The sequence below is a fragment of the Paraburkholderia sp. BR14312 genome (genome assembly GCF_040948675.1).
Classification (GTDB): domain Bacteria; phylum Pseudomonadota; class Gammaproteobacteria; order Burkholderiales; family Burkholderiaceae; genus Paraburkholderia; species Paraburkholderia nodosa_A.
Map to the genome: position 1 here is coordinate 1 of NZ_JBFPKI010000026.1, position 47,794 is coordinate 47,794.

Genomic DNA, 47,794 nt, shown 5'->3' on the forward strand with positions numbered 1-47,794 from the left:
TTCGCGCCCACCAGACCGATGACGATCGACGGCTTGCGCTTCTTGAGGTCTTCGCAGAAGAGCGCGTCGGTCGGGAACGACGGCGTGCTCGTGTGGATGATGACGAGGTCGTATGCGGCTGCAATCTTCAGCGTTTCTTCCACGCCCAGACCGTCGGCCGGTGCGTCGAGCACGCGGCTGTCCGGCACGAGGGCCGCGGGCTGCGCAAGCCAGGTGGGATACCAGAACGAGCGGATCTCGCGCTTTGCCTGGTAGCGCGAGCCCGCGCCACCGTCGAAGCCGTCATACGACGGGGCCTGCAGAAACAGCGTTTTCATATTCCTTGATTGTCCGCGCAGTATGGTGAAACCCGGTTAGCCATCTTCGATCCAGCGCCGCGCAATTCCCTAGAAATGCATTACGAAAAACCTTCGATTGCCATTCCGGTTCGCATGTTTGTTATCGAATTGAAGGACTAAGTGCCACGGGTCAACCCTAGGATATTAAGCCGAAAATCTGATGCTGACCTTAAGCGCTTTCCCTTCTTCCAACGTATTGAAACATGCCAAACCTCCAGTGTGACGCATTGATATGACAGTTTTCATCGCCCCGCATCAATTGATGTCGGTTGTGATGACAATCGATTACAAGCCATGCGCAAACCCGCCCTCTGGCAGCCGGAAATCGCTCCAATCGGCCCGACCTATGCAAGTCATGTGCCATTTCGTGCAAGCGCCTTGCGTATTCCTCGGAAGGATTGACCCGCAAGGTTTCATCTGCTTTGCATCGCCTCCGCCATATCGGACAAGTTTTCGCTGATCACCGACATCACGTAAAAACGCCTCACACAATCGGGTTACGATGCAGCAAACGGCGCGACTGCGGGTCCCCGCCGCGATTATGCGAGCGGTTCGGCGCAGCCAACGCTGCCCGGCAGGTCTGGACGACTGTCCGGGATTTCATGCAGACCAGGCACCCGTGGTGCGCTGCCTGCTCAACCAAGCGCCACCGCGAGCCGTCATTGTCCATGCGTATCCTCTTCGTCATCGGCAACCTGGGCGACTATCACGTCCCTCGCTACGAGGCACTCGTCAGCGCGGCCTCCAGTCGCGGCCACCAGGTGGCGCTGCTCGAGGTCTTTGCGCGCTCGGGCGTCTACGGCTTTCCTCAGGAACGCCGCGCGGCATTCTTCGCGAACCGCCCGCGCATGGCGGAAACGCTGGTCGAGAACGGCGCCGACAGCGACGGTCTCGGCGCGCGCGACACCGCGCGTCTGATTGCGAAGGTGCGCAACTTCGAGCCCGACGTGGTCATCACGCTCGGCTACAACACCGGCTATTCGGCGGTGCTCTGTTTCCTCAGACATCTCACGCGCCGCTTCAAGCTCATCTACATGTCGGATTCGAAGGCCGACGACGGACTGCGCCAGCGCACCAAGGAGCGGCTCAAGCGCTTTATCGTGAGCCGCTTCGACGGGGCGCTCGTCGCGGGCGAGAAGCATCGTCGTTACGCGCAATCGCTTGGCATACCGAAGGAGCGTTCCCGCATTGGTTTCGATGTGATCGACGTCGACTATTTTTCGGATCTCGCGCAGGCCGCGAGCGTCAACCCCGAGGCCGTGCGATCGCGCTTCGGCCTGCCGCAGCGCTATGTGTTGTGCGTAAGCCGCTTCGTCGCGCGCAAGAACGTCGACGTGCTGATCGACGCCTACCGCAAATCCGGGGTGTACAACGAAAATATCGGCCTCGTGCTGGTGGGTCAGGGTCCGCTCGAAGCGCAGCTGCGCGCGCGCATCGATTCGCTCGGCCTGACGTCTCATGTGACGATTCTCAACTCACTCGCCAACCAGGAAATGCCGAATCTCTACGCGCTCGCGGAATTCGTCGTCCTCGCGAGCGAATTCGATCAATGGGGCCTGTGCGTGAACGAAGCGTTCGCGGCCGGGTGCCCTGCCATCGTCACGCGCACATGCGGCGTAGCTGGCGAAGTGGTGATCGACGGCGTGAACGGTTTCGTGGTCGAACCGCGCGACGTCTCGACACTAGCGCAGCGTATCGGCGAGCTGGGCGGCGAGCCCGCGCTGCGCGAACGTTTCGCTGCCGGCGCGCAAAGCACGATCCGGCGCTGGACCCCGTTGCTCTTCGCCTCGAGCGCGCTGGAACTTGCCGAGGTCACGACCCGTCGCGCAAGCGATCCCGCGCGGCACGAACTCGTGTAGCGTGCGATATCGCTCGCCACACGACGCCCCCGCCGTCTATAGATTGGGGGCGAACACGCGCCCGGGCGCAATTTTCCGTTTAAGCGTACGCATCAGCAAATACACCGTGCCGTGGCGCTCGACGCCCAGCCGCTGCGTGAGCGTCGCGCCGAATCCGTTGAGGAAGTTGAATGTCGACGGGCTCGAAAAGCCGTCGAAGTCGAACGTGAGCCTGCGCTCCAGCGCGCGGCCAATGCCGCTCCACAGCAGCAGGCTGATCGAGCCGCTATGCGCGTCCTGCGCGCGCGATGACAACAGGTAATACATTGCCTGATGGTCCCAGACGAGGCCGACCGCCGCCACGAGCTTCCCGCCTTGCCCATAGGCGCCGAGCAGCATCCCGGCCTTGCGCTCGACGAACGCGTTGACGAGGTCGCGCATGACCGCATCCCCATAAGCGTTGGTACGCGAACGCGCCGCGAGATTCGCGTCGTAGAACGCGATGAACTCGGCGGGCTCGATGTCCGGCACGACGGTCAATTCACGCGAGGCGCTGCGGATCACGTTGCGTGTCTTGCTGTTCAGACGCTTCCATGCTTCGTCGGCCGAGGTGTTCCGGTCGATGCGAAACGTGTAGCGCGCCGTCACCGTAAAGCCATGCAGCGCGAACGCCAGGGCGTCGTCGATGCGCGGGTCGAGCACCTGAAAAAAGCTGTCGCAGTCGGGCAACTGCTCGATCAGCTGGCCGGTGACGTCGAGTTCATGATGCAGTTGGCGAGCCTCGCTGCCCGTCACGGACTTGATGACCGGCCCGAGCGTTCGCGTGAGCGGCGGCAGGTGCGAGACACGCCACAGTCGCGTGCGCTGCATCGCGTACGGCATCTCGCCAATGACCTCGTCGTCCTGCTTCACCACCGCAAGCTTCCAGTCGCCTTGCGTGGCGATGTCGAGCCACCAGCGCTCATGAAAGATCGAAGGCGCCGCGCGTACCGGCACCGGCGTAACAGTAGCAGCCGGTGCCTCGAAAACGGGCAACGTCCGGTCGTTTATGGTCGTCATCGATCACCGGTATATTCTGACTGCAAGCGCCGCGGGATCACACATGCGCTCCACCTCCCCCAGCACCCACGCTCCTCAATGACTTCTCGTCGACGTGGCAACGGCATGTACTCAATGTGACAGTTCACGTGGCGGGTGGTTTTGTCCCTTCCGGGTCCTGCAAGACATGCGAGACCACGCTTCGGGCGCTCCTGTTTTCGTTCCGGCGTCACCTGCTCGCGCCGCCATGGATTGCGACGCTCCATGGCGGCGAACTGCCATTTCTACGTCGCCTTCAGTCTACGAATAGCCACCTGCCTATTTACGCCAAAACCAAGACGCATGCGGATAGGTTATCCCCCTGGTCAATTTTCGTCCGATCATACTGTTCGATTTCGCAATGCAGCAATGCACGAACCTGGTAAACGTTTGCACACAGATTGCTCAACGAGAACGATTCGCGATCAGGTAATTTAGTTAGGAATGCGTTCGACTAGATCAATACCCGCCGTCATCGCTCAAGCCAATGGTTGCGTCGACATCGCTCGCGTGAGCCCGTGCATGGGGCGGCGCACCGCCACATCGAACGGGTTCGTTTGCGGCCCGATGATTTCGGCCTGCCGCTTGAGCAGTTCTACGATCGTCGGCAACCGGTCTTCCGTGAGACGAGCAGCCAGCGTGCCCACGCTCAATGCGCCCACGGCGCAGCCGTTCTGGTCCAGAATCGGCACAGCCACGCCCGCCATGCCCTCGAGCACGCCGGTGTTGCGCCCCGCGTAGCCGAGCTTGCGCACGCGCTCGATCTCCGTGCGCAAATACACCTCGTCCAGCACGCCGTAACTGCGCAAGCGCGGCACGTTGAACCGAATGATTTCTTCCCGCTCGGCCTCGGGCTGGAACGCGAGAATGGCGAGACTGCCCTGGCCCACGCCCAGCGCTACGCGTCCGCCGATATCGCCCGTGAACGAGCGGATCGGAAACGGACCTTCGCACATGTCGAGGCACACCGCGTCGAAGCTACTCTTCACGAGCAGGAAAATGGTGTCGCCAAGACTTGCGCACAGGCGCAGCAATGCAGGCCGGCATAGCGTGCGCATTCCGCTGGGATTACCCGCCTGCGCCGCGAGCGCAAAAAAATCCACGCTCAGCCGATAGCGCCTCGTGCCTTCGTCCTGCTCGACCACGCCTTCGGCGATCAGCCCCTGCAGCAGTCGATGCACAGTAGCCTGGGTCAGGCCCACGGCCTTGGCGAGCGCGGTCACGCGACTGCCTTCCGCCTGACTTGCCCCCAGCGCGCGGATCACCGCAAATGCGCGCTGCAACACGCCCGCGCCACGTGCGTCGTCGGCCGGCGTTCCACTTTTCTCTTCCCCTGACGTCATAACGATCTCGGTTGATTCCATAGAGCGGAATATCCGCCAAAAGCTGGCTGAATTGGCGCGCGGCCCAACAGATTGGACCACCAAACGTCATCGTGCTTGCATCCGGGCCTGTTCAGGGATTTCCCGAAGTTCACCGGACGAAACGATCGGCCAGCAAGCCGCATCCACATTCCATCAAACGGAATATAAGTCAGATTCCTATCGCTCGATGGAATTTTAAATTGACGACTAAAAATTTGGCTAGCTACAGTCGGTTCAACGCCCTGCACCTTGATTCGCCCAGCGGGTGCCGGCGCAACCCAAGCACTGGAAGGCCACACCATGTCGTTCCTCACCCTGACCGATGTATCGAAATCGTTCGGCGACCTGCAGGCGGTCGCGGGCGTCAATTTGTCGGTGGAAAGAGGCGAGTTCGTCTCACTGCTCGGCCCCTCGGGCTGCGGAAAGACCACGACGCTGCAGATGATCGCCGGCTTCGTGGAAACCACACGCGGGCGCATCACGCTCGACGGGCGTGATATCACGCAGATGCCGCCGAACAGGCGCGGCCTCGGCATCGTATTCCAGAGCTATGCGCTCTTTCCGCACATGAGCGTGGAGCAGAACGTGAGCTTCGGCCTCGAAATGCGCGGTGTGGATAAAGCCGAGCGTCGGGACCGCACTCGCGAGGCGCTCGCGCTCGTGCGCCTCGACGCCTACGCGCAGCGTTTTCCGCGCGAGCTTTCGGGCGGCCAGCGCCAGCGCGTGGCAATTGCGCGCGCCATTGTGATCGCGCCGCCCGTGCTGCTGCTCGACGAGCCGATGTCCAATCTCGACGCCAAACTGCGCGAAGACATGCAGTTCGAACTGCGCGCCATTCAGCGCAAGATCGGCACGACCACGCTGATGGTCACGCACGATCAGTCGGAAGCACTGTCGATCAGCGACCGCGTGGTCGTGATGGAAAGCGGCCGCATCACCCAGGTCGACACGCCTTATCGCGCGTACGAGCGGCCCGAAAACGACTTCGTCTCGCAGTTCATCGGCAAGGCCAACATGCTCGCGGGCCGCATCGTCGCGCGCGAAGGCGATACGATCCGCGTGGATCTCGGCCACGATCTCGCCGAAACGGGCTCGACGGCGCAACTCCCCGAACGCGGCCGCGCGGTGGGTGTCGGCGACGCGATCACGCTGTGCATCCGCCCCGAAAAGCTCAAGCTCTGCGCGAGCGGTTCGGGCCGGCTCGCCGGGCGCGTGACGAGCCGCTTCTTCCTCGGCAGCCAGTGGCTCTACCGGCTCGACAGCCGCGCGGGCGAAATGCTCGTGTGCTGCCAGAACGAGGGCAACGAGCCGCTTGCCGAAGGCGACCAGGTGGGCATCGACTGGCATAGCGACGCGATCCGCTTCATCCATCGGGAGGCCGCCCGTGTCTAGCACGCTCCGCGCTTCGCAGCCAGCCCCGCACGCCACGGTGCGCGCGGGCTGGCAGGCTTACGTGCCGCTCTGGCTCATGAGCGCGCCCGCGCTGCTGCTGTTCTCCGCGCTCGTGCTCGTGCCGCTCGCGATGACCTTCGCGCTCACGTTCTACCGCTTCGATCCGATGAGCGGCCCCATCGCCGCATTCGATCTGCAGAACTACGTAGAAGTGCTGGGCTCGTCGTACTTTCACACGATCTTCCTGCGCACCTTCGGCATTGCCGCGCTCACCACGCTGCTGTGCGTCGTGATCGGCACGCCGGAGGCGTACATCCTCTCGCGCATGCGCGACCCGTGGCGCTCGCTCTTCCTGCTCGTGATCCTCGCGCCGCTGCTGGTTTCCGTGGTGGTGCGCGCGTTCGGCTGGAGCATGCTGCTCAACATGAACGGTCTCGTGAACCAGTTCTTCGCTCTGTTCGGCGCGGGCCCCTTCAAGCTCGAATACACGACCTTCGCGATCGTCATTGCGCTCGTGCACGTGATGCTGCCGTTCATGGTGATTCCGGTGTGGACCGCGCTGCAAAGGCTCGATCCGCAAACCGGGAACGCGGCGCTGTCGCTGATGGCGTCGCCTTTCACCACCCTGCGCCGCATCGTGCTGCCGCAACTCATGCCGGGCATTCTCTCGGGCAGCCTCATGGTGTTCGGCCTGTCGGCGAGCGCCTTCGCGATTCCTGGTCTGCTGGGCGGCCGGCGCCTCAAGGTGGCGGCCACCGCCGTGTACGACCAGTTCCTCAGCTCGATGAACTGGCCGCTCGGCGCGACCATCGCCGTGCTGCTGCTCGTCGCCAATCTCGTGGTGATGCTCACCTACTACCGCGTGCTCGAACGGCGCTACGCGCGCAGCATGGGCTAAGGCCCCAGGACACAACATCATGCGCAAAAACGGACCGCTCGCCCTTACGTTCCATAGCTTCGTCATTCTGTTCGTGCTGGCGCCGCTCGTCATCGTCATTCTCGTGGCATTCACGCCCGACGAAACCTTGACGCTCCCCACGCACGGCCTGTCGCTGCGCTGGTTCCGCGCGATCCTCGACTACCCCGACTTCATCACCGCGTTCTTCAACAGCCTCAAGCTCGCGTTCGCCTCGGCCACGCTCTCGCTCGTCATCGCGATGCCCGCGGGACTCGCCATTGGCCGTGCGCGCTTTCCGGGCCGCGGCTTTCTCAACGCGCTGCTGCTTTCGCCGCTCGTGATTCCGGGGCTCGTGCTGGGCATCGCGCTGCTGCGCTTTTTCGCGCTGATCGGCGCGACCGGCTCGTTCGCGTGGCTGATCCTCGCGCATATGATCATCATCACGCCGTTCGTCATGCGGCTCGTGCTCGCCTCGGTGAGCGGCCTCGACCGCAGCATCGAGCATGCAGCCGCGTCGCTCGGTGCGAACGCGTGGACCACCTTCCGCCGCATCACGCTGCCGATGATCGTGCCCGGCATCACGGGCGGCTGGCTGCTCGCGTTCATCAACAGCTTCGATGAACTGACGATGTCGATCTTCGTGACCTCGCCGCAAACCGTCACGCTGCCCGTGCGCATGTATATGTACGCAACCGAGTCGATCGACCCGATGATGGCCTCCGTTTCCGCGCTCGTCATTTTCATCACGGCGGGTGCGATGTTCCTGCTCGACCGCGTATACGGGCTCAACCGCATTCTGATCGGGCAGCACTGAACGCCGCCCGCCTCTTTCGATTCCTGCTGCCGCGCCACCGACCTTCCATGAGCACCGCCACGCCGCTTCCCCTTGCCCAGTTCGTCCGCGTTGCCGAAACCGCGCGCGCGAGCGTTTCCTTCGTTTTAGACGGCGTCGAAGTCAAGGCGCTCGCGGGGGATACGCTGCTCACCGCGATCCTCACGCATCAGCGGCACGTGCGCCGCAGCGAGTTCAGCACGGAACCGCGCGCGGGCTTCTGCCTGATCGGCGCTTGCCAGGACTGCTGGGTGCGCTGCGAAGACGGCACGCGCCTGCGCGCCTGCTCCACGCCGTTGCGCGAAGGCATGCGTGTGGTGACGCGCACTGGTTCGGATACCAAAATTTATGGCGGAGGTGCGCGATGAGCGCGACCGGGCCCGAGCGCATCGTCATCGTCGGCGCAGGACCGGCCGGCATTCGCGCCGCGCAAACGCTCGTGGCCGCGGGACTGCGCCCCACCGTCATCGACGAAAACGCGCGCTGGGGCGGCCAGATTTATCGCCAGCCCGCTGACGGTGCAGGCTTTTCGCGCACGAAAACCGCGCTCTACGGCTTCGAGGCGAAGAAAGCCGATGCGGTACATCGCACCATGGCCGACCTGCTCCCGAAAATCGACTATCGGCCCGACACGCTGGCCTGGTCGTGCGAGCCGGGCCGGCTCGACACCCTGCGCGCGGGCCGCGAATCGAGCGTGCCGTGGTCGCATCTGATCATCGCGAGCGGCGCCACCGACCGCATCGTGCCGCTGCCCGGCTGGACGTTGCCAGGCGCCTATACACTCGGCGGCGCCCAGGTCGCGCTGAAGGCGCAGGGCTGCGCAATCGGCCAGCGCACCGTGTTCGCCGGCACCGGGCCGCTGCTCTACCTCGTCGCGTATCAGTATGCGAAAGCGGGCGCGCAAGTAGCCGCCGTGCTCGACACGAGCCCGTTTGGGCGCCAGGCCGCCGCCGCGCCGAAGCTGCTCAACCAGCCGGGCACCTTCGCCAGGGGCGTTTATTACGTCGCGTGGCTCAAGGCGCATGGCGTGCGCATGGAGCATGGCGTCGCGCTCGAAGCCATCGAAGGCGACGTGGCGGTGCAATACGTCCGCTGGCGCGCGGCCGACGGCAAGGAGCACGCCATCGCCTGCGATGCGATCGGCCTCGGCCATGGCTTGCGGCCCGAAACCCAGCTCGCCGATCTCGCGGGCTGCCGCTTCGCCTTCGACGACCTCAACCGCTGCTGGCTGCCCGAACGCGATGCGGCGGGCCGCAGCTCTGTGCCGGGCGTCTATCTGGCCGGCGACGGCGTCGGTATCGCAGGCGCCGATGCCGCCGAACTCGCGGGCAGCCGCGCCGCACTCGCGATGCTCGAAGATATCGGCATCGAAGCGCCACAGCACGATGCTGCTTTGCCTGATGTGGCAACGATCGAGAAGCGTCTCGAACGGATCGCGCGCTTTCGCGTTGGCATCGAGCAGGCATTTGCCCCGCCGGCCAACTGCGCCGCCAACTGGCCCGACGACCTGACCATCTGCCGCTGCGAGGAAGTCGATGCCGGCACGCTCCGTAGTTGTATCCGCGACGGTTTCGCCAGCGAAGTCAACCGCCTGAAGGCGCTCACGCGTATCGGCATGGGGCGCTGCCAGGGGCGCATGTGCGGTGAATCCGCCATGGCGCTACTGAGCGTGGAGACCGGCAAGCCGCTGCACGAGGTGGGCCGCTTACGCAGCCAGGCGCCGATCAAGCCGATTCCCATTTCACCGATGCTGTTCGACGACGGCGTGCAAGTCATCGAAGAGGAAGCCCACGATGAGTGACACGCGCCACTTCCAGGTTGTGATTGCGGGTGGCGGGCTCGTCGGCGCATCGGCGGCGCTCGCGCTCGCGCGCAAGGGGGTAAGCGTCGGCTTGTTCGAGCGGCGCTTTTGCGGCGCGCAGGCGAGCGGCGTGAACTACGGCGGCGTGCGCACCCACGGACGCAGCGCCGAGCAACTGCCGCTTGCGGTGCGCGCCCGGCGCGTATGGAGCCGCTTGCCCGAACTGATCGGCAGCGACGGCGAATTCGTCGTGTCGGGGCACTTGCGCCTCGCGCGCCGCGACAGCGATCTCGACGCGCTCCACGCATGGTCCGACATGGCGCGCGATTTCGGCGTGGAGTCGGTCGTCATGAGCGGCGAAGCGTTTCGGCGCCGCTACCCGTGGCTCGGCAAAACCGCCATTGGCGGGGCACTTTGCGCGAGCGACGGCCACGCGAATCCGCGTCTCGTCTCGCCCGGCTTCGCGGTGGCGGCGCGGCGCGCGGGCGCGCACGTGCAGGAGCAAACCGCGCTCGCCGACCTGAGCTTCGACGGCCGGCGTTTCCAGATGCGCGCGGGCCACGAGCGCATCAGCGCGGACTGGCTGATCAACTCGTCGGGCGCCTGGGCCAATACGGTGGCGGGCGCGTTCGGCGAAACCGTGCCGATGAAGCCGATCTACCCGAACATGTGGGTGACGGAGCCGCTGCCGCGCTTTATCCAGCACAACCTGGGCGTCTACGGCGGCGGCGTCTACGCGCGCCAGGTCGAGCGCGGCAACTGCGTGATCGGCGGCGGACGCGGGCACGGCGACGGCGAGTACGCACAGCCTTCCACCGCCACCACGCGCGCCGTCATGCGCGACGCCTGCGCGCTGCTGCCCGGCCTGCGCGACGCGCTGCTCATCCGCACGTGGAGCGGCGTGGAAGGTGAAACACCGGACAGCAACCCGATCATCGGTTTCAGCAACACCACGCCGCGCCTCGTGCACGCTTTCGGCTTTTCCGGCGGCGGCTTCCTGCTGGCGCCGGGCGTGGGCGAAGTCCTCGCCGAACTCGTCACAGAAGGCACGACGAGCACGCCCATCGAGGCGTTCGCGATCGGCCGCTTCACGCAGTCTTCCGTTCATGCCGCTCTCCCAATCAAATAAGGAGTCCCCACGATGAAACTCACACGCACCCTGGCTCCGCTGGCCGCACTCGTTGCCTTGGGCATCTCGCAAGGCGCCTGGTCGCAAACGAAGACGATCTACATCGGCATGAACGGCGGCCCGATGGAGAAGGCCTACACGAGCCAGGTCCTGCCCGACTTCGAAAAGGCCAACAACGTGAAGGTGGTGGTCGTGCCGGGCACCTCCTCCGACGTGCTCGCGAAGCTCCTCGCCAACCGCAACAGCCCGCAGATGCATGTCGCCTTTCTCGACGACGGCGTAATGGCGCGCGCGGTGAGCATGGGCGTATGCGAGAAACTCGACGATTCGCCGGTGCTCAAGGAGCTGTATCCGTTCGCACGCATGAAAGGCGACGTGGGCGCGGGCGTGCAACTCGGCATGACGGGCATTGGCTACAACACGAAGGTGTTCGCCGATAAAGGCTGGGCGCCGCCCACTTCGTGGCTCGATTTCGCCAATCCGAAATACAAGGGCAAGGTGGTATTCCAGTCGGCTTCGAGCAGCACCTTCGGGCTGCACGGCTTTCTCGCCATCAATCGCCTGATGGGCGGCAGCGAGAACAACGTCGAGCCGGGCTTCACGAAGTGGGCGAGCACGGTGGGTCCGAACGTCGTCGAATATATTCCGAATTCGGCCAAGCTCTCGGAGATGATCCAGACCGGCGAGGCCGGCATTTTCCCGCTCACGCCCACCGCAGTGGGCGACCTGAAGGACAAGGGCCTGCCCGTGGCCTACGCCAACCCGAAGGAAGGCGCCGTGCTGCTGCTCGTGGACCTGTGCGTGGTGAAGAACAATCCCGACCCGCAGCTCGCGCAAAAGCTCGCGCAGTTCCTGCTGTCTGCGCCCGCGCAGAGCAAGGCGGCGTCCGCCGGCAAGCAGATTCCGACCAACCAGAACGCGACCATGCCGCCCGACATGCAAAAGAGCCTGGGCAATCTCGACCAGCTCGTGAAGAAGGTGACGGTGGTGGACTGGGACGTGATCAACGAGCACCGCGCGCAATGGGATTCGCGCTGGAACCGGCAGATCGAGCAGTAATCGTTTGATTTTCGGGCATCAGCGAGGGCGGTGGGCGCGGCGCGTCCTGTATCATCCACGGGTTGTCGAACCGCCCGCTCGCCCATGCGCTCCGCCCTCGATTCTTCGTCTCGCCTTTCCGCTTTTGCCCTGGCTCCGCGCGCCCGCTTCCTCGCCCTGACGCTAGCCGCCGCGTGCGTGCTGCCGGGATGCGCGACCGGCCCGGCCTCGCAGAGTCCTGCCGGGCAGGCGCTCCCGCCCGATACGGTCACGCTGTTCCCGATCGAGCACTACGACCAGAACGTCGATCACTGGATCGATCCGGCCAGCGCCGGTTACGACAAGCCCTTCCTTTCGCCCGACGTCCAGCGCGCGCAATTCGATGCGCTCGTCGCGCGCTATTTCGGTGCAGGGCCGAACGATCCCTCGCCGTGGAATCGCGCGTTTGTCGAGCAGCGCGTGTATCGCGATGGCGGCAGCGACATCGCCGCGCTGCAGACGCGCCGCCTCGCATACTTCGACAACACCGGGAAGGAGGCGCGCCGCATTGGCTACGGCATGAATTTCCGGCCGCACACGAAGGCGTGGATCGACGCCATCGAGCGCAACGCCAACGTCAGCCAGTTCGAACGGTCCAGCGGCTTCGATGCCACGCGTCGCGCCATCGCCACGACGGCACTGTACGTGCGCGAGCTGCCCACCATCGACCCGTCGTTCTATTCACATCGCATAGCAGGCGAAGGCTATCCCTTCGACAACCTGCAGGTGAGCGCCGTGCGGCCGGGCACGCCGCTCTACGTGCTCGGCACGAGCGCAGACGGCGCCTGGCGCTACGTGCAGACGCCGGACGTGCAGGGCTGGGTGCGCAGCGACGGCGTGGCGAGCGTCGATGAAGCCTTCGTTTCGACGTGGCGCGCGGCGGCGCACCACTCGCTCGGCGTCGTGGTCGTGGCCTCCGCCGCGCTGCGCGACGATGGCGGCGTGTTCCGCTTCGACGCGCCTGCCGGCACGCTGCTGCCACTGCGGCCCGCTTCGGGCGCGAAGCCGGGCGAAGTGCTCGTGCCCGCCCGCGACGTGGACGGCCGCGCGGCGATCCGCACGGCAGTGCTCGATTCGAACGCCATCGTGCCCGCGCCGCTCGCGGCGACGCCGCGCCATCTCGCACAGTTGATGAAGGCGCTGATCGGCCGCCCCTACGGCTGGGGCAATACGAACTTCGACAACGACTGCTCGGCCGAATTGCAGAGCATTTTCGCTGCGTTCGGCGTGTGGCTGCCCCGCCATTCGTCCACGCAAATGAACGCGGGGGCGATGACCGATCTTTCGGCTTCCACGCCCGCGCAACGCCTCGACTGGCTCGTGCAGCACGGCGCGCCCATGCGCACGCTCATCTATATAGGCGGTCACGTGATGCTCTATCTGGGCATCACGGAGCGCGACGGCAAGACGGTGCCGCTCGTCTATCAGGACGTCTGGGGCCTGCGCCCCGCCGACAACAGCCGCCGCGCCGTGATTGGCGGCTCGGTCATCTTGCCCTTGCTGCTCGCCTACCCCGAAGACCCCAACCTCGAGTCGCTTGCAGGCACGCCGGTTTTCCAGGTCAGCATCCTGGGTGCGCCCGCGGGCAGCGCGCCGCCGCAGGATGAGGAGAATCCGGCGGGGTGAGGCAGGCGCCCGTGTGTCGATTCATGCGCCGGGTGCAACAAATTGATGCGCAAATGTGATCGTTTCTCCCAGGGTGACAGATTCCGCACGGTCGTACAAAAATAGCCCCCATCGAACGTAGCATTCCGTCAACGTTGCACACCTCTCGTCAGGGGAGAAGCGATCGGTGAACGCGCATTCAATCCGGCCCATGCCTAGCCGCAAGCCCACGATGACCACGCGCTCGCCCACGCTGTTCCTGCGCACGCGAGAGGACCCCGGCCGCCGCGCCAGACCGCAGGACTACGCGAAGTACTCCGCGTAGTACGCCGAGCAGCACTCCCAGCATTCCGATTCATGTGGTTCCGCGAGGAACCCCGGCCCCCTTTTGCCTGAAGCTTTATCCGCGGCTTTGCCTGGAGCATGGCCTGAAGCGTGCGCAGCACCTGTCACATCAATCTCAATCCATAAATAACACTAAGGATGACGAAATGTTACAACGCGACAACCTCGGCATGAAATGGCTGGTCCGCTGCCTCGCGGCGGCCGGTTTGATGGGCACAGCGGGTGTCGCGAGCGCGCAGAGCAGCGTCACACTGTATGGCATCGTCGACGGGTCGATCCTCTACACGAGCCATACGCTGAACACGCGGACGGGCCAGAACGCCGGTCATCAGTTCTCGTTGACGGACAGCGGCATGTCCGGCTCGAACTTCGGCATGCGCGGCGCCGAGGACCTGGGCGGCGGGATGCGTGCGGTATTCGCGCTCGAGAGCGGCATCAGCATCGCGAACGGCCAGTTCGGCAATTCCAACGGCAACTTCTTCGGGCGTCAGGCGTGGATCGGCATGGAAAGTCCCTATGGTACGGTCAAGGCTGGTCTGCAGTACTCACCGTTCTTCCTCTCGCTCTACCAGACGGACCCGCGCGGCATGTCGTATTTCGGCAGCGGTCTCGTGAGCTACGTGAACAACGTCTACGTGACCGGGCTCTTCAACAGCAACGCGATTACGTATACGTCCCCGGAAATCGCCGGCATTCAGGCGATGGGCATGTTCGCCATGGGCGGCGCGGCGGGCAACTTCCAGGCGGGACGCCAGTATTCGGCGAGCCTGCGCTATCACATCGCGGGCTTCACGATCACAGGCGCGCTGTATAGCGGCAATGCCGGAGGCAGCGCGGCCACCACGCCAGTGCCGAGCACCATCGAGTTCGTGGGCCGCACGATCGGCGCGAGCTATCGCTTCCCGAACTCGCTCACGATCTCCGCTTCGTACGCGCTTTACAAGGTTGCGCAGTCGTTCGACAACAGCGTCTACTCCGGTGGGCTCAGCTATATGATCACGCCCTACCTCGACGTCGACGCCGGCGTCTGGTACACGCGCGACGGCAACGACGGCACCAACCACTCGCTCCTCGCGTCGAGCGGCGTGCAGTTCTTCCTCTCCAAACGCACGACGCTCTATGGCCAGGTGGGCTACGTGAACAACCACGGTCGTATGGACACGGGCTTGTCGATCAACAACGCGCTCTTTGAAGTCTCCGGGTCGACCGTGGGCGGGAGCATCGGCATCCGGCATCTGTTCTGATGCGCGCGAGTGTTCCGCGGCGCGCGCGTGATGCGACGCGACGCGGAACACTCTCTCGGGTTAGCTGCGGCTCAGCGGGTTTCGCGCCACGCGCACACGTCGCCTCGCGCAAGCTCGCGCGCGCCCAGCACGAACTGGGCCCCGTCGGGGGCCGGCGCCTGAACACGTTGCTCGCCAAAGTTGAAGGCGAAGCACAATCCGCCGCGTCGGCTCACGCGCAAGCCTTCCGGCAAGCGCTGCGTGGCGAGGCCCGCGCCGTGCGCGGCTTCTTCGAGCATGGCGAGATGCAGCTCGCGCGAAAACCACGCAGCGGCGTAACGCACGCGGCCATGCGAGAGCAGCGCTGGCCAGCCGTCTTCGAATTGCGCCTGAACGCGCGTGGCGCCGTTGGCGCGCACGTGATCACGCCAATGCAATGCCTCGCCCTGCACGCCGGCTAGCGTGACCGCAGGCGCGAGCGTGGGCCGCAGCGATTCGGCCTCGAGCACCTGCAACGGCAGCACGCGCTGCAACACGCCGAGCGGCAGGTCGCCGGGTATGGCGAAGTGCGCGGTCTTCGAGCCGCTGCGCGGCCCGAACACCCACAGGCCGACGCTGCGCTCGATCTGATCGACGAAGGCGTCGTCGATCACGGCCAGCGACGGCACCACCACGAGCCGGTACGCCGAAAGATCCGCGTGCCGCGAGACGATTTCGACATCGAGGCCCAGTTCGCGCAGCGCGCTGTAGTAGTCGAACGCGAGCGTCTGATAGTCGAAGCTCGCGCCGTGGCGCTGGATCTCGAACATCCACTGCGTTTCGTAGTCGAATACGAGCGCCACCTGGGCACGCCCCGCCGGTGCGAGTGTGCGCAACACGTCGCTCGCCGCGATCTCCCGCGCGGCCTGCTCCACCTCGCGGCCGCCGGGAGACAGCTCGTTATTCGGCAGATTGAGGCCCGAATGCATCTGCTCCTGCGCATACGGGCATTGCCGCCAGCGGAAGTACGAAACGAGTTCGGCGCCGTGCGCGAACGCTTCATAGGCCCACAGGCGCACCATGCCCGGCGCGGGCACCGGATTCCACGGCGCCCAGTTCACCGGCCCTGCCTGCTGCTCCATCACCCAGAAGCGCCCGCCACCGATCGTGCGGTAGCGGTCGTGGTCGAACGACGAGACGTCTGGGTGCGCGGTGCGCGCGTAGCGAGCCTTCTGCGCTTCCGGCAACCCGATCACTTCGGTGCGCGCGATCGGATAGCTGTCCCACGTCGCCACGTCGATGGCCTTGTCCGCCGCGAATTGGTAGTGATCGAAGGTCGTGAAAAAACCCATGAAGTTGTGCAATACGTCGGCGTTCGGCGCGTGGCGGCGCAGCACGTCTGCCTGCTCGCGATGAAAGCTCGCGACTTCATCCGACATGTAGCGGCGAAAATCCAGATGATGCGCCGGGTTGGCGTCGGTCGGCGTGCGCACGGGCAACCCCACCGCTTCGAACGACGGGTACTCCATGCTCCAGAACACGTTGCCCCATGCCTCGTTGAGCGCCTCGATCGTGTCGTAGCGCTTCGCGAGCCACGTCTGGAAGCGGCGCTGCGCGGCACTCGACCAGCTCGGCACGGTGTCGTGGCAGCCCAGCTCGTTGTCGGTCTGCCATGCGACCACGGCCGGATGCGCGCCGTAGCGCTGTGCCATCGCCTCCGTAATGCGCACACAATGGGCGCGATAAGCCTCGCTCGCAATGTCGTAGTGGCGGCGCGAGCCGTAGTTCCAGGGCGTGCCGTCGGCGCGCACGGGAAGCATCTCGGGCGTCGCGTCGACGAGCCACTTCGGCGGCGAGGCCGTGGGCGTGCCGAGCACGATCTTCAGGCCACGGGCCGCGAGCGTTTCGATCGCATCGTCGAGCCAGGCCCACTCATACACACCGGCGCGCGGCTCCATGCGGCTCCAGGCGAATTCGCCAATGCGCACGTGGGTAATGCCGAATTTGGCCATGCGGCGCGCGTCGTCGGCCCACATCGTTTGCGGCCATTGTTCGGGGTAGTAGCAGACACCGATTTGCATGAGTGACAATCCGCCTCGGAATAACGTCGGGAATACGAATGAAATAAAAAAGGGCCTTCGGCTGCGGCCGGGCTCTCTCAGCCCTTGCTCGCGCCGAAGGTAAGCCCCGCGACAAAGTGTTTCTGCATGGCGAAGAACATCAGCACCGAAGGCAGCGCCGCAAGCACCGAGCCCGCCGCCACGAGGTTCCACGCCGTGGTCCACTGCCCCTTGAGCGCGGCTACGCCCACCGTGATCGGCGCGGCGTCGTCGCCCTGGGTGAGACACAGCGCCCAGAAGTAGTCGTTCCAGACGAACGTGAAGACGAGAATGCCGAGCGCGGCGAGCGCCGGCCGCACGAGCGGCATGACGATGCGCCAGTAAATGGCCCATTCGCTCGCGCCTTCCACGCGCGCGGCCTCGATCAGTTCGAACGGCAGTTGCTTGATGAAATTGCGCAGGAACAGCGTGCAGAATCCGGTCTGAAACGACACGTGAAAGATGATGAGCGCCCACACGGTGTTGTAGAGCCCTACGCGCAGCGCCATGTCGCGCACCGGGATCATGAGGATCTGGATCGGCACGAAGTTCCCGGCGACGAAGGCGAACAATACCGCCGTGTTGCCGCGAAAGCGATACGTGGATAGCGCGAAGCCCGCCATCGAAGCCAGCGTAATGGCACCGATCACCGAAGGCACCGTGATCAGCACGCTGTTCGCGAAGTAATGGAGCATCGGTGTTTGCGTGAGCGCCGCCCCGTAGTTTTCCAGCAGCGCGAAGTGCTTCGGCCAGCCCCAGTAGTCGCCCTGCTGCAGTTCCTCGGTAGACCGGATCGAGGTAATGAGCACGGCGAGCATGGGCAGCAGCCAGATGACGAGCGCAATGGGCAACGAGATCTTGTAGAGCACGCGATTCGCGGGTTTCCAGCGATCGAGGGGAAGCGGATACATGGGCAGCGACTCCGTGAACAGCGACGAAAAATCGAAGGGTAAGTCAGCGTTCTTCGCGCAGCATGCGGCGCAAATGGAACACGATATAAACGAGCATGATGGCGAACAGCACGACGGCAATCGCCGCCGAATAGCCTTCGCGGTAGTATTTGATCGCCTGGTCGTACATGAAGTACGCGAGCACCGTGGAGCTGTCGAACGGGCCGCCGCCGCTCATCACGGCGATCAGGTCGAAGCTGCGCAGCGCGCCAATCACCGTGAGCACGATGGCCATGAACGTGGCAGGGCGCAGCTGCGGGAGCACCACGTGCCAGAAGAGCCGCCAGCCCTTCGCGCCTTCCATGCGCGCGGCTTCCACGATCTCGGGGTTGATGCCCGTGAGGCCCGTGAGATACAGGATCATGCAGAACGGTGTTTGCGGCCAGAGTGCGGCGAAGATAATGCCGAACGTCACGAGCTTCGGGTCGCCCAGCACGGGTATGCCATGGCCGACGATCATCTTGAGCAGACCGAAGGTCGGATCGTAGAACCACGAGAACACGAGACCGACCACCACGCCCGAGAGCACGAACGGCGCGAAGAACAGCGACTTCACCGCGCGTATGCCGCGCACGTGCTGGTTCAGATAGAGCGCGAACACGAGACCGAGCGGCGGCGCGAGCAGGAAGAACACAAGCCACAGCAGATTGTTCTTGAGCGCGGTATAGAACGTGTCGGTCTGGAACAGTTCGACGTAGTTCGCGAGCCCGACAAACGTTTTCGCGGTCATCCCGTCCCAGTTATAGAAGCTGAGCGTGATGCTGCTGAAGATCGGGTAGACCACGCACAGCGCAAAGAGCGCGCAGCCCGGCAGCAGGAAAAACAGCGCGGCGCGATTCTGTTGCCGCCGCACAGTAGAGACGCGACGCGGCCGCGCCGCCCCAATGGGGCGCGCCAAGGTATCGGACATGGTGAAGTCTCGCCGGTGATCGAAGAAGGTACGGCCGGCGGCGCAATGCGCCGGCCGCACCGCGGCTTTACTTGTGGTAGATGCGCTGGCGCGTCGTTTCGAGGCGCGCGAGCAGCGTATCGAGCTGCGACGGGTCGCTGTAGAACTGCTGCATGGCCTTCATGCCTTCGTCGGCCATTTCCTTCTGCATGTCGCGGTCGTAGAACTGCGCAATGCCGCCGCGCGTGCTCGCGAGCGTCTGGAAGCCCACCTTGGAGATGGGATCGTCAGGCTCGGCTGCCTTGTTGTTCGAAGGCAGCTGGCCCCAGCCGTGCGCGAGTTCGGCGTTGATCGCGGGCGTTTCCATGAAGGCGAGCAGACGGCGCGCATCGGCCTTGTTCTTCGCCTTCGCCGGAATGAGCAGCACGTTCACGGGACCGTCTTCGGCCGTCGGCACATTGGCGTCGATGACCGGGAAGCGGAAGAAGCCCACGTTCTGCTTCATGTTCTCCGGGAAGCTCGCCGAGAAGAACGTGCCCATCAGCATCATCGCCGCCTTGCCGTTCACGAGCACCGGCGCGATCGAATCCACGTCGTAGGAAAGCGCGTTTTCCATGAAGCAATGGTTGTCCATCAGGGTCTTCCACGTCGTGTAGACCTTCTTCACGCGCGGGTCGGTATAGGGAATCTGACCGGCCATCAGCTTCTGGTGGAACTCGTTGCCGTTGATGCGCAGGTCCAGATAGTCGAACCACGCGGCGAGCGTCCAGCTGTCGCGCGCGGCCACGGCAATGGGCTGCACGCCGATGGCGTTGAGCTTCTTGCAGCTTTCCAGCAATTCGTCGAAGGTCTTCGGCTCGGATTTGATCCCGGCCTTGGCGAACAGGTCCTTGCGGTAGAAGAAGCCATAGGCGTCATATCCCAGCGGCGCGGCATACTGCTTGCCGTTCCATGTGGACGCACTCTTCACCGATGCGTACTGGTCGTTCCAGCCGTTTTTGGCCCAGTCCGGGGAGAGGTCTTCCAGCAGGCCGCGCTCGGCGTAATAGGCCATGCGCTCGCCGTCGTGCCACGACACCACATCGGGCGGATCGGTCGCGAGCCAGCCGCCCATCTGCACCTTGTAGGCTTCCTCGGTTATATAGGATACCTTGAGGTCGACGTCGGGATTGGCTTTCTTGAACTGATCGAAGGCATCTTGCCATGTCGAGCGCTGGTTGGCGCGCGCCGAGACGTTGACGGTCAGCGTCCCGGCGTCGGCGGCCATGCTCGCGAACGCCGTCGCCGCCACGATCGCAACGGCGGCCGAGCCGCGGGCCAGCGAACCGAACGCTTTCAAGCGATTGGAAAACATCTGTTGTCTCCTGTGTCGATCCATCCAACATGCTGTTGGACTGCCTTTGTCGACTGACGGCACCCGCGCCGCCAGACCTGGTGACCCGCTCTACCGGCGGGGTATAACGAAATCAGGCCAGCGCCGGCGCATGCGCTGCCGCGAGCCGGCGCAACGCTGCGCCTTCGGCGTCGAACAGATGGCACGCCTGCGGCGGCACATGCACGCGGATGCGTTCGCCCACACCGATAAGCGAATCGCCCGGCGCTTTGGCGACCAGTGTGCCGGCCGCATGATCCGCATGCAGATAGCTATGTTCGCCCAGGCGCTCGGCGAGCACCGTTGCGCACGCAATCGATTGATCGTCGCCAGTCAGCCGCAGATGTTCGGGCCGCACGCCCAGCGTGACCGGCTGACCGCGCTTCAATGCGCGTCCGTCCACGCAGGCGAGCAGCGTCTGCCCGCCTTCGAGCGTGACGCGCACGCCCTCTTCATCCACCGAGTCGACACTCGCGTCGATGAAGTTCATGCGCGGCGAGCCGATGAACCCGGCCACGAAGCGCGACTTCGGGTGGTGATAGAGATCGAGCGGCGCGCCGCTTTGCGCCACGCTGCCGTGGCGCTCCATGTCGGCGCCCGCGTGCAGCAGCACGATGCGGTCGGCGAGCGTCATCGCCTCGACCTGGTCGTGCGTGACATACACGACGCTCGCATCCGTGAAGCGCTGGTGCAGGCGCGCGATCTCGATGCGCGTATGGCTGCGCAACGCGGCGTCGAGATTGGAGAGCGGCTCGTCGAACAGGAACACGCCCGGCTCGCGCACGATGGCGCGGCCGATGGCGACGCGCTGGCGCTGTCCGCCCGATAGCGCCTTGGGATGCCGGTCGAGCAGCGCCTCCAGTTGCAGGCTGCGCGCGGCGTCGCGCACGCGCCGCTCGATCTCGGCTTTCGGCACCTTGGCGATCTTCAGCCCGAACGCGATGTTGTCGAACACCGTCATGTGCGGAAAGAGCGCGTAGCTCTGGAACACCATCGCCACGCCGCGCTCGGCGGCGGGCACGTCCGTCACCACGCGCGACCCGATGCGCAGTTCGCCTTCGCTCAATTCCTCGAGGCCCGCGATCATGCGCAGCAGCGTGGACTTGCCGCATCCGGAAGGCCCGAGGAACACGCAAAACTCGTGATGCCCGATGTCGAGATCGACATGCCGCACCACCGGCGGATGATCGCCGTAGCGCTTGCCGACGCCCGAGAGCTGTATCGTCGCCATGTTCTCGCCTCGAAATTTAAGCGCTTAAATTTTTATGCAGAAAACTTCCCACAGCCCTTGCGCAGCGGGCATTTAACCGCTTAAATTCGAATCCGGCATAATCGCGCATTCGTTGTCTCCGTTGATGTTGTGGGAGAAAAGTAGCAAACCCCGCCGCAGCATTGCAACATCTGAATCATCTTCCCTGAATGTGGGAAAGGTCCGACATGGTCACCTTGTCAGAAGTCGCGCGGCGCGCACGCGTCACGGCGGCTACCGTTTCGAATGTGCTGCGCAATCGCGAGAAGGTTCGTCCCGAGACGGCCGAGCGTGTGCTGCAGGCCATCGCCGAGCTGGGCTACCGGCCCAACCTCAATGCGCGCGCGCTCGCGCAGGGGCGCTCGTCCACGCTCGCGCTCATGCTCTCGAACATCTCCAACCCGTTCTACCCCGAGTTCGTGCTCGCGGCGGAACGCGCCGCGCGCAAGGCGGGCCACTTCCTGATGGTCTGCAACACCGACGACGACGCGCAAATCGGCCGCGCCTACCTGAACCAGATCGCAGGCACCTTCGCGGACGGCGTGCTCGTGATGAACACCGACATCGCCATGAACGAACTGTGCATCTCGGCCATGCACAACGGCCCCATTCTGCTGGCGATGTGGGAGCACCCCGAGAATCCGCCCGTACTGCCGTGCGTGGCCGTGGACTTCGCGCGCGCGGGCGCGCTCGCGGCGCACCATCTACTTGAGTTGGGACACCGAAATATCGCCATGCTGATCGGCGACGGCTGCGGCGGCCTGCAGGACGCCCGTTCGGAAGGATTCCGAACGGCCATGCGAGAAGGCGGCGTGAATCCGGCGAACGTGGCGCAGATGCAGGTGCGCGACTCGATCGACTCCGGCTACGCGGCCTGCCAGCAATTGCTCGCGCAGCACCCGCGCGTGAGCGCGATCTTCGCGACCAACGACCTGCTCGCGATCGGTGCGATTCAGGCGCTGGTCAGCATGGGCCGCGCCGTGCCCGACGATGTGTCCGTGATCGGCATCACGGACATTCAGCTCGCCCATCAGATGCGCCCCGCGCTCACCACCGTCGCGATCCAGACCGAGGCCGTGGCCGAGCTGTCGATCCGCAGCCTGATCCGGCTGATCGACGAACCGGACCAGCAGCCGCCCATGGTGCTCGGGCCGCCGCCCGAGCTCGTCACGCGCATGTCCACGGGGCCGCGCAAACGGCGCGCCCGGGCCTGACCCTGCGTGTCAGACCTCGCTCGACAGGTGCGGGCGAAGCGCCGACAATGAATGCCCTTTACGGCGCGCCCGTCCGGTTCAGCGGAGCCACGCGCACACACGTTCGCGCGCCGCGGCGCGCACGGGGCACTACATGCAGGACACAAACGCAAGTCATCGACATTTCGACACGCTGATCGTCGGTGCAGGTTCGATGGGCATGGCGGCCGGCTATTATCTGAGCCGCCTCGGCAACAAGGTGCTGCTGCTCGACGCCGGCGATCCACCGCACGATCAGGGTGCGCATCACGGAGCGACGCGCCTCATTCGCCACGCCTATGGCGAAGGCGCCGCCTACGTGCCGCTCGCCTTGCGCGCCCAGCAGCTTTGGGAAGACCTCGAGCAGCAAACGCAGACTGCTCTTTTCGTGCGCACGGGCGTCGTCAATATCGGCTCGCCCGACGAAGCGTTCATGCGCGAGGTGCAGGCGAGCGCCGCCAGCCACGGCATCCCGCTGGAAACGCTCGACGCGGCCACGGCCGGCAAACGCTGGCCCGCGTGGCGACTGCGCCCAGAGCAGATCGCGAACTTCGAACCCGGCGCGGGCGTGCTCTATTGCGAGCGCGCGATCAGCACTTACCGGCAGCTCGCGACCGCGCTCGGCGCAACACTGGGCACGAATACGCGCGTCACGCGCATCGAGTGTCATGGGCGCGAGAGTGTCAACGTCTGGACCGACAGGAACGAAAAGTTCACCGCGCGCGACCTGATCGTGTGCGCCGGCAAATCGACTCGCGATCTGCTCGCGCCGCTGGGCCTCGAGATTCCGGTCACGCGCGTGCGCAAGAGTTTCGCGTGGTTCGAAGGCGAGCCAGGCCTCTTTGGGCCGGAGCGCTTCCCGGGCTTTTTCGTCGCCTCGGAAGTGGGCGGTTATTACGGGTTTCCCGATCTCGACGGCAGCGGCCTGAAGCTGGGCCGCCACGACACCGGCGAGCCCATCGCGGCGGACGCGCCGCTCGCGCCATTCGGCGCCGAGCCGAGCGATCTCGGCGATCTGCAAGCCTTCCTGGAACGCTACTTACCGGGCGCGGGCAAGCTGCGCGTGGGCCGGGCCTGCGAATACGACATGACGCCGGACGAACATTTCATCATCGACCGCGTGCCCACCTGCCCGAACGTGCACATCGCGACCGGCTTTTCCGGGCATGGTTTCAAGTTCGCCAGCGCGATCGGCGAGGCGCTAGCGGAGCGGATCACGCAAGGCGAAAGCCGCATCGACCTTGCGATGTTCGCGCGCAAGCGCTTCGCGTAGCGAGCCAGCTCACGCCTAGTTTGCGGGAATCGTCACGACCGGCGCCTTGCTGCTCGTCTCGGCTTCCGCGAGCGCCATGAGGTTCTGCAGGACCGTGAACGCATATTTCGAGTCGAAGTCGGCGCGCTCGACCCAATAAGCCGTGCCGTCGTAGTCGATCGCGACATAGGCGTCCGCGGGTGCCTTCGGCCCCTGGTGCACGATGATGATCGGCCGCGTTTCGCCCCCAATCAGCCCGACGGTCGGTTTCGTCGCGCCGCTCTGCACCTGGGCGTCCGGCACCTGCACCTGCGCGCCGATATTCGTGAGGATGCCGAGTACCGAGCGCGTCACCATGGGAATGCGATTGCCGCCCTGCGCGGAGGGTCCATAGACGATCTCGTACGTGCGCGTGTCCGCCGCAAGATGGAGCAGTTCACGCACGCGCGCCAGGTCCGCCGAAACTTGCGGCGACTGCGCGCTGTTCGTCGCGCCAAGTGCGAGGAACACCGTGTTCTTGCCGTTCTCGCTGCGCGACTCCACGTTCAGCTCGCCCGCCAGTTGCAGGCGCCGCAGCGCCTGGAGCAACTGGAAGAAACCCGCCGAGCCCGCGCTGCCCTCTCCGCCTAGCGCGCTGCCGTTCTGCAACCCGCCGATCGATTGCGCGCCGATACGCAGCAGCAGATCGACCGGCATGCCGCCTTCGGCGAGCGGCATCATGAGTTCCGGCGCGAGCGGCCGGATGTACGCCGAAGCGAACGCTTCGCCCGTAGTTGGCGTGAACGTGAAAGTCGGGCGATTCGACCAGGAGATATTACCGGTCGCAAGCGCATAGTCCGGCTGCGCGCCTGAGCCGATATTGCCCGTGACGCCCGCCGTCGAATCGAATTGATACGCGGCGATGATCGAACTCACCGTGAGAAAGGCGGGCGCGTCGCCATAACGCAAACCGATCACGGCCGCGAGTATTCCGCGTTTTTTTGCATCGCCGAGTGCTCTTGCGTAATCGACCTGATCGGCGCGCAGACGCGTCGGGCCGAGATGCACACACGCCGTGCCCAGCAAGGCCGAGCACGAAACCGCCAGAATCGTCGCTTTTGAAATCATCGGAAGCCTGCGCGCCGGCCGCGCAAAGAGAGTGGGTCCGCGCGCACAGGTAGCAAGCGTTGTGCCCCGATATTTCAGAAGCGCAAGCGTGACCCTTCCGGAAATGACACCCTCAGGTCCGTGGCGCGCTCGATTGCGCCCGCGCCAGCAGCACTTCGCGGTCGCGCGCGTTCTGCGTGAGCGCGGCCGCGCGCTCGAATTCCGCTCGCGCTTCGGCATGGCGCGCCAGCTTTTCGAGCAGATCGCCGCGTGCGGCCGGCAGCCACGGATAGTGACGCAGCGAGGGTTCCGCACACAGCGCATCGACGAGATCGAGCGCCGCTTGCGGCCCTCGCGCCATACCCACCGCCACGGCGCGATTCAGACGCACGACGGGCGAGGCGTCGAGTTCGAGCAGCGCGTCGTAGATCGAGACGATCTGCGCCCAGTCGGTCTGCGCCGCGCTCGGCGCGCGCGCATGGCAAGCCGCGAGCGCCGCCTGCAGCGCGTATGGCCCAGGCGCACCCGCGCAGGCCGCACCGCGCGCGATCGCGGCAAGCCCGCGCCGGATCAATAGCGCGTCCCAGCGGCTGCGGTCCTGGTCGGCGAGCAGCACGGCGCGCCCTGCCCGGTCCACGCGCGCGGGCAAGCGTGAAGCCTGCAGTTCCATCAAGGCAACGAGGCCGTGAGCCTCGCCCTCGAGCGGAACGAGTTCCGCCAGCATGCGGCCTAGCCGCAGGGCTTCTTCGCACAGAGCAGGGCGCGTCCAGTCCGGGCCCGCCGTGGCCGTATAGCCTTCGTTGAAGATCAGATAAATCACTTCGAATACCGAAGCAAGCCGCGGCTCGAGGTCGGCGAGGCGCGGCACTTCGAACGGAACTTTCGCCGCCGCGAGCGTGCGCTTGGCCCGCACGATGCGCTGCGCGACGGTTGCCTCCGGCACGAGGAACGCGCGCGCGATCTCAGCCGTAGTGAGGCCGCCGAGCAGACGCAGCGTGAGCGCGGCGCGTCCCTCCTTCGGCAACACCGGATGACACGCCACGAACACGAGCCGCAGCAAGTCGTCGCCGATCTCGTCCTCGCGCGCGGCGTCGAGCGCCTCCACGAAGTCGGGCGCGAAGTGCGCTTCGAGCGCTTCGAGGTCCGCGCCCATCGCCTCGTGCGCGCGCGCATGTGAGGCCGCGCGACGCAGCCGGTCGAGGGCGCGATGTTTCGCGGCGGTCATGAGCCACGCTCCGGGGTTCTCGGGAATGCCGCTCACAGGCCAGCTTTCCAGCGCGGCGACGAACGCGTCCTGCGCGATTTCCTCGGCCACGCCCACGTCGCGCACGATGCGCGCGGCGTGGGCGATCACCTTCGCCGACTCGATGCGCCACACGGCCTCGACCGTGCGGCGCGTCGCCGTGAATGGGTCGTGAGGGTCGCGCGCCTGCGTCACGAGCCGTGCGCGCCCTTTTCGATCGCGGCGGGCGACATGTACATCAGTTCCCAGATGTGGCCATCGGGGTCTTCGAAGCTGCGGCCGTACATGTCGGTGCCGCACTCCATCGGCGGGCGCTTCGAGGTGCCACCCGCCGCGAGCGCCTTGTCGACGAGTCCGTCCACTTCCTCGCGCGACACGCACGAGAGGCAGGTCAGCACCTCGGTGCTTTCGCGGGCGTCCACGAGCGCCTTGTCGGTGAAGCCGCGCATGAAATCGAGGGTGAGCAGCATGGCGTACATGTTCTCGCCCAGCACCATGCAGGCGGCCTGGTCGTTGGTGAATTTCGGGTCGAACTTGAAGCCGAGCTGGCCGAAGAAGTCCATCGAGCGCTTGAGGTCGCGCACGCCCAGATTGACGAAGATGTGCTTATGCATGTTTGGAGCCTCACGGTGATCGAGCAAATGCTCAGGATGCCTTACGTTGTTCCTGCAGCTGGCGAAAACTCTCGACGCCCTCGCACTGCGGAAGTTCGTCGAGTTCATAGAGCTGCCGCACTTCGACCTCGCCCTCGGTGTGCTTGCCGAATGGCGACGGGAACCGGCGCGCCCATTCGAGCGCTTCGTCGCGCGAGCGGACCTGGATGAGCGTATAGCCGGCGATCAACTCCTTCGTTTCGGCGAACGGGCCGTCGAGGATCGTGGGCTTGCCGTTCGTGTAGTGCACGCGGAAGCCGCGCGAGCTGGGCTGCAGGCCCGAGGCGTCGAGCAGCACGCCGGCCTTCGCCAGTTCCTCGTGATAGCGGGCCATTTCGGCGAATACTTCGACGTCGTCGGGCGGCTCGCCCGCTTCGGTCAGCGCATTGGCGCGCACCATGATCATGAATCGCATTGTCTACTCCTGAGTGTGGCGTTCGGGTCGTTCGAGGCAAGCGGCACCCTTGGGTGCGCTCATGAACACGACGCGCGGGGCGCACGGAAATCGACAACGGACAGCGAAATCTTTTGCGTGCCTGGGGAAACTACCTGGAGAGGCACCCCTTCAGCGGAAACACGGACCAGTTTCGCGCACTTCGACGCTCGCCCATTGCGCCGCGGGACAGCGCTGCGCGATGGCCAGTGCCTCGTCGCGCGTTGCGCAATCGACAAGGAAAAAGCCGCCGATCATCTCCTTCGCCTCGGCGAACGGGCCATCGATGATGCTCGCGCGGCCTTCGCGCACCTGCACGCGTGCGCCGCCGGTGTCGGAGGTGAGCGCGTGCGCGTCGATCAGCTTGCCCTCGGCGGCGAGTTCGTCGGCGAACGCGACCATGCGCGCGTAGAGCGCCTCGCCTTCGGATGGCGCGCGCGTCTCGCGCTGGCCGCGCGGCTCGGCGATGAGCAGCATGAATGGCATGAAGGTGTCCTCTCAGTCAGCCTGCGATCCTGAAAGGCAAGAGTCTATTCCAGAAGGAGCGATGCGCGTCGCGACCGGGCGCGCTTTGAGGCGCTCACGCGTAGCGCGCGAGGAAGAGATCGGCGGACGACTCGGCGACCTGGCGCTGCTGCGCGTCGTCGAGCGGGGGCTGGCCCATCGCGACCTGCGGCCAGAAGGCGAATGCCTTCACGATGCCGTGCAGTTGCTGCGAGGCGAATGCGGGATCGGTCGTTTTCAGGCGGCCATCGGCGGCGGCCGCGCGCACCCAGACCGTGAGGTCCTCTTCGCGCTCGCCGATGCGAGCCACCATGTCGCGTGCGCGCTCGGGCGAATGGATGCCCGCCGCGATCGCCACGCGCGCGAGCTTGAAGAACGCTTCGTCGCTCAGGAGCCGCAGCTTGCGCATCAGTAGCTCGACGAGCTGCGTGCGCAGCGGCTCGCCGGCGCGGTAGGCCGGCGCATCGGCGGTCGCGCTCGCGTCCCAGAGCTGGCACAGGATCGACGCGAACAGCGCCTCCTTGCTCGGGAAATGGTTGTAGACCGTGCGCTTCGAGACGTTCGCGCGCGCCGCAATACGGTCCATGCTCGTGGCGTCGAAGCCGGAGGCCAGAAATTCGTCGATGGCCGCCGCGACGATGGCGGCGCGCTTGCGGTCGGTCAGGCGTTGAGGGGTGGCGGGGATGCAATCCATTCCCAAATCTTACACCAGACAGTTTACTTTTCGCCAGAATAAACTACACTGTGCAGTCTACTTCCTGTTTCCAAAGGCAGCCGCCGACATGACCTCGCCTTTCGCATCGCTGAGCCGTACCTTGGGCCTGAGCGCCGCACAACGCGGCCGCGAGCTCTCGTCCACCTCGCCGCAACACGATGGCGAGCGCTTTCGCAACGTGCGTCCGCGCCCGGCCGAGGGCCTCGGCAAGACGCTGAAGATCATGTGGAACATGATCTTCCACAAGCCGGGCGGCACCATGCCCGCCGGCGCGCTGCCCGTTCAGGCGCTCACGCGCGAGGAGCTCGAGGCCGCGCCCGACCGCAGCGTCTACCGGCTCGGCCATTCCACGCTGCTCTTCAAGCTGCGCGGCCACTTCTGGCTCACCGACCCGGTATTCGCCGACCGCGCCTCGCCGTTCCAGAACCTCGGGCCCAAGCGCTTTCATGCGCCGCCCATCGCGCTTGCCGACCTGCCGCCACTACGCGGCGTGATCCTCTCGCACGACCACTACGACCACCTCGACCGCGAAACCGTGCTCGCGCTCGCCGCCACGACGGGCGTATTTCTCACGCCGCTCGGCGTCGGCGACCGCTTGATCGAATGGGGCATCGACGGTGCGAAGGTGCGTCAGTTCGACTGGTGGCAAGGCGCGAATGTCGAGGGCGTCGAGTTCACCGCTACCCCGGCGCAGCATTTCTCGGGACGCAGCCTGTTCGACGGCAACAGCACGCTGTGGGCGTCGTGGGTGATCGCCGACGCCGACCTGCGCGTGTTCTTCAGCGGCGACACCGGCTACTTCGACGGCTTTCGCACGATCGGCGAGCGGCTTGGCCCCTTCGACGCGACCTTCATCGAAACCGGCGCGTACGACCCGCAATGGCCCTACGTCCACATGCAGCCGGAGGAAACGGTGCAGGCACACGTGGATTTGCGCGGCGAGTGGCTCGTGCCGATTCACAACGGCACGTTCGATCTCGCGATGCATCGCTGGCAGGACCCGTTCGAGCGCGTGACCGGCCTCGCGCTGGCGCGCGGCGTGACGCTCTCCACGCCGCGCATGGGCGAGCGGCTCGATCTCGTGGAGCCGCATCGTGGGGAGCGCTGGTGGCGTGAGGTCGCGGAAAGCGCGGAGCCGCCGCGCACGGCGCGCCGGTGGTTCGCTTGCCGCGATGCGCGCGAAGCGCAGTCCTGACACCCATCCTCACATCTCCCTCTACCGCCCGCGCGCCATACGAACGCGCGCGGGCCCACCTGCTGCTCGTTCCCCGCTTCTTCCCCTTCGCGGCAAAAGTCTCCTAAGCTTTTGCATCGGGGCTCGCATCGTACGGAGCCTCTTCATCCCGCCCCTTTACCCTTCACGGGATTTCCCCAGGCTGACAGCCCGCGATTTCTGGAATTAAATAAATCAACTTGATTTATTTAGTCGGCGACGCAGTTCCAGGCCGACCTGCTTTGCATAGGACCGGAGCGAGCGCCAAAGCGCCCACTCCGGATCGAGAGGAGGAGACACGTGAGAAGTCCGCATGTCGGTCAGGGCAGCAATTCCGCCAACGTCCGCCGCTTCAACGAACGCCTGCTGCTGCAGGCGCTGCGTCGCGCGGGCGAGGCGTCGAAGGCCGACCTCGCGCGTCTCGCGAATCTCACGAGCACCGCGGTGGGCACCATCATCACCTCGCTCACGGCCAATGGCCTGATCGAGGTGAGCGGCCGCCGCGACGGCCAACGCGGCCAGCCCGCCTCGCTGCTGCGCCTGTCGCCGCGCGGCGCGTTCGCCATCGGCGTGCGGCTCGACCGGACCAACATCGAAACCGTGCTCGTGGATTTCGCGGGCCACATGATCGAGCGCCGCTCGCGCGACATGCTGCTGCCGCAACCCTCGGTCGCGCAGGAGATCGTGCAACGCGACATCGCCGAGCTATTGGGCCACCTCACGACAGAGGAACGCAGTCGCCTCGCCGGCATCGGCGTGGCGCAGCCGTACAACCTCGGCAGCTGGCTGCGCGAACTGGGCCTGCCGGCGGACACCTTCCGCGTGTGGAACGATGTCGATTTCGCGGGCGAACTCGCGCGCGCCACGGCGCTGCCCGTGTTCAGCGAAAACGACGGCAACGCGGCCGCCATCGCCGAGATCTTCTACGGCTGCGGGCGCCAGCGCGACGACTTCCTCTACCTGTTTCTCGGCCCGGCGATCGGCGGCGGCATCGCCATCGACGGCGACTGCGTGCGTGGCCTCACCGGCAACGCGGGCGATTTCGCGGTGATGCCCGTGCCGCCGAGCCGCCTGCCCTCGGCGCACAAGCCGCCCGGTCAGTGGGACATCCTGCTGTCGCGCGCGTCGCTCATCGCGCTGCGCCGCCATCTGCAGTATTGCGGCGAGACGATCGACAGCCGCGCCGATCTGGAAGCGTGCATCGCGCGCGGCCACCCCGGCGTGCAGGAGTGGCTCGACGACTGCATCGATGCGCTCGCCCCCGCGCTACGCTCGGCATTCTGCGTGCTCGACGTGCCGGCCGTGGTGCTCGACGCCGACGTGGATGCGGGCCTCATCGACACGCTCATGCAGCGCCTGCGCCTCGCGGTCGCCGCCACCGCGCCGGAGGCGCGCGGCACGCCCGCCCTGGTGCGCGGCACCTTCGGTCCCGATGCGGGGGCGCTCGGCGCGGCCACGCTCCCCATGTTCTTCAACTTTTCGCCGCGCGCGGGCATCCTCATGGGCGCCGGCGCACAAACTTACGCTCAAGCGCAGGAGGAGAGCCATGTCGCCCTCTGAGTCCACGCCGCCGCTGCTGGAAATGCGGGGCATCACCAAGACCTTCCCCGGCGTGCGCGCACTCGACAACGTGCGCCTCACCGTCTACCCCGGCGAGGTCCATTCGCTGATGGGCGAGAACGGCGCGGGCAAGTCCACGCTGATGAAGATCCTCTCGGGCGCCTACCAGGCCGACCCCGGCGGCGAGATCCTCATCGAAGGCAAGCCGGTCGTGATCGACGGGCCGCATGCGTCGCGCGCGCTGGGCGTAGCCGTGATCTATCAGGAGCTGAGCCTCGCGCCCAATCTCTCGGTTGCCGAGAACATTCATGCGGGCCGCGAACTGCGCAAGGGCGGCCGCCGCTTCGGCACGGTCGACCGGCGCGCCATGGAGCGCGGCTGCGAAGACGTGCTCAAGCGCCTCGGCGCGAGCTTCGGACCCACCACGCTGGTCGGCTCGCTTTCCATCGCCGAACGGCAGCTGGTGGAAATCGCACGCGCAGTCCACAGCGACGCGCGCATCATCGTGATGGACGAGCCCACCACGCCGCTTTCCTCGCGCGAAACGGAACGCCTTTTCAAGCTCATCAACCAGCTGCGCGACGAAGGACTGGCGATCATCTACATCAGCCACCGCATGGCCGAGGTGTACGAGTTGTCGGACCGCGTTTCCGTGCTGCGCGACGGCAGCTACGTGGGCACGCTCATGCGCGATGCGCTCAACGCGGAAAGCCTCGTGAGCATGATGGTGGGCCGCGATATTTCGGGCTTCTACAAAAAGGCGCACGCCCCGTACGATCCGGGCAAGGTCGTGCTCACCGTGCGCGACGTGGCCGACGACAAGCGCGTGCGCGGCTGCAGTCTCGACCTGCACGCGGGCGAAGTGCTCGGCATTGCTGGCCTCGTGGGCGCGGGCCGCACCGAGCTTGCGCGCCTCATCTTCGGCGCGGAACCGCGCTTGCGCGGCCAGATCGCCATCGACGGCCAGACGCTCAACGTGCACACGCCGCGCGACGCGATCAACGCGGGCCTCGTCTACCTGACCGAAGACCGCAAGCATCAGGGCCTCTTTCTCGACATGAGCGTGCGCGACAACATCAACGTCGCCGTGGCCGGGCGCGACGCGCGCATGGGCGTGCTCGACCTCGCGCGCGGCGGCGAGCGTGCGAAGGAAGCCATCCGCTCGCTCTCCATTCGCGTGCCGAACGCGCGCGTGAACGTGGGTGCGCTCTCGGGCGGCAACCAGCAGAAGGTGCTGCTTTCGCGCCTGCTGGAAACGAAGCCGCGCGTGCTGATTCTCGACGAGCCCACGCGCGGCGTCGATATCGGCGCAAAATCCGAGATCTACCGCATCATCAACGACCTCGCCAAGACCGGCGTGGGCATTATCGTGATTTCGAGCGAGCTGCCCGAGATCATCGGCGTGGCCGACCGCGTGCTCGTCATGCGCGAAGGCGTGTTCGCCGGCGAGCTTGGCGGCTACTCCGGCAAACCCATCAGCCAGGAAGCGATCATCGAACTCGCCACCGGCTCGCAGCACCCGCTCGACGAAGCCGCTTGACCTTCACCGCATACGCAAGAAACGTCCCTCAGGAGTACGACATGAAAAGCATTCTTCCCCGGCACGGTGTCGCGGCCTCGCCCACACAGCCCGCGCAAGGCGCTCAACCCGCACGCAGCGTCGCGGTCGACGGTCATCGCCAGCGCATGAAGTCGCTCGTGCGCACCGCCGGCATGCTGCCGGTGCTGGTGCTGCTGTGCATCGGCTTCGGTCTGCTCACCGATGGCTTCTTCACGCTGGAGAATCTTTCGATCGTCACGCAGCAGGCGTCGATCAACATCGTGCTCGCCGCCGGTATGACCTTCGTGATTCTCACGGGCGGCATCGACCTCTCGGTGGGCTCGGTACTGGCCGCTGCCGCCATGGCCGCCATGATCGGCTCGAACTTCGCGGGCTGGGGCTGGGTCGGCGTGCCCATGGCGCTCGCGGTGGGCCTCGGCTTCGGCCTCATCAACGGCGCGCTCATCGCGCTGCTGCGCCTGCCGCCGTTCATCGTCACGCTCGGCTCGCTCACGGCGGTGCGCGGCATCGCGCGCCTCATGGGTCACGACACCACGATCTTCAACCCGCAGTTGTCGTTCGCCTTCATCGGCAACGGCACGGTGCTCGGCGTGCCCTGGCTCGTGATCATCGCGCTCGTGGTGGTGGCCGGCTCGTGGTTCGTGCTGCGCCGTACCGTGCTCGGCCTGCGCATCTACTCGGTGGGCGGCAACCCGGAAGCGGCGCGCCTCTCGGGCATCAAGGTGTGGGGCATCGAGATGTTCGTCTATGCCGTGTCGGGCCTGCTCGCGGGTCTCGGCGCGGTGATGTCGGCGGCCCGTCTCTACGCAGCCAACGGCCTGCAACTGGGCCAGTCCTACGAACTCGACGCGATCGCCGCGGTGATTCTGGGCGGCACGAGCTTCGTGGGCGGCGTGGGCTCGATCATCGGCACGCTGATCGGCGCGCTCATCATCGCCGTCCTGACCAATGGCCTCGTGCTGCTCGGCGTCTCGGACATCTGGCAGTACATCATCAAGGGTCTCGTGATCGTCGGCGCCGTGGCGCTCGACCGCTACCGCCAGCGCGGCTCGGCCCGTACCTAAGCGTAGATTCGATACAGCATCAGCCAGAAACAGGCGCTAGCGCAGGCGGTCCTGCTGCGCTCGCCCGGAAAGCACCCAAACAGGACCCCTCAGGAGACAACCTCATGTTCAAGAAAAAAGTCGTTCTCGCCGCTGCCGCCCTCACGTTCGGTTTCGCACTGCAAGGCGCGCATGCCGCCGACAAGCAGCTCAAGTCGATCGGCATTACCGTGGGTTCGCTCGGCAACCCGTACTTCGTGACGATCGTGCAGGGTGCGGAAGCGAAGGCCAAACAGATCAATCCTAATGCCAAGGTCACGGCCGTTTCCGCCGACTACGACCTCAACAAGCAGTTCACGCAGATCGACAACTTCATTTCGGCGCACGTGGACATGATCCTCCTGAACGCGACCGATCCGAAGGCGATCTTGCCGGCGGTGAAGAAGGCGCAGGCGGCCGGCATCGTGGTGATGGCCGTGGACGTGGCCGCCGCGGGCGCCGACGCCACCGTGCAGACCGACAACGTGAAGGCCGGCGAGATCTCGTGCGAGTACCTCGCGAAGAAGATCAACAACACCGGCAACGTGATCATCCAGAACGGGCCGCAGGTCTCGGCCGTGATCGACCGCGTGAACGGCTGCAAGCAGGTGCTCGCGAAGACGCCCGGCATCAAGATCCTCTCCGACGACCAGGACGCCAAGGGCTCGCGTGAAGGCGGCATGAACGTGATGCAGGGCTACCTCACGCGCTTCCCGAAGATTGCCGGCGTGTTCGCCATCAACGACCCGCAGGCCATTGGCAGCGACCTTGCCGCGAAGCAGCTGCATCGCAGCAACATCGTGATCACGTCGGTGGACGGCGCGCCCGATATCGAAACGGCGCTCAAGACCGATACGCTGGTGCAGGCCTCGGCGAGCCAGGACCCGTGGAAGATGGCGCAAACAGCCGTGCAGGTGGGCTACGACATCATGAACGGCAAGAAGCCCGCCAACCCGATGATCGAAATGACGCCGCAACTCGTCACGCGCGACAACGTGGGCAGCTACAAGGGCTGGTCGTCGCAGCACTAAGCCCTGGCGTTGCATGAGCACGGGATGGCCCGTGCTCATGCAGTCAAGCAAGCACGGCGTCCTTCGTCACCACGCGGCGCGGAATGATTTTCAGGTCGTAGAATGTGTCCGCGATCTTCTGCTGCTGTGCGATCACGGCGGCGTCGATGGGCCGATATTCATGCGCGTAGTGCGTGAGGCCGGTCTGGATCGTCGCCGCATCGAGGCCCTGGATCGGTGAGAGTTTCGCGGCCGCTGCCGCCGTGTTGGCGCGCACCCATTGCCCCGTCTTGCCGAGTTCGTCCAGCGCGATCGCCAGCGCGTCCTTGCGGTTTTGCGCGAATTCGCGCTGGCTCAGGAAGAACTGATGATGGCTCGCCACGCCGCTGGCGTCGGCAAGCAGGCGTGCGCCGTCCTGCGATTCGACGGCAGCGAGGAACGGGTCCCAGATCGCCCACGCATCGATGGCGCCGCTTTGCAGCGCCGGGCGCGCGTCGGCGGGCGCCAGATACACAGGCTGCACCTCGCCAATGGAAAGACCCTGCTTTTGCAGCAGCGCGACGAGAAACCAGTGCACGTCCGAGCCGCGATTCAGGCCGATCTTCCTGCCCTTCAGTCCCGTCACGTCACGGATCGGCGAGTTTTTCGCCACCACCACACCTTCCGCGTGCGGCGTGGGCAACTCATACGCCGTATAGACGAAATCCGCGCCCGCGGCCTGGGCAAACACCGGCGGGGCTTCACCGACATAGCCGAAGTCGATCGCGCCCACGTTCAAGCCTTCGAGCAATTGCGGGCCGGCCGGGAATTCGGTCCACGATACCTTGATGCCGAGCGGCGCGAGGCGCGTTTCGAGCGTGCCGTTGGCCTTGAGCAGCACGAGCGTGCTCGCGGCCTTCTGGTAGCCGATGCGGAACTGGTCCGGCTGATATTTCGCGAACGCAGTGGCGGGCAGCGCCGCGCCGGCGAGCGTTGCGCCCAGCGTGGCGAGGAAGTGGCGGCGGGTATAAGGTCTGGGCGACGTGGGGCGAGTCATCTTCAGCGCTTCCGTGTTGGCATGGGGCATGCACCAACACGGCACAGCCCTCGAATCGTTGATGCTACCGGGCCGCACGCGTTCGCAGAACCGATGTTTCGCGCTAAGCAAATCACGCCGGCAGGAATACGCGGGCGCCCTACGTGCCGGCCGTCATGTGCGGATTGGGCGACATATGCGCCCCGTTCGCGCGATACCAGCGCACGAACGCCTCCGACGGCATGGGCCTCGCGTAGAAAAAGCCCTGGATATACGTGACGCCGCGCGCACATAGATAGTCGCGCTGCACCTGCGTTTCCACCCCCTCGGCCACGAGCCGCGCGCCAAGGCTATGCGCGAGATCGATAATGGCGTCGAGCACGGCCGCCTTGCTGCCTTGCGCATCGATGGTGAGCACGAAGCCGCGATCGATCTTCAGGATATCGAATGGAAATTTCTCGAGATAGGAGAGCGAGCAATATCCCATGCCGAAGTCGTCGATGGCGACCCTCACGCCCTCGCGCCGCAAGGTCACCAGATTGCTGCGCGCCTGCTCGGTATTGCGCACCAGCGTACGCTCGGTGATCTCCAGCGTGATCGTCGCGCCGTGCGGCGCCACGGCCGTGCGCAGCGCCTGCACGTCGCTCACGAGCTGTACGCCCGACAGATGCTCGGGCGCGAAGTTGACACCGAGGTGAAAGCCCGGCGCGACCTCCCATGTGGCGACGTCGCGCTCGATGAGCTTCAGCAGATGCTGCGTGAGCGGCACGATCACGTGCTCTTCTTCGGCAACCTGAATGAACTCGTCCGGACGGATCGCGCCCGTGCCTGGCCGCACCCAGCGCAGCAAGGCCTCCACGCCCTCGCAGCGCCCCGTTTCGACGCCGTAGAGCGGCTGATATTCGACATGGAATTCGTTCGCGCGTATGGCTCGCAGCAGTATTTCGCGGCGCGACTGCCCGTTTTGCTGCAAGCGGCGCACGAGCCAGACGAGCCACGCCGAGAAGGCAGCCGCCCACGGCATGTAGCGCAGCAACAGGGCACGCCAGTTCTCCAGAATGCGCTCGGGCCGCCCATAGATCTTCAGATCGATTGTGGCGCCCGACATGCGCTTTTGCACATCGACCAGCAACGGTGCGCCACGCACGTTCACGAGCGCCATGGCTTCGCGCAGCACGGCGCCCTCGCCCACCCTCAACTCGGCCTGGCGAAACACCGTGAGCGGGGCCGCGCCATGCAGCAGGTCCAGCAGGTACTGCACGTCCACCACGGCCACGACCGCGCGCCCCGCTTCGCCCGCGACGCCCACCAGCAGCGAGGGGCGGTTGCGCACCATCGGCGTGTCGTCGACGATCAGGAGCCACTCGTCCTGCGAGGCCTGCGCGCTGCCATTGAGCCAGCCGCCATCGGGGACCGCCTGTTGCGAGTACGCGGACGAGCAGTCGATGCGGCCTTCGTAAAGGATATTGAGCGTGCGCACATAGGGCACGGCGGCGGCCTTGCGCGTGAGATCCGGCGAGAGCGTATCGCAAGCTTCGTTCGCTCGCGGCGCGAACGTGCGAGCCGCACTCTGCGCCGTCTCGACGATCGACACCACCTGCCCGACGATAAACGCAGAAGCGAGGCTCGCCTCGCGCTGCGCAATGCGTTGGGCCTCGTAACGCCCGAGCGCGACGCACAGCAGGATCGGAATCAGCGCCACGACCAGCAGCACGAGCAAACGCGAGACTCGCGAGCGGACCGCGCCGGGGTTGGGCGAGACTTCGGGCAAGGCGTCCTCCGCACCAGGGCCGTCATGGGAGCGGCTACGGTATGACGCCAACATACACCAACGCGCCAGCAGCGGGCGCGCGCGGTGCCCCGCGCACGCAAACGTCAGCTAACGTGAACGCCCATCATGCGCATTCGATGCGGTTGCGGCCGACCTTTTTTGCGCTAGCGCGCGAAGTCGCTGCGCTTGAGCGCAGCTTCGGCGCTCACGCGCTCCTGAATGCGCCGCGCGACGCTTTGGGCGCCTTCGAGATCGGCGGCGACCCCGCAAGCCTCAGGTGTCGCCGCGCCGGCGGAACACCCACCATCCCAGCAGCGCCGTGAAGGTCGCGACGAGCACCACCATGAGCCAGAAGCCGTGGCGGTTTTCCGCGAGCGGAATGCCGCCCACGTTCATGCCGAAAAAACCCGCGACGATGTTGATCGGCAGAGCGAGCACGGTGACGAGCGTGAGCGTGAAAAGCGTGCGGTTGTTCTGCTCTTCGAGACGCGCGGCAATTTCTTCCTGCAGGAGCTTGATGCGCTCGACGAGTCCGGCCATGTCGCCCAGCACGAGCGAGAACTCCTCGGTCGCCTCGCGCAGGTCCTGCATGTCCGGTGTCTGGAGCCAGCGCGGCGGGCGCGCGAGCAGACGGAAAATCGAGCCCGGCTCCGGCGCGAGCATGCGTTGCAGGCGCACCAGAATGCGCCGCATGGCGGCGAGTTCATGGCGGCTCGCAGAGCGGCGCGAGGCGAGAAACTGGTCCTCGGCGCGATCGACGTCGACACTCGTGCGGCGCACGATCTCCACCATGAGGTCCGCCTGGTCGCGCATCAGGTGGATCAGCAGCTCGGCCGGCGAACGGAACGTCTCGCCGTTGCGCACATAGCCGCGCAGACGGTCGATTGAGCGCAGCGGCTTCAGGCGCGCCGTGACGAGAATGCGCTCGTGCGTGTACGACCAGAGCGTCGCGATCTGCGAGGGCGTGAGTTCGAAATCGAACATCACGTCGTTGACCACGGCGAACAGCCCGTTGTCCACGTGTTCGATACGCGTGGAGTGCGAGCCTTCCACGAGCATCTCGAAGAAGGCGTCGGGCAGGTCGAGATGCGCGCGCATCCACGGTTGCGCCGCGGCGTGGGCGAGATTGAAGTGCAGCCAGTAAAACGTGTCGTCGCGCGCGGCCTGCGGCTCGCCGCTTTCGTGCGTGTGCCGCAACGCCTCAAGGACGTCGTCGCACGAGACGGGCTGCCCAGGCTGGCCCGGCGTGAAGCGAAAACCGCAAATGAGGCCCGACAGGTCGGCGCCATACGTTGCGACGGACGAAGCGAAATCCATGGTCGTCATGGCCGGTTGATCGGCGCACAGCATGCCACACGCGTGCTTTGACAGGCAAGCGCGCGAATCGATGCGCCGACACGCGCGGGTCATGTGCCCATGTTAAGCCACGCCGGCCAAGCCGAGCTGAGTGCGGCCGAGCGGCGTGAGATCCGCCACGCCCGCCCGATCCGCCAGATCGGCTTCGATATGCTCGGGGGGGAAGTCGGGCGGGCTGCGGCCTTCGAGAAAGCTCGGCAACTGGCGCTGCAAATAAGCAGCGTTCTTCGCGCAACCCGGCGTGGCCGGAATGTACATCACATTGCTGTAGCCGGTGCCGCGGTGCTCGTCTTCCACGGAGTGAATCACATCGCAGTGCCAGAACACGGTGTCACCGGGCTGCATCTGAGGAATCGAAATCAGTGCGTCGATCAGCGGCGCATGCCACTCGGCGCTGATCGGCAGCCCACGGCCCGGCTGGGCGCCGCACAAGTCGTCCTCGGCCACGTCGTCCTGCAGCGCGCGCAAGAGGACGTACGCCATGGCGTTGGCGATGGGCACGATCTGCAGCGTGCCGTCGCCGGGGCCCTGCGGCGTAAGCGCGGTCCAGCCCTGGAAGGTGCGGAACATCGAAGAGGCGATGCGCGAGGGAATCTCGCTCGCGTGCGTGCGGTACGCGCCGTCGAACGGGTCGTAGCGCCGCCAGTCGCCTGAGAACACATGGCGATAGACCTGGCGGAAATTCTCGTCGACCCAGCGCTCGACCGCACCGCCGTCACAATGCGCGGCGAGGCCGGGCGCAGCCGTTCCGGGCGGCCGGCGCCGCAGACGGTCGGCGTAGACTGGCACGACATCGGGATCGAAATGCACGCGCCCTTCGCTCTCGTGACGCCACAGGCGGTTGAGGAAGACGCGCGCGGCCGTCAGTTCGGCGGACTCGCGCGCCTGCACCTGCGGCCGCGACCAGTAGAGGCCATAGATCAACGGGCGGCTCGCCTGCGGCGGGAGGGCATTGCGCTGGGCCGCGCGTTCGGCGGCACGGGCATCGAGGTCGTTGCGCGCCACGTACTCGGCAATTTCGGCGTCCCAGCGCGTGGCCTGCTCCGGCTCGAACACGCGGCGGATCACACAGGCGCCGCGCGCCTTCACGAGCGCGATCGCCTCCGGGCTCACGCGCTGCGCCTGAATGTCGGCGAACGCGATCTCCGGAATCACACCCTCGCCCGCCTCGCGCAGCCGGGCGATGTGCCGCGCTTCTTCGCCTATGGCCTGCGCGACCTCCTCGAACACTTCGCGATAGTTCGGCAGTTGCGCGCGCAACATCCGCTTGGCCTGCCGGATCGCGGCCGGGAGATCGTCGATTTGAAGTGCCGCCATGCGTGTCTCCATCGGGGTTGAATGCCGTCGTTTGATCGCAAGCATACGCCTCAATGGCGCTCGTCTGGCGTTAGCCGATTGGCATCGCTCCCTTCAAGCGTTCAAATTTTTAACAGGTAAACTTGTAAGTCTACCTGTTTATCTTCATGATTCGATGACACATCCCAGCCGAATCCGTGTGAATCGCCATGTCTGCCAAAACTCCTGAACCCGCCGTCATCGACCTCATGCAGGCGATCGGCATGCTCGTGCGTCGCACGCGCAACGAGTCTTATGCGGGCGCTCTCTCGATGACCGAGTCCGTCGTCATGTCGCGGCTCGCCAACGACGGTCCCGCCACGATTGCCGCGCTCGCCCGCGCCGAAGGCATGCGGCCCCAGTCAATGGGCGCCACCGTCGCGGCGCTCGAGGAGATGGCCCTCGTCACGCGTACGCCTCATGCGACCGATGGCCGTCAGCTCCTCATCGATCTGACGCAAAAGGGCAGGCAACTGCGCAAGCAGACCCGCGACGCGAAACAACTGTGGCTTTCGCAAGCCATCGCGGACCTCGAGGAAGACGAGCGCGCCACGCTTTTCAAGGCGGGCGGCATCATGAGAAGGCTGGCCGAACGATGAGCAGCACGCGTGAGCCCAGCGGTGCCGGCAACCGGATTCCCGCGTCGGTCTGGAAGGTCGCCATCGTCGTCTCCATCGGCTCGTTCATGGCGCAGATGGATTCGACGCTCGTAAACGTCTCCCTCTCGGCCATCGGCGATGCGCTCCACTCGCCCGTTGCCACGACGCAGTGGATCATGAGCGGCTACCTGCTGGCCATGGCGCTCATGCTTCCGCTCAACGGCTGGCTGGTGGACCGCGTCGGCGCGAAGCGGCTCTATCTCTTCGCCTTCACGGCCTTCACGCTCGCTTCGGTACTGTGCGGCGCGGCGCAAAACATGGGGGAACTGATCGGTGCGCGCATTGCTCAGGGCCTCGTGGCCGGGCTGCTCGCGCCCATGGCGCAGATGATGATCGGGCGCGTCGCGGGCAAGAACATGGAGCGCGTGATGGGCTACGCCACGCTGCCCATCCTGCTCGGGCCGATCCTCGGCCCGGTGCTCGCCGGCGCCGTACTCGCGCGGGCCGCTTGGCCCTGGCTCTTTTTGATCAACGTACCGGTCGGCATACTCGGCGTCACACTGGCCGCACGTTTGCTCGCGCCCGACGCCGCTCGACCGCAAAGGCGCCGCTTCGATTTCGCGGGCTTTGCGTTGATCTCGCCCGGGCTCGCCGCGCTTGTCTATGGATTCCAGAGCGCCATGCACGCCGAAGGCGCGGGGTTTCTACTAGCCGGTGCTGCGCTGCTCGCGGGATTCGTGTGGCACTCGCTACGCCGGCCAACGACAGCGCTGATCGACGTGCGCTTCTTTGCGAACCGGACGTTCGCGGTTCCCGCCATCACGCAATTCTTCGCCAACGGCATCATGTACGGACGGCAGCTTGCCGTTCCGCTCTACCTCATAGCGGGCTGCGGCCTGAGCGCCGCGCATGCGGGCTGGCTGCTCGCGGCCACGGGCGCAGGCATGATGGCCTCATTCGCCTGCATGGGTTTTCTCACCGAGCGTCTGGGCTGCCGCGCGCTCGCGGCAGGCGGCGCGCTGCTGGCGCTCGTCGCCACGCTTGCGTTCTTGTGGATGAGCGGCCATGCGTTTTCCACGAGCCTCGCGTTGGCGAGTCTCTTTATCGCGGGCGCGGGTCAGGGAACCATTAGCATTCCTTCGATTTCCGCCGCGTATGCCCGCATACCGAAGGCGCGGCTTCCCGTGGCGAACACCGCGTTGAATATCGCGCAAAGAATTGGCGGCCCGGTCGCCACGACGCTCATCTCCATCGCGGTTTCTCTCGCCGTGCCGAGTTCTTCCGCCGCCGAACCGCGGCAATTCCTGCCGGCCTTCGCGGCGCTCTGCGGGCTGCATCTCCTGTGCTTCGCGGCGGCCATGCTGCTGCCGGCGCGAGTACGTCGCGCAAACGATGGCTGACGCCCCGCTTACGCCATTTCATCTGCCGCACTTCGGCGCTGCCGCCGGAAGAACTGCCACATCATCGCCATCGCGTCGGGGCCTCGGTCCGAATGAAACGCTTCGCGCGGATCGCCGCCGCTCCATGCATGCCCGAGGCCGCGAACCACGCATACACGCACGACGAGCCTGCCCGACTTGACGTAGTCGGTATACGCCACCGCGTCGCGGCTATAGGTCCGGATCTCGCCGACGCGTAATTCGCCCTGCGTGTCGAGCAGCCGGTTGACACGCGCGAACTGCATGCCGAGCTGCACGGCGTTGCGCTTTGCCACGACCGCGTCGATTTCGCCCTGCACGACGAAGGCCGGCACACCGGGATGGGCGGCGACATCGAGAGCGGCATCGACCAGATGCACCGGGTCTTCGCGGCTGCCGTGGCGCATGACGCTCATCGCGCTCATGGTGGAACTGGCCGCGTCGAAAACCGGGCCCGAATGCAGGCCCACTGCCGCGAACCGCCACGGATGGCGCATCGCGAGCACGGACGCAAGACCCGCTCCCGCCGAGATGCCCGCCAGGTAGATGCGCTCGTGATCGAATCCGTGCTCGCGCGCGATGGCATCGACGAGCGAGCCGACCGCTGGCGCTTCCGACTGCGCATGATCGCCGTGCCAGTGCCAGCATCGCTGTGCGTGCGCCGTTTTCGCCTGCTCGGGAAGCAGCACGCCGAAACCCGCGCGATCCGCCAGCCGGCAAACCCGCGTGCCCGCGGCGAACGACTCCGCCGTCTGCTTGCAGCCGTGCAGCATGACCACGAGCGGCAGGCCCGTGGCGCTGGCCGCACCGGCGGGCAAATAGAGCGCATACGCGAGATGGTTGACGAGATGCCCGGCCCTGGGCGGCGCGGAATGATAGGAGCGGATCCACCTGCCGGCCGTGCCCGTCGGCTGCGCACGCCCCACATGCGCCTTCCCGGCGCGCCTCGCCGGTTTGGCTGCCGGCCTCGCGACCTGCGCGGCCTTGGCGGGCGCCGTTTTGCGTGCGGCGGCCCTTTTCTTCGGTCGCGGTGCGCTCATGCGGGTGAGCAATTCGAGACCTTTGAGCCAGACGCTGGTCTTTTTCCTGGGCATGAGCAATGGCGGCAGGGCGTTTTGTTCACGTCACGCCAGGCGGCACACGGCGGACAGCGCAAATACAACGATCGCAGCGATCGCGCCGCTGCGAGTACGACCATCATAACGGCCCTGACCTCGCGCCGAATTTTGCGTGACCGCGCGCCCTCCGCGTCACACGTGTTGCGGCGCTATAATTTCGGCCACCACCGCACGAGACGACCGCCGAACCGTTCGGCATTACCTGCTTTGCGTCATCCCCGTGACTGCTTCCACGCCAAACGCCTCGCCGCGCCCCACGCTGTTCGGACTCTTTCTGATCTTCAGCCGCATCGGCATGACGAGCTTTGGCGGCGGCTTGAGCGGCTGGCTGTTGCGCGAATTCGTCCACGATCGCGACTGGATCAGCGAAGAGGACTTTCTCAACGGCCTCGCCCTCTCGCAGGCGCTGCCCGGCATCAACGTGAAAAACATGGCGATCTGGATCGGGCACCGGCTGCTCGGCTGGCGCGGCGCCGCCGTGGCCGTAACGGGCATCCTCGTGCCGCCCGCGTGTCTGATCGTCGTGATCGGCAGCGTGGTCGGCGCGCTCATCTTCCATCCGCTCACGCAGATTCTGATCGCAGGCGCCGCCGCGGCGGCCACGGGGTTGTCGCTGTCGATGGGCGTCGTCACCGCTCGGCGCGTGAGGCGGCAGGGGCTTGCGCTGCTGCTCATGGCGGCGACCTTTCTTGCGATCGGCATTCTGCGTTTGTCGCTGGTATGGGTGGTCGTGGCAGGCGGCACCGTGAGCGTGCTCTACGAATACGCAGCGATCCGCCGGGGTGCGCGATGAATGGACGCCTGCTCGGTCAGCTAGCCGCCATTTTCGCGCCACTTTCGCTCGTGACGATCGGCGGCGGCCAGGCGATCGTCGCCGAAATCCAGCGCCAGGTCGTGGACGTGCATCCGTGGATGACGCATTCGCAATTCGCCGCCGACTTCGCGATTTCACGCATGGCGCCGGGTCCCGGCTCGCTGCTCGTCACGTTGATCGGCTGGCAGGTCGCCGGCTTCTGGGGCGCGCTCGTGGCGACCGCCGCGCTCCTGCTGCCAACCGCGATCCTCATCTACGGCATCACGCATATCTGGGGTCGCTATCAGGGCGCGGCGTGGCAGTTGGCGCTCGAGCGCGGCCTGCGTCCCATCGCGGCCGGCATGATGCTCGCGGCGGGCTGGGTGCTGCTCAAGTCGCTCAACGGCGGCCTGCCCGCGAAGGCCATCGCCGTAATGTCCCTTTGCGTGTTGCTCAGAACGCGGGTGAGTCCGCTTGTCCTTCTATTTGCCGGCGCACTCGCGCTCTTTGGCGTCAGCCTGATCGGCGCGGAACTGCCGCATTGGCTCCAGGTACAGCTCACATAGAAAAATACCCCGCCGTTGCAACTCCACGGGAATAGCAATCCACCTTCAGCGGTATACCCATTGCAGTCTCCGTTGATTCGACCGTGCTCCAGCCGGTCGCCGAACCATGCTATTTCATCAGGAGTTCGAAATGATCATCCGCCGCCCGCTTTTCGCCTTGCTCGTCGTGACGACTTGCATCGGCGCTGTATCCACCGCGTCCGCACAAGGACTCACGCGTGCCCAGGTGCGCGAACAGTTGATCGAAGCGCAGGCCAACGGTTCGCAATTCGTGACCGATAGCTCGTATCCAGACGTGAGCCCCATCTCCGCGCAGCAAGTCGCGCGTGCGAAGGCACAGCATCAACAGCAGGAACCGGGCGGCATGGGCGCGCCCATGCAGGGCACGAGCGACGCCGGCGCACCGCACACGACGACGTGTGTCGGGCCGGTGAGCTTCTGCAACCTGTATTCGGGTAGCTGAAAGCGATCGCGATACGCACTCGCGCCGCCCCCCAGAGCCGAACGCCCCGCTCGCAACGAGCGGGGCATCTCGCGCACCTGTTCGGCGTCGCCCCTTCCCTTTCCTGAGCAGCCTGACCAGCCGCAAAGTCAGCAAAGCGTCATCTTCGATGCGCCGCGCATGCGTCGTTACGCCTGAGTGCCGATTTGCGTGCGCTACAGGACAAACCCTGCCCCCCAATTGCCTTGTGGCGTGACTACACTATGGTCGTCGGCACTCGTTTGCTATCCGCGATCGCGTGCCGCCCGCCAGCACGATGACCACTGGGAGGTGTGCTGTGCTCCGCCTGACCTTCGCCCGCACTTCGCGCCCTGCGGCGGCGCTCGCCCTCGCGCTTGCCAGCGCTTTCTGTTACGAGGCGAACGCCGCAACGCCGCCTCCGGCCGCCGCCAAACCGCCCGCCAACAAAGCCGCCGCCAACAAGGCCGCTAACGACAAGGCGGCAAGCGCTACGGCGGCTGGCGACAAAGCGGCTGGCGACAAAGCCGCCGCCCCGAAGGCTAGCGCCGAGGCCACCGCGCCGGCGGCCGTGGCCACACCCGACTTCTTCTCGCTCGCCGAGCGCTACGGCCCCGCCGTCGTGCACGTGATCGCGCGCAGCCCCGACGACCCGTCCGCGCCGCCCGAGCAGGAAGCCATCGACGACGCCGATCCTTTCTTCGCGTTCTTCAGTCGCGCGCCGAAGCCGGCGTCCGACGCCGAGGCCGGCGGACCGCGCGTGATGACGGGCGCGGGCTCCGGCTTCATCGTCAGCCCCGATGGCGTCGTGCTGACCACGGCGCATATCGTCGACAGCGCCGAGCAGGTGACCGTGCGGCTGACGGACAAGCGCGAGTTCAAGGCGGAGGTCGTTGCCGTCGACCCGCAAAGCGACGTTGCCGTGCTGCAGATCGACGGCCACGATCTGCCGTTCGTGAAGCTCGCCGATACGGCGAAGGTGCACGCCGGCGAACCGGTGCTGTCGATCGGGTCGCCGGACAGCTATCAGAACACCGTGACGACGGGCATCCTCAGCGCGACCTCGCGCACGCTGCCCGACGGCAAGGCGTTCCCGTTCCTGCAGACCGATGTGGCGGTCAACCCCGACAACTCCGGCGGCCCGATCTTCAATCGCGCGGGCGAGGTGATCGGCATCGGCGTGCAGATTTACGCGGATGGCGGCCGCTACCAGGGCCTGACCTTTGCGATTCCAATCGACGCCGCCAACCAGTTCCGCGCCCAGTTGCAGGCACGCAAGGCGGCGCCCGCCGCCAGCGCCAATGCGGCGACCGCGGCAAACGCGGGCAACGGCGGCACGATCCGCACCTTCGGCATGCAGGTCGAGGACGTGAGTCCCGGGCTTGCGGCGGCGCTCGGCTTGCCGCACGCGGGCGGCGCGCTCGTCGACGCCGTCGATCCCGGCTCGCCCATCGGCAAAGCGGGTATCCGGACCGGCGACGTGATCGTGCAGGTCGGCACCAAACCCGTCGACCGGGCCGCGACGCTCGCCGCCGCGCTGGCTGCCGTGCCGCCGGCCACGCCGGCGTCGCTGAAGGTGATCCGCAACCGTCAGCCCGCGGTGGCCGGCTTCTCGAACACGGCGTTCGAGGCGAAGGCGGCGGATGCGGATGCGGCGGCGACAGGAGCGGGCGCTGGGACTGCGGGTGCGACAGCAGCTCAAGCAACCGATGCCGCACAGGCGGTGGAGAAGACCGACGCGCCGGTCGCGCCCGCAGTAGCCGATCCGGTGAGCAAGGCCCCACCGTCTGACGTGAAAGCCGTCAAAACGGTGATGGCGGACCCGAACGCGCAGGCCGCCACCGCAACACCGGCTCCGCGCCATGCCGCCGACCGACTCGGTCTGATCGCGCATGCGCTGAGCGCCGAGGAAAAGCGCTCGACCGGGTTGCCGCTTGGTTTGATGGTGGAAGCCTCCACTGGGCCGGCTGCGAGCGCGGGTGTGCGGGCTGGAGATGTCGTGCTGTCGCTCGATGACACGCTGGTCGAATCGCAGGAGCAAGCTGTCGCGCTCGAGGCGAAGGCGACGAAGAGCATGTCGCTGCTGATTCAGCGGAATAATGCGAGGAGCTTTGTGGCTGTGAAGGTCAGGTAATTGGCGCTGCGCTCGGTTCCTCGCCGCTTGTGCGATTACCTGTTTTCGCGTCGGTGTGCATGCGTTGCCCCTGTGCGGGGCGGCACCTACTTTTCTTTGCAGCCGTGTATGGACCGGAAACATGGGTAACAGGTGTGCGGGGACATGGGTAACACTTCGGGCGAGTGATTGGCCTGGAGCCGTTCATGCCCTGGAACCCGAGAAACACCATGAACCTGCGTCTGGAAT

General features: G+C 65.8%; 42 protein-coding genes and 1 pseudogene. 24 read left to right on the forward strand and 19 right to left on the reverse strand.

Annotated elements, in window-relative coordinates; translation table 11 throughout:
• A pseudogene (locus AB3X98_RS40130) lies at positions 1-317 on the reverse strand (hopanoid biosynthesis associated radical SAM protein HpnJ); the annotation flags it as partial.
• 689 nt (positions 318-1,006) lie between these two features.
• Here AB3X98_RS40130 and AB3X98_RS40135 point away from each other — a divergent pair.
• Positions 1,007-2,197, forward strand: a complete 1,191-nt coding sequence (locus AB3X98_RS40135; RefSeq protein ID WP_069269081.1) for a glycosyltransferase family 4 protein — start codon at positions 1,007-1,009, stop codon at positions 2,195-2,197.
• Positions 2,198-2,233: 36 nt separating this feature from the next.
• On the opposite strand, the gene AB3X98_RS40140 is transcribed toward AB3X98_RS40135, so the two are convergent.
• Together AB3X98_RS40140 and AB3X98_RS40145 are read right to left on the reverse strand one after the other, a co-directional pair.
• A complete protein-coding gene (locus AB3X98_RS40140) occupies positions 2,234-3,235 on the reverse strand; it encodes a GNAT family N-acetyltransferase (protein ID WP_083245690.1) in 1,002 nt (333 codons plus the stop codon).
• A 497-nt stretch (positions 3,236-3,732) separates the two neighbouring features.
• Positions 3,733-4,596, reverse strand: a complete 864-nt coding sequence (locus tag AB3X98_RS40145; protein ID WP_069269080.1) for an IclR family transcriptional regulator — start codon at positions 4,594-4,596, stop codon at positions 3,733-3,735.
• A gap of 321 nt (positions 4,597-4,917) precedes the next feature.
• On the opposite strand from AB3X98_RS40145, the gene AB3X98_RS40150 reads away from it, so the two are divergent.
• The 10 genes from AB3X98_RS40150 (at position 4,918) to AB3X98_RS40195 (ending at position 14,940) form a co-directional block, all read left to right on the forward strand.
• Positions 4,918-6,009, forward strand: coding sequence for an ABC transporter ATP-binding protein (locus tag AB3X98_RS40150; RefSeq protein ID WP_368610428.1), 1,092 nt, complete (start codon positions 4,918-4,920; stop codon positions 6,007-6,009).
• Positions 6,002-6,907 carry an ABC transporter permease gene (locus tag AB3X98_RS40155; protein WP_368606595.1) on the forward strand — a complete coding sequence of 302 codons (906 nt, stop codon included), beginning with the start codon at positions 6,002-6,004 and terminating at the stop codon, positions 6,905-6,907. Before AB3X98_RS40150 ends, AB3X98_RS40155 begins: the two co-directional genes overlap by 8 nt.
• A 19-nt stretch (positions 6,908-6,926) precedes the next feature.
• Positions 6,927-7,721 carry an ABC transporter permease gene (locus tag AB3X98_RS40160; RefSeq protein WP_368606596.1) on the forward strand — a complete coding sequence of 265 codons (795 nt, stop codon included), beginning with the start codon at positions 6,927-6,929 and terminating at the stop codon, positions 7,719-7,721.
• Positions 7,722-7,768: 47 nt separating this feature from the next.
• Complete coding sequence (locus AB3X98_RS40165) at positions 7,769-8,107, forward strand: (2Fe-2S)-binding protein (RefSeq protein WP_342947474.1); 339 nt, start codon at positions 7,769-7,771, stop codon at positions 8,105-8,107.
• On the forward strand, positions 8,104-9,540 hold the full coding sequence (locus AB3X98_RS40170; protein ID WP_368606597.1) for an FAD-dependent oxidoreductase: 1,437 nt from the start codon (positions 8,104-8,106) through the stop codon (positions 9,538-9,540). The genes AB3X98_RS40165 and AB3X98_RS40170 overlap by 4 nt, the downstream gene beginning before the upstream one ends.
• On the forward strand, positions 9,533-10,669 hold the full coding sequence (locus tag AB3X98_RS40175; protein ID WP_368606598.1) for an NAD(P)/FAD-dependent oxidoreductase: 1,137 nt from the start codon (positions 9,533-9,535) through the stop codon (positions 10,667-10,669). Before AB3X98_RS40170 ends, AB3X98_RS40175 begins: the two co-directional genes overlap by 8 nt.
• A 12-nt stretch (positions 10,670-10,681) precedes the next feature.
• The gene (locus tag AB3X98_RS40180; protein ID WP_069269073.1) at positions 10,682-11,728 is read left to right on the forward strand and encodes an ABC transporter substrate-binding protein; all 1,047 of its coding nucleotides are present in this window, start codon (positions 10,682-10,684) and stop codon (positions 11,726-11,728) included.
• Between the two features lie 84 nt (positions 11,729-11,812).
• Positions 11,813-13,372, forward strand: coding sequence for an SH3 domain-containing protein (locus tag AB3X98_RS40185; protein WP_368606599.1), 1,560 nt, complete (start codon positions 11,813-11,815; stop codon positions 13,370-13,372).
• Between the two features lie 166 nt (positions 13,373-13,538).
• Complete coding sequence (locus AB3X98_RS40190; protein ID WP_176733017.1) at positions 13,539-13,676, forward strand: hypothetical protein; 138 nt, start codon at positions 13,539-13,541, stop codon at positions 13,674-13,676.
• A 190-nt stretch (positions 13,677-13,866) separates the two neighbouring features.
• Positions 13,867-14,940: a porin gene (locus tag AB3X98_RS40195; RefSeq protein ID WP_368606618.1), complete on the forward strand. Its 1,074-nt coding sequence runs from the start codon at positions 13,867-13,869 to the stop codon at positions 14,938-14,940.
• Positions 14,941-15,011: 71 nt separating this feature from the next.
• Here the strand turns inward: AB3X98_RS40195 and AB3X98_RS40200 are convergent, their stop codons facing one another.
• From AB3X98_RS40200 to AB3X98_RS40220, 5 genes are all read right to left on the reverse strand, one after another.
• Entirely contained in the window at positions 15,012-16,979 is a 1,968-nt protein-coding gene (locus tag AB3X98_RS40200; RefSeq protein WP_368606600.1) for a beta-galactosidase, read from the reverse strand.
• A 77-nt stretch (positions 16,980-17,056) separates the two neighbouring features.
• Positions 17,057-17,908: a carbohydrate ABC transporter permease gene (locus AB3X98_RS40205; protein ID WP_368606601.1), complete on the reverse strand. Its 852-nt coding sequence runs from the start codon at positions 17,906-17,908 to the stop codon at positions 17,057-17,059.
• A 43-nt stretch (positions 17,909-17,951) separates the two neighbouring features.
• A complete protein-coding gene (locus AB3X98_RS40210) occupies positions 17,952-18,857 on the reverse strand; it encodes a carbohydrate ABC transporter permease (protein WP_069269069.1) in 906 nt (301 codons plus the stop codon).
• A gap of 67 nt (positions 18,858-18,924) precedes the next feature.
• On the reverse strand, positions 18,925-20,190 hold the full coding sequence (locus AB3X98_RS40215; RefSeq protein ID WP_368606602.1) for an ABC transporter substrate-binding protein: 1,266 nt from the start codon (positions 20,188-20,190) through the stop codon (positions 18,925-18,927).
• A gap of 112 nt (positions 20,191-20,302) precedes the next feature.
• On the reverse strand, positions 20,303-21,439 hold the full coding sequence (locus tag AB3X98_RS40220) for an ABC transporter ATP-binding protein (RefSeq protein WP_368606603.1): 1,137 nt from the start codon (positions 21,437-21,439) through the stop codon (positions 20,303-20,305).
• Positions 21,440-21,645: 206 nt separating this feature from the next.
• Between AB3X98_RS40220 and AB3X98_RS40225 the strand changes: the two genes are divergently transcribed.
• Entirely contained in the window at positions 21,646-22,671 is a 1,026-nt protein-coding gene (locus tag AB3X98_RS40225; protein WP_368606604.1) for a LacI family DNA-binding transcriptional regulator, read from the forward strand.
• Between the two features lie 133 nt (positions 22,672-22,804).
• A complete protein-coding gene (gene solA, locus AB3X98_RS40230; RefSeq protein WP_069269065.1) occupies positions 22,805-23,962 on the forward strand; it encodes an N-methyl-L-tryptophan oxidase in 1,158 nt (385 codons plus the stop codon).
• 15 nt (positions 23,963-23,977) lie between these two features.
• Here the strand turns inward: solA and AB3X98_RS40235 are convergent, their stop codons facing one another.
• From AB3X98_RS40235 to AB3X98_RS40260, 6 genes are all read right to left on the reverse strand, one after another.
• Entirely contained in the window at positions 23,978-25,048 is a 1,071-nt protein-coding gene (locus AB3X98_RS40235) for a hypothetical protein (protein WP_342947466.1), read from the reverse strand.
• A 112-nt stretch (positions 25,049-25,160) separates the two neighbouring features.
• On the reverse strand, positions 25,161-26,465 hold the full coding sequence (locus tag AB3X98_RS40240; RefSeq protein WP_368606605.1) for an RNA polymerase sigma factor: 1,305 nt from the start codon (positions 26,463-26,465) through the stop codon (positions 25,161-25,163).
• Entirely contained in the window at positions 26,462-26,884 is a 423-nt protein-coding gene (locus tag AB3X98_RS40245) for a VOC family protein (protein WP_069269062.1), read from the reverse strand. Before AB3X98_RS40245 ends, AB3X98_RS40240 begins: the two co-directional genes overlap by 4 nt.
• A gap of 31 nt (positions 26,885-26,915) precedes the next feature.
• Positions 26,916-27,338 carry a YciI family protein gene (locus tag AB3X98_RS40250; protein WP_069269061.1) on the reverse strand — a complete coding sequence of 141 codons (423 nt, stop codon included), beginning with the start codon at positions 27,336-27,338 and terminating at the stop codon, positions 26,916-26,918.
• 150 nt (positions 27,339-27,488) lie between these two features.
• A complete protein-coding gene (locus tag AB3X98_RS40255; protein ID WP_069269060.1) occupies positions 27,489-27,842 on the reverse strand; it encodes a YciI family protein in 354 nt (117 codons plus the stop codon).
• A 94-nt stretch (positions 27,843-27,936) separates the two neighbouring features.
• Positions 27,937-28,554 carry a TetR/AcrR family transcriptional regulator gene (locus AB3X98_RS40260; RefSeq protein WP_342947463.1) on the reverse strand — a complete coding sequence of 206 codons (618 nt, stop codon included), beginning with the start codon at positions 28,552-28,554 and terminating at the stop codon, positions 27,937-27,939.
• Between the two features lie 88 nt (positions 28,555-28,642).
• Here AB3X98_RS40260 and AB3X98_RS40265 point away from each other — a divergent pair, with 88 nt between their 5' ends.
• The 5 genes from AB3X98_RS40265 (at position 28,643) to AB3X98_RS40285 (ending at position 35,022) form a co-directional block, all read left to right on the forward strand.
• Positions 28,643-29,770: an MBL fold metallo-hydrolase gene (locus AB3X98_RS40265; protein ID WP_368606606.1), complete on the forward strand. Its 1,128-nt coding sequence runs from the start codon at positions 28,643-28,645 to the stop codon at positions 29,768-29,770.
• A gap of 318 nt (positions 29,771-30,088) precedes the next feature.
• Complete coding sequence (locus AB3X98_RS40270; protein ID WP_069269057.1) at positions 30,089-31,348, forward strand: ROK family transcriptional regulator; 1,260 nt, start codon at positions 30,089-30,091, stop codon at positions 31,346-31,348.
• A complete protein-coding gene (locus AB3X98_RS40275; protein ID WP_368606607.1) occupies positions 31,335-32,888 on the forward strand; it encodes a sugar ABC transporter ATP-binding protein in 1,554 nt (517 codons plus the stop codon). Before AB3X98_RS40270 ends, AB3X98_RS40275 begins: the two co-directional genes overlap by 14 nt.
• Positions 32,889-32,929: 41 nt before the next feature.
• A complete protein-coding gene (locus AB3X98_RS40280; protein WP_069269055.1) occupies positions 32,930-33,973 on the forward strand; it encodes a hypothetical protein in 1,044 nt (347 codons plus the stop codon).
• A gap of 104 nt (positions 33,974-34,077) precedes the next feature.
• On the forward strand, positions 34,078-35,022 hold the full coding sequence (locus AB3X98_RS40285; protein WP_368606608.1) for an ABC transporter substrate-binding protein: 945 nt from the start codon (positions 34,078-34,080) through the stop codon (positions 35,020-35,022).
• A 43-nt stretch (positions 35,023-35,065) separates the two neighbouring features.
• On the opposite strand, the gene AB3X98_RS40290 is transcribed toward AB3X98_RS40285, so the two are convergent.
• The 4 genes from AB3X98_RS40290 to AB3X98_RS40305 all read right to left on the reverse strand — a co-directional run bounded on the left by AB3X98_RS40290 (position 35,066) and on the right by AB3X98_RS40305 (position 40,460).
• Positions 35,066-36,037 carry a sulfonate ABC transporter substrate-binding protein gene (locus AB3X98_RS40290; RefSeq protein ID WP_368606609.1) on the reverse strand — a complete coding sequence of 324 codons (972 nt, stop codon included), beginning with the start codon at positions 36,035-36,037 and terminating at the stop codon, positions 35,066-35,068.
• 139 nt (positions 36,038-36,176) lie between these two features.
• On the reverse strand, positions 36,177-37,787 hold the full coding sequence (locus AB3X98_RS40295) for an EAL domain-containing protein (RefSeq protein ID WP_368606610.1): 1,611 nt from the start codon (positions 37,785-37,787) through the stop codon (positions 36,177-36,179).
• A gap of 273 nt (positions 37,788-38,060) precedes the next feature.
• Entirely contained in the window at positions 38,061-39,104 is a 1,044-nt protein-coding gene (locus AB3X98_RS40300) for a transporter (RefSeq protein WP_069269082.1), read from the reverse strand.
• 102 nt (positions 39,105-39,206) lie between these two features.
• Entirely contained in the window at positions 39,207-40,460 is a 1,254-nt protein-coding gene (locus tag AB3X98_RS40305; RefSeq protein ID WP_368606611.1) for a DUF1479 domain-containing protein, read from the reverse strand.
• 188 nt (positions 40,461-40,648) lie between these two features.
• Between AB3X98_RS40305 and AB3X98_RS40310 the strand changes: the two genes are divergently transcribed.
• Both AB3X98_RS40310 and AB3X98_RS40315 read left to right on the forward strand, forming a co-directional pair.
• On the forward strand, positions 40,649-41,077 hold the full coding sequence (locus AB3X98_RS40310) for a MarR family winged helix-turn-helix transcriptional regulator (RefSeq protein ID WP_368606612.1): 429 nt from the start codon (positions 40,649-40,651) through the stop codon (positions 41,075-41,077).
• The gene (locus AB3X98_RS40315) at positions 41,074-42,477 is read left to right on the forward strand and encodes a DHA2 family efflux MFS transporter permease subunit (protein WP_368606613.1); all 1,404 of its coding nucleotides are present in this window, start codon (positions 41,074-41,076) and stop codon (positions 42,475-42,477) included. Before AB3X98_RS40310 ends, AB3X98_RS40315 begins: the two co-directional genes overlap by 4 nt.
• A gap of 8 nt (positions 42,478-42,485) precedes the next feature.
• On the opposite strand, the gene AB3X98_RS40320 is transcribed toward AB3X98_RS40315, so the two are convergent.
• Positions 42,486-43,589 carry a PHB depolymerase family esterase gene (locus AB3X98_RS40320; RefSeq protein WP_368606614.1) on the reverse strand — a complete coding sequence of 368 codons (1,104 nt, stop codon included), beginning with the start codon at positions 43,587-43,589 and terminating at the stop codon, positions 42,486-42,488.
• Positions 43,590-43,833: 244 nt separating this feature from the next.
• Between AB3X98_RS40320 and AB3X98_RS40325 the strand changes: the two genes are divergently transcribed.
• From AB3X98_RS40325 to AB3X98_RS40340, 4 genes are all read left to right on the forward strand, one after another.
• Positions 43,834-44,406 (forward strand): chromate transporter, encoded by a 573-nt coding sequence (locus tag AB3X98_RS40325; RefSeq protein WP_368606615.1) that lies wholly within the window; start codon positions 43,834-43,836, stop codon positions 44,404-44,406.
• Positions 44,403-44,972, forward strand: coding sequence for a chromate transporter (locus AB3X98_RS40330; RefSeq protein WP_368606616.1), 570 nt, complete (start codon positions 44,403-44,405; stop codon positions 44,970-44,972). Before AB3X98_RS40325 ends, AB3X98_RS40330 begins: the two co-directional genes overlap by 4 nt.
• 130 nt (positions 44,973-45,102) lie before the next feature.
• Positions 45,103-45,435 carry a DUF4148 domain-containing protein gene (locus tag AB3X98_RS40335; RefSeq protein ID WP_069269046.1) on the forward strand — a complete coding sequence of 111 codons (333 nt, stop codon included), beginning with the start codon at positions 45,103-45,105 and terminating at the stop codon, positions 45,433-45,435.
• A 316-nt stretch (positions 45,436-45,751) separates the two neighbouring features.
• The gene (locus tag AB3X98_RS40340; RefSeq protein ID WP_368606617.1) at positions 45,752-47,566 is read left to right on the forward strand and encodes a trypsin-like peptidase domain-containing protein; all 1,815 of its coding nucleotides are present in this window, start codon (positions 45,752-45,754) and stop codon (positions 47,564-47,566) included.
• The last annotated feature ends 228 nt before the right edge of the window (positions 47,567-47,794 follow it).

Coding starts and splice junctions, on each gene's coding strand:
- AB3X98_RS40135 (WP_069269081.1), top strand. CDS start 1,007: ATGCGTATCCTCTTCGTCATCGGCAACCTGGGCGACTATCACGTCCCT.
- AB3X98_RS40140 (WP_083245690.1), bottom strand. CDS start 3,235: ATGACGACCATAAACGACCGGACGTTGCCCGTTTTCGAGGCACCGGCT.
- AB3X98_RS40145 (WP_069269080.1), bottom strand. CDS start 4,596: ATGACGTCAGGGGAAGAGAAAAGTGGAACGCCGGCCGACGACGCACGT.
- AB3X98_RS40150 (WP_368610428.1), top strand. CDS start 4,918: ATGTCGTTCCTCACCCTGACCGATGTATCGAAATCGTTCGGCGACCTG.
- AB3X98_RS40160 (WP_368606596.1), top strand. CDS start 6,927: ATGCGCAAAAACGGACCGCTCGCCCTTACGTTCCATAGCTTCGTCATT.
- AB3X98_RS40165 (WP_342947474.1), top strand. CDS start 7,769: ATGAGCACCGCCACGCCGCTTCCCCTTGCCCAGTTCGTCCGCGTTGCC.
- AB3X98_RS40170 (WP_368606597.1), top strand. CDS start 8,104: ATGAGCGCGACCGGGCCCGAGCGCATCGTCATCGTCGGCGCAGGACCG.
- AB3X98_RS40175 (WP_368606598.1), top strand. CDS start 9,533: ATGAGTGACACGCGCCACTTCCAGGTTGTGATTGCGGGTGGCGGGCTC.
- AB3X98_RS40180 (WP_069269073.1), top strand. CDS start 10,682: ATGAAACTCACACGCACCCTGGCTCCGCTGGCCGCACTCGTTGCCTTG.
- AB3X98_RS40185 (WP_368606599.1), top strand. CDS start 11,813: ATGCGCTCCGCCCTCGATTCTTCGTCTCGCCTTTCCGCTTTTGCCCTG.
- AB3X98_RS40195 (WP_368606618.1), top strand. CDS start 13,867: ATGAAATGGCTGGTCCGCTGCCTCGCGGCGGCCGGTTTGATGGGCACA.
- AB3X98_RS40200 (WP_368606600.1), bottom strand. CDS start 16,979: ATGCAAATCGGTGTCTGCTACTACCCCGAACAATGGCCGCAAACGATG.
- AB3X98_RS40205 (WP_368606601.1), bottom strand. CDS start 17,908: ATGTATCCGCTTCCCCTCGATCGCTGGAAACCCGCGAATCGCGTGCTC.
- AB3X98_RS40210 (WP_069269069.1), bottom strand. CDS start 18,857: ATGTCCGATACCTTGGCGCGCCCCATTGGGGCGGCGCGGCCGCGTCGC.
- AB3X98_RS40215 (WP_368606602.1), bottom strand. CDS start 20,190: ATGTTTTCCAATCGCTTGAAAGCGTTCGGTTCGCTGGCCCGCGGCTCG.
- AB3X98_RS40220 (WP_368606603.1), bottom strand. CDS start 21,439: ATGGCGACGATACAGCTCTCGGGCGTCGGCAAGCGCTACGGCGATCAT.
- AB3X98_RS40225 (WP_368606604.1), top strand. CDS start 21,646: ATGGTCACCTTGTCAGAAGTCGCGCGGCGCGCACGCGTCACGGCGGCT.
- solA (WP_069269065.1), top strand. CDS start 22,805: ATGCAGGACACAAACGCAAGTCATCGACATTTCGACACGCTGATCGTC.
- AB3X98_RS40235 (WP_342947466.1), bottom strand. CDS start 25,048: ATGATTTCAAAAGCGACGATTCTGGCGGTTTCGTGCTCGGCCTTGCTG.
- AB3X98_RS40245 (WP_069269062.1), bottom strand. CDS start 26,884: ATGCATAAGCACATCTTCGTCAATCTGGGCGTGCGCGACCTCAAGCGC.
- AB3X98_RS40250 (WP_069269061.1), bottom strand. CDS start 27,338: ATGCGATTCATGATCATGGTGCGCGCCAATGCGCTGACCGAAGCGGGC.
- AB3X98_RS40255 (WP_069269060.1), bottom strand. CDS start 27,842: ATGCCATTCATGCTGCTCATCGCCGAGCCGCGCGGCCAGCGCGAGACG.
- AB3X98_RS40260 (WP_342947463.1), bottom strand. CDS start 28,554: ATGGATTGCATCCCCGCCACCCCTCAACGCCTGACCGACCGCAAGCGC.
- AB3X98_RS40265 (WP_368606606.1), top strand. CDS start 28,643: ATGACCTCGCCTTTCGCATCGCTGAGCCGTACCTTGGGCCTGAGCGCC.
- AB3X98_RS40275 (WP_368606607.1), top strand. CDS start 31,335: ATGTCGCCCTCTGAGTCCACGCCGCCGCTGCTGGAAATGCGGGGCATC.
- AB3X98_RS40280 (WP_069269055.1), top strand. CDS start 32,930: ATGAAAAGCATTCTTCCCCGGCACGGTGTCGCGGCCTCGCCCACACAG.
- AB3X98_RS40285 (WP_368606608.1), top strand. CDS start 34,078: ATGTTCAAGAAAAAAGTCGTTCTCGCCGCTGCCGCCCTCACGTTCGGT.
- AB3X98_RS40290 (WP_368606609.1), bottom strand. CDS start 36,037: ATGACTCGCCCCACGTCGCCCAGACCTTATACCCGCCGCCACTTCCTC.
- AB3X98_RS40300 (WP_069269082.1), bottom strand. CDS start 39,104: ATGGATTTCGCTTCGTCCGTCGCAACGTATGGCGCCGACCTGTCGGGC.
- AB3X98_RS40305 (WP_368606611.1), bottom strand. CDS start 40,460: ATGGCGGCACTTCAAATCGACGATCTCCCGGCCGCGATCCGGCAGGCC.
- AB3X98_RS40310 (WP_368606612.1), top strand. CDS start 40,649: ATGTCTGCCAAAACTCCTGAACCCGCCGTCATCGACCTCATGCAGGCG.
- AB3X98_RS40315 (WP_368606613.1), top strand. CDS start 41,074: ATGAGCAGCACGCGTGAGCCCAGCGGTGCCGGCAACCGGATTCCCGCG.
- AB3X98_RS40320 (WP_368606614.1), bottom strand. CDS start 43,589: ATGCCCAGGAAAAAGACCAGCGTCTGGCTCAAAGGTCTCGAATTGCTC.
- AB3X98_RS40330 (WP_368606616.1), top strand. CDS start 44,403: ATGAATGGACGCCTGCTCGGTCAGCTAGCCGCCATTTTCGCGCCACTT.
- AB3X98_RS40335 (WP_069269046.1), top strand. CDS start 45,103: ATGATCATCCGCCGCCCGCTTTTCGCCTTGCTCGTCGTGACGACTTGC.